General features: G+C 72.3%; 55 protein-coding genes, 1 tRNA gene and 2 pseudogenes (1 of these 58 only partly in view). 32 read left to right on the forward strand and 26 right to left on the reverse strand.

Features of this window, described 5'->3' with window-relative positions:
* Window positions 1–150: 150 nt before the first annotated feature.
* Complete coding sequence (locus ABZ671_RS03695; RefSeq protein ID WP_357850666.1) at window positions 151–1,968, reverse strand: hypothetical protein; 1,818 nt, start codon at window positions 1,966–1,968, stop codon at window positions 151–153.
* 102 nt (window positions 1,969–2,070) lie between these two features.
* On the opposite strand from ABZ671_RS03695, the gene ABZ671_RS03700 reads away from it, so the two are divergent.
* From ABZ671_RS03700 to ABZ671_RS03715, 4 genes are all read left to right on the forward strand, one after another.
* A tRNA-Leu gene (locus ABZ671_RS03700) sits at window positions 2,071–2,151 on the forward strand.
* Window positions 2,152–2,261: 110 nt separating this feature from the next.
* On the forward strand, window positions 2,262–3,080 hold the full coding sequence (locus tag ABZ671_RS03705; RefSeq protein WP_357850669.1) for a Bax inhibitor-1/YccA family protein: 819 nt from the start codon (window positions 2,262–2,264) through the stop codon (window positions 3,078–3,080).
* A 122-nt stretch (window positions 3,081–3,202) separates the two neighbouring features.
* Entirely contained in the window at window positions 3,203–3,955 is a 753-nt protein-coding gene (locus tag ABZ671_RS03710; RefSeq protein ID WP_357850672.1) for a Bax inhibitor-1/YccA family protein, read from the forward strand.
* Window positions 3,956–3,972: 17 nt separating this feature from the next.
* Window positions 3,973–4,293 carry a hypothetical protein gene (locus tag ABZ671_RS03715; protein ID WP_357850676.1) on the forward strand — a complete coding sequence of 107 codons (321 nt, stop codon included), beginning with the start codon at window positions 3,973–3,975 and terminating at the stop codon, window positions 4,291–4,293.
* An 18-nt stretch (window positions 4,294–4,311) separates the two neighbouring features.
* Here the strand turns inward: ABZ671_RS03715 and ABZ671_RS03720 are convergent, their stop codons facing one another.
* Together ABZ671_RS03720 and ABZ671_RS03725 are read right to left on the reverse strand one after the other, a co-directional pair.
* Window positions 4,312–5,574 carry an acetyl-CoA C-acetyltransferase gene (locus tag ABZ671_RS03720; protein ID WP_357850679.1) on the reverse strand — a complete coding sequence of 421 codons (1,263 nt, stop codon included), beginning with the start codon at window positions 5,572–5,574 and terminating at the stop codon, window positions 4,312–4,314.
* A gap of 79 nt (window positions 5,575–5,653) precedes the next feature.
* Window positions 5,654–5,908, reverse strand: coding sequence for a hypothetical protein (locus ABZ671_RS03725; RefSeq protein ID WP_357850682.1), 255 nt, complete (start codon window positions 5,906–5,908; stop codon window positions 5,654–5,656).
* A gap of 185 nt (window positions 5,909–6,093) precedes the next feature.
* Here ABZ671_RS03725 and ABZ671_RS03730 point away from each other — a divergent pair, with 185 nt between their 5' ends.
* The 3 genes and pseudogenes from ABZ671_RS03730 to ABZ671_RS03740 all read left to right on the forward strand — a co-directional run bounded on the left by ABZ671_RS03730 (window position 6,094) and on the right by ABZ671_RS03740 (window position 7,103).
* Window positions 6,094–6,627, forward strand: coding sequence for a hypothetical protein (locus ABZ671_RS03730; RefSeq protein WP_357850685.1), 534 nt, complete (start codon window positions 6,094–6,096; stop codon window positions 6,625–6,627).
* Window positions 6,599–6,871 carry a type II toxin-antitoxin system prevent-host-death family antitoxin gene (locus ABZ671_RS03735; RefSeq protein ID WP_357851687.1) on the forward strand — a complete coding sequence of 91 codons (273 nt, stop codon included), beginning with the start codon at window positions 6,599–6,601 and terminating at the stop codon, window positions 6,869–6,871. Before ABZ671_RS03730 ends, ABZ671_RS03735 begins: the two co-directional genes overlap by 29 nt.
* Window positions 6,868–7,103, forward strand: a pseudogene (locus tag ABZ671_RS03740) (hypothetical protein). The gene ABZ671_RS03735 and the pseudogene ABZ671_RS03740 overlap by 4 nt, the downstream one beginning before the upstream one ends.
* Window positions 7,104–7,146: 43 nt before the next feature.
* Here ABZ671_RS03740 and ABZ671_RS03745 read toward each other — a convergent pair.
* Together ABZ671_RS03745 and ABZ671_RS03750 are read right to left on the reverse strand one after the other, a co-directional pair.
* A complete protein-coding gene (locus ABZ671_RS03745; protein ID WP_357850688.1) occupies window positions 7,147–7,947 on the reverse strand; it encodes an SGNH/GDSL hydrolase family protein in 801 nt (266 codons plus the stop codon).
* Entirely contained in the window at window positions 7,944–8,990 is a 1,047-nt protein-coding gene (locus ABZ671_RS03750; protein WP_357850691.1) for an SGNH/GDSL hydrolase family protein, read from the reverse strand. The genes ABZ671_RS03745 and ABZ671_RS03750 overlap by 4 nt, the downstream gene beginning before the upstream one ends.
* A gap of 139 nt (window positions 8,991–9,129) precedes the next feature.
* Between ABZ671_RS03750 and ABZ671_RS03755 the strand changes: the two genes are divergently transcribed.
* Window positions 9,130–9,486: a YkvA family protein gene (locus ABZ671_RS03755; RefSeq protein WP_357851690.1), complete on the forward strand. Its 357-nt coding sequence runs from the start codon at window positions 9,130–9,132 to the stop codon at window positions 9,484–9,486.
* 75 nt (window positions 9,487–9,561) lie between these two features.
* Window positions 9,562–10,932, forward strand: coding sequence for a cystathionine beta-synthase (locus ABZ671_RS03760; protein ID WP_357850694.1), 1,371 nt, complete (start codon window positions 9,562–9,564; stop codon window positions 10,930–10,932).
* A gap of 51 nt (window positions 10,933–10,983) precedes the next feature.
* Here ABZ671_RS03760 and ABZ671_RS03765 read toward each other — a convergent pair whose 3' ends face one another.
* The 5 genes from ABZ671_RS03765 to ABZ671_RS03785 form a co-directional block, all read right to left on the reverse strand.
* Entirely contained in the window at window positions 10,984–11,499 is a 516-nt protein-coding gene (locus ABZ671_RS03765; RefSeq protein WP_357850696.1) for a GNAT family N-acetyltransferase, read from the reverse strand.
* Window positions 11,496–12,425, reverse strand: coding sequence for a ribonuclease Z (locus ABZ671_RS03770; protein ID WP_357850699.1), 930 nt, complete (start codon window positions 12,423–12,425; stop codon window positions 11,496–11,498). Before ABZ671_RS03770 ends, ABZ671_RS03765 begins: the two co-directional genes overlap by 4 nt.
* 406 nt (window positions 12,426–12,831) lie before the next feature.
* A complete protein-coding gene (locus tag ABZ671_RS03775) occupies window positions 12,832–13,176 on the reverse strand; it encodes a YciI family protein (RefSeq protein ID WP_357850702.1) in 345 nt (114 codons plus the stop codon).
* A gap of 161 nt (window positions 13,177–13,337) precedes the next feature.
* A complete protein-coding gene (gene msrA, locus ABZ671_RS03780; RefSeq protein WP_357850705.1) occupies window positions 13,338–14,009 on the reverse strand; it encodes a peptide-methionine (S)-S-oxide reductase MsrA in 672 nt (223 codons plus the stop codon).
* Window positions 14,010–14,083: 74 nt separating this feature from the next.
* Window positions 14,084–14,497 (reverse strand): HIT family protein, encoded by a 414-nt coding sequence (locus tag ABZ671_RS03785; protein ID WP_357850708.1) that lies wholly within the window; start codon window positions 14,495–14,497, stop codon window positions 14,084–14,086.
* A 66-nt stretch (window positions 14,498–14,563) separates the two neighbouring features.
* On the opposite strand from ABZ671_RS03785, the gene ABZ671_RS03790 reads away from it, so the two are divergent.
* From ABZ671_RS03790 to ilvA, 3 genes are all read left to right on the forward strand, one after another.
* Window positions 14,564–15,706, forward strand: coding sequence for a cystathionine gamma-synthase (locus tag ABZ671_RS03790; protein ID WP_357850711.1), 1,143 nt, complete (start codon window positions 14,564–14,566; stop codon window positions 15,704–15,706).
* A 16-nt stretch (window positions 15,707–15,722) separates the two neighbouring features.
* Window positions 15,723–17,135: an amidase family protein gene (locus tag ABZ671_RS03795; protein ID WP_357850714.1), complete on the forward strand. Its 1,413-nt coding sequence runs from the start codon at window positions 15,723–15,725 to the stop codon at window positions 17,133–17,135.
* Window positions 17,136–17,202: 67 nt separating this feature from the next.
* On the forward strand, window positions 17,203–18,423 hold the full coding sequence (gene ilvA, locus ABZ671_RS03800; protein ID WP_357850717.1) for a threonine ammonia-lyase: 1,221 nt from the start codon (window positions 17,203–17,205) through the stop codon (window positions 18,421–18,423).
* A 127-nt stretch (window positions 18,424–18,550) separates the two neighbouring features.
* Here the strand turns inward: ilvA and greA are convergent, their stop codons facing one another.
* Both greA and ABZ671_RS03810 read right to left on the reverse strand, forming a co-directional pair.
* Complete coding sequence (greA, locus tag ABZ671_RS03805; protein WP_357850720.1) at window positions 18,551–19,051, reverse strand: transcription elongation factor GreA; 501 nt, start codon at window positions 19,049–19,051, stop codon at window positions 18,551–18,553.
* Window positions 19,052–19,162: 111 nt separating this feature from the next.
* A complete protein-coding gene (locus tag ABZ671_RS03810; protein WP_357850723.1) occupies window positions 19,163–19,597 on the reverse strand; it encodes a DUF4307 domain-containing protein in 435 nt (144 codons plus the stop codon).
* 213 nt (window positions 19,598–19,810) lie between these two features.
* Here ABZ671_RS03810 and mca point away from each other — a divergent pair, with 213 nt between their 5' ends.
* From mca to ABZ671_RS03825, 3 genes are all read left to right on the forward strand, one after another.
* Complete coding sequence (gene mca, locus ABZ671_RS03815) at window positions 19,811–20,692, forward strand: mycothiol conjugate amidase Mca (RefSeq protein ID WP_357850726.1); 882 nt, start codon at window positions 19,811–19,813, stop codon at window positions 20,690–20,692.
* Between the two features lie 48 nt (window positions 20,693–20,740).
* Window positions 20,741–21,025 carry a hypothetical protein gene (locus ABZ671_RS03820; RefSeq protein ID WP_357850729.1) on the forward strand — a complete coding sequence of 95 codons (285 nt, stop codon included), beginning with the start codon at window positions 20,741–20,743 and terminating at the stop codon, window positions 21,023–21,025.
* 229 nt (window positions 21,026–21,254) lie between these two features.
* On the forward strand, window positions 21,255–23,744 hold the full coding sequence (locus tag ABZ671_RS03825) for a bifunctional diguanylate cyclase/phosphodiesterase (protein ID WP_357851693.1): 2,490 nt from the start codon (window positions 21,255–21,257) through the stop codon (window positions 23,742–23,744).
* Window positions 23,745–23,811: 67 nt separating this feature from the next.
* Here ABZ671_RS03825 and ABZ671_RS03830 read toward each other — a convergent pair whose 3' ends face one another.
* The 3 genes from ABZ671_RS03830 to ABZ671_RS03840 are packed head-to-tail and all read right to left on the reverse strand — an operon-like array spanning window position 23,812 to window position 24,976.
* Window positions 23,812–24,168: a nuclear transport factor 2 family protein gene (locus ABZ671_RS03830; protein ID WP_357850732.1), complete on the reverse strand. Its 357-nt coding sequence runs from the start codon at window positions 24,166–24,168 to the stop codon at window positions 23,812–23,814.
* Window positions 24,165–24,632 carry an SRPBCC domain-containing protein gene (locus ABZ671_RS03835; RefSeq protein WP_357850735.1) on the reverse strand — a complete coding sequence of 156 codons (468 nt, stop codon included), beginning with the start codon at window positions 24,630–24,632 and terminating at the stop codon, window positions 24,165–24,167. The genes ABZ671_RS03830 and ABZ671_RS03835 overlap by 4 nt, the downstream gene beginning before the upstream one ends.
* On the reverse strand, window positions 24,629–24,976 hold the full coding sequence (locus ABZ671_RS03840) for a metalloregulator ArsR/SmtB family transcription factor (protein WP_357850738.1): 348 nt from the start codon (window positions 24,974–24,976) through the stop codon (window positions 24,629–24,631). Before ABZ671_RS03840 ends, ABZ671_RS03835 begins: the two co-directional genes overlap by 4 nt.
* A 146-nt stretch (window positions 24,977–25,122) precedes the next feature.
* Here ABZ671_RS03840 and ABZ671_RS03845 point away from each other — a divergent pair.
* A pseudogene (locus ABZ671_RS03845) lies at window positions 25,123–25,386 on the forward strand (EAL domain-containing protein); the annotation flags it as partial.
* A gap of 18 nt (window positions 25,387–25,404) precedes the next feature.
* Here ABZ671_RS03845 and ABZ671_RS03850 read toward each other — a convergent pair.
* From ABZ671_RS03850 to ABZ671_RS03865, 4 genes are all read right to left on the reverse strand, one after another.
* Window positions 25,405–25,809, reverse strand: coding sequence for a PIN domain-containing protein (locus ABZ671_RS03850; protein ID WP_357850741.1), 405 nt, complete (start codon window positions 25,807–25,809; stop codon window positions 25,405–25,407).
* Between the two features lie 99 nt (window positions 25,810–25,908).
* Window positions 25,909–26,094: a ribbon-helix-helix protein, CopG family gene (locus ABZ671_RS03855; RefSeq protein WP_357850744.1), complete on the reverse strand. Its 186-nt coding sequence runs from the start codon at window positions 26,092–26,094 to the stop codon at window positions 25,909–25,911.
* Between the two features lie 286 nt (window positions 26,095–26,380).
* The gene (locus ABZ671_RS03860) at window positions 26,381–26,560 is read right to left on the reverse strand and encodes a DUF397 domain-containing protein (RefSeq protein ID WP_357850747.1); all 180 of its coding nucleotides are present in this window, start codon (window positions 26,558–26,560) and stop codon (window positions 26,381–26,383) included.
* A gap of 19 nt (window positions 26,561–26,579) precedes the next feature.
* Window positions 26,580–27,434 carry a helix-turn-helix transcriptional regulator gene (locus tag ABZ671_RS03865; protein WP_357850750.1) on the reverse strand — a complete coding sequence of 285 codons (855 nt, stop codon included), beginning with the start codon at window positions 27,432–27,434 and terminating at the stop codon, window positions 26,580–26,582.
* Between the two features lie 158 nt (window positions 27,435–27,592).
* On the opposite strand from ABZ671_RS03865, the gene ABZ671_RS03870 reads away from it, so the two are divergent.
* Genes ABZ671_RS03870 through purE form a run of 4 tightly spaced genes read left to right on the forward strand, consistent with a single transcriptional unit; the run spans window position 27,593 to window position 31,668 of the window.
* Window positions 27,593–27,898: a hypothetical protein gene (locus ABZ671_RS03870; RefSeq protein WP_357850754.1), complete on the forward strand. Its 306-nt coding sequence runs from the start codon at window positions 27,593–27,595 to the stop codon at window positions 27,896–27,898.
* Window positions 27,899–27,933: 35 nt separating this feature from the next.
* The gene (locus tag ABZ671_RS03875; protein WP_357850758.1) at window positions 27,934–29,973 is read left to right on the forward strand and encodes a thioredoxin domain-containing protein; all 2,040 of its coding nucleotides are present in this window, start codon (window positions 27,934–27,936) and stop codon (window positions 29,971–29,973) included.
* Window positions 29,974–30,019: 46 nt separating this feature from the next.
* A complete protein-coding gene (locus ABZ671_RS03880) occupies window positions 30,020–31,177 on the forward strand; it encodes a 5-(carboxyamino)imidazole ribonucleotide synthase (RefSeq protein WP_357850761.1) in 1,158 nt (385 codons plus the stop codon).
* Window positions 31,177–31,668, forward strand: a complete 492-nt coding sequence (purE, locus tag ABZ671_RS03885) for a 5-(carboxyamino)imidazole ribonucleotide mutase (RefSeq protein WP_357850764.1) — start codon at window positions 31,177–31,179, stop codon at window positions 31,666–31,668. The genes ABZ671_RS03880 and purE overlap by 1 nt, the downstream gene beginning before the upstream one ends.
* A 123-nt stretch (window positions 31,669–31,791) precedes the next feature.
* Here the strand turns inward: purE and ABZ671_RS03890 are convergent, their stop codons facing one another.
* A complete protein-coding gene (locus ABZ671_RS03890) occupies window positions 31,792–36,687 on the reverse strand; it encodes a permease (RefSeq protein WP_357850767.1) in 4,896 nt (1,631 codons plus the stop codon).
* Window positions 36,688–36,780: 93 nt separating this feature from the next.
* Window positions 36,781–38,208: a UDP-glucose/GDP-mannose dehydrogenase family protein gene (locus ABZ671_RS03895; protein ID WP_357850770.1), complete on the reverse strand. Its 1,428-nt coding sequence runs from the start codon at window positions 38,206–38,208 to the stop codon at window positions 36,781–36,783.
* A gap of 245 nt (window positions 38,209–38,453) precedes the next feature.
* On the opposite strand from ABZ671_RS03895, the gene ABZ671_RS03900 reads away from it, so the two are divergent.
* The 5 genes from ABZ671_RS03900 (at window position 38,454) to ABZ671_RS03920 (ending at window position 43,194) form a co-directional block, all read left to right on the forward strand.
* A complete protein-coding gene (locus ABZ671_RS03900) occupies window positions 38,454–39,614 on the forward strand; it encodes an acyl-CoA dehydrogenase family protein (protein WP_357850774.1) in 1,161 nt (386 codons plus the stop codon).
* A gap of 158 nt (window positions 39,615–39,772) precedes the next feature.
* Complete coding sequence (locus tag ABZ671_RS03905) at window positions 39,773–40,684, forward strand: ABC transporter ATP-binding protein (protein ID WP_357850777.1); 912 nt, start codon at window positions 39,773–39,775, stop codon at window positions 40,682–40,684.
* Window positions 40,685–40,697: 13 nt separating this feature from the next.
* A complete protein-coding gene (locus ABZ671_RS03910) occupies window positions 40,698–41,393 on the forward strand; it encodes an ABC transporter permease (protein ID WP_357850780.1) in 696 nt (231 codons plus the stop codon).
* A 3-nt stretch (window positions 41,394–41,396) separates the two neighbouring features.
* Entirely contained in the window at window positions 41,397–42,560 is a 1,164-nt protein-coding gene (locus ABZ671_RS03915; RefSeq protein WP_357850783.1) for a sensor histidine kinase, read from the forward strand.
* Window positions 42,553–43,194 (forward strand): response regulator transcription factor, encoded by a 642-nt coding sequence (locus tag ABZ671_RS03920; RefSeq protein ID WP_357850786.1) that lies wholly within the window; start codon window positions 42,553–42,555, stop codon window positions 43,192–43,194. The genes ABZ671_RS03915 and ABZ671_RS03920 overlap by 8 nt, the downstream gene beginning before the upstream one ends.
* A gap of 69 nt (window positions 43,195–43,263) precedes the next feature.
* Here ABZ671_RS03920 and ABZ671_RS03925 read toward each other — a convergent pair whose 3' ends face one another.
* Window positions 43,264–43,923: a hypothetical protein gene (locus ABZ671_RS03925; RefSeq protein ID WP_357850789.1), complete on the reverse strand. Its 660-nt coding sequence runs from the start codon at window positions 43,921–43,923 to the stop codon at window positions 43,264–43,266.
* 23 nt (window positions 43,924–43,946) lie between these two features.
* Here ABZ671_RS03925 and ABZ671_RS03930 point away from each other — a divergent pair, with 23 nt between their 5' ends.
* Entirely contained in the window at window positions 43,947–44,465 is a 519-nt protein-coding gene (locus ABZ671_RS03930) for an acyl-CoA thioesterase (RefSeq protein ID WP_357850792.1), read from the forward strand.
* 172 nt (window positions 44,466–44,637) lie between these two features.
* A complete protein-coding gene (locus ABZ671_RS03935; RefSeq protein ID WP_357850795.1) occupies window positions 44,638–46,626 on the forward strand; it encodes an acetoacetate--CoA ligase in 1,989 nt (662 codons plus the stop codon).
* An 89-nt stretch (window positions 46,627–46,715) separates the two neighbouring features.
* Here ABZ671_RS03935 and ABZ671_RS03940 read toward each other — a convergent pair whose 3' ends face one another.
* Window positions 46,716–47,405, reverse strand: coding sequence for a TIGR03089 family protein (locus ABZ671_RS03940; protein WP_357850798.1), 690 nt, complete (start codon window positions 47,403–47,405; stop codon window positions 46,716–46,718).
* 151 nt (window positions 47,406–47,556) lie between these two features.
* Between ABZ671_RS03940 and ABZ671_RS03945 the strand changes: the two genes are divergently transcribed.
* Both ABZ671_RS03945 and ABZ671_RS03950 read left to right on the forward strand, forming a co-directional pair.
* Window positions 47,557–48,702, forward strand: a complete 1,146-nt coding sequence (locus tag ABZ671_RS03945; protein ID WP_357850801.1) for a glycosyltransferase family 1 protein — start codon at window positions 47,557–47,559, stop codon at window positions 48,700–48,702.
* Between the two features lie 63 nt (window positions 48,703–48,765).
* Window positions 48,766–49,857, forward strand: coding sequence for a sugar phosphate nucleotidyltransferase (locus tag ABZ671_RS03950; protein WP_357850804.1), 1,092 nt, complete (start codon window positions 48,766–48,768; stop codon window positions 49,855–49,857).
* A gap of 65 nt (window positions 49,858–49,922) precedes the next feature.
* Here ABZ671_RS03950 and ABZ671_RS03955 read toward each other — a convergent pair whose 3' ends face one another.
* Window positions 49,923–50,507: an NUDIX hydrolase gene (locus tag ABZ671_RS03955; protein ID WP_357850808.1), complete on the reverse strand. Its 585-nt coding sequence runs from the start codon at window positions 50,505–50,507 to the stop codon at window positions 49,923–49,925.
* Window positions 50,508–50,820: 313 nt separating this feature from the next.
* Here ABZ671_RS03955 and ABZ671_RS03960 point away from each other — a divergent pair, with 313 nt between their 5' ends.
* On the forward strand, window positions 50,821–51,816 hold the full coding sequence (locus ABZ671_RS03960) for a winged helix-turn-helix domain-containing protein (protein WP_357850811.1): 996 nt from the start codon (window positions 50,821–50,823) through the stop codon (window positions 51,814–51,816).
* 10 nt (window positions 51,817–51,826) lie between these two features.
* Here ABZ671_RS03960 and ABZ671_RS03965 read toward each other — a convergent pair whose 3' ends face one another.
* Window positions 51,827–52,915: a coenzyme F420-0:L-glutamate ligase gene (locus ABZ671_RS03965; protein WP_357850814.1), complete on the reverse strand. Its 1,089-nt coding sequence runs from the start codon at window positions 52,913–52,915 to the stop codon at window positions 51,827–51,829.
* Window positions 52,912–53,859 (reverse strand): 2-phospho-L-lactate transferase, encoded by a 948-nt coding sequence (gene cofD, locus ABZ671_RS03970; RefSeq protein WP_357850817.1) that lies wholly within the window; start codon window positions 53,857–53,859, stop codon window positions 52,912–52,914. Before cofD ends, ABZ671_RS03965 begins: the two co-directional genes overlap by 4 nt.
* Window positions 53,860–53,959: 100 nt before the next feature.
* On the opposite strand from cofD, the gene ABZ671_RS03975 reads away from it, so the two are divergent.
* Together ABZ671_RS03975 and ABZ671_RS03980 are read left to right on the forward strand one after the other, a co-directional pair.
* On the forward strand, window positions 53,960–54,901 hold the full coding sequence (locus ABZ671_RS03975) for a hypothetical protein (protein ID WP_357850820.1): 942 nt from the start codon (window positions 53,960–53,962) through the stop codon (window positions 54,899–54,901).
* A 155-nt stretch (window positions 54,902–55,056) separates the two neighbouring features.
* Window positions 55,057–56,148, forward strand: the start of a protein-coding gene (locus tag ABZ671_RS03980) for a bifunctional FO biosynthesis protein CofGH (RefSeq protein ID WP_357850823.1). It continues 1,416 nt past the right edge of the window; only the first 1,092 of its 2,508 coding nucleotides appear in the window; the start codon lies at window positions 55,057–55,059; its stop codon lies beyond the right edge, outside the window.

The raw sequence follows: 56,148 nt of genomic DNA on the forward strand, positions 1-56,148 counted from the left end.
GCCCGCAACTCCGCGACATCGGGCGGCCGGGCCAAGGCCGGGACGTGCGAACGCGGGTGCCGGCCAGCGGCATCTTGCCGATCTTGGAGACCTACCGTTCACCGCGAACGGCAACTCTCCAAGATCTGCCAGCGGCGGATCCGGACCGGGTTAGAACCGCCAGGTCCAGGCGTCCGCGACCCGGGTGCCGGGGCCGAAGAGTGACTCCAGGGTCCGGCGCAGGGCTTCCGCGTGCGGCGCGTCGTCGGTCAACGCCACGCAGGAGGCGCCCCAGAAACTGACGTCCCGGGCGGCCTGGCGGCGCTGCTTGTCGCCGATGGCCGGCGGCGCCCCGCCCTCGGCGACGTCGGCCAGCAGGACTGAGGTGGGGCGCTTGTAGGTGCCGAAGGACGGTGCGCCGTCGTGGCCGTACGGGCCGATGAAGAAGCCCTCCGGCATGCCGAACGCGGCGTTCGCGGCCGTGGCCCAGCGCATCGGCCAAGGGTTCGCCGGGGTGGCCGGCGGCACCGGAACCAGCACCCCGCCGGGGTGTACGCACTGCCGCCAGTGGCCGGCGGTGACGAACTCGGGCAACGCCGGCCGGGGTGCGGTGGGCAGCGGCGCGGGAAACACGCTGAGCAGACCCACGCCGACGGCCAGCGGTACCAGCCACCGGACCCGGCCCCGCGCGGCCAGCGCCCGGTCCACGGCGAGGGCCAGCACCGTACCGGCCAGCGGCAGCACGGCCAGGCCGAACCGCGTCGGCAGCGCGCCGTCCACCACCGGCAGCCCCACCAGCAGCGCGTACGGGGCGGACAGCCCGGTCCGCTCGCCGGCGACCAGCACCTCGGGGCCGAGCGACAGCACGCCCATGGCCAGGCCGGCGGCCACGCAGGCGACCGCCAGCGGGCGGCGACCCAGCCAGACCGCGCAGGCGACGATGACCAGCAGCAGGGGCCAGCCGAGGAAGGTGTTGAACTCGGTCGGGCCGGCCAGCCGGGACGCGGTGTCGCCGCCCAGCACGGTGAGCGGGGAGAACGCCGTCCAACTGGTCAGATCGGCGGCGTAGAGGCGCGGGTTGAACACCCCGTCGGAGACCGCCTGCGGCCCGGCGAACTGGTACCACAACGGATACCAGAGCACGAATACGGCCAGGCCGGCCGCCACGGCGAGCCCGACGCCGAACGCGGGCAGCGCCCGGCGCGACAACGCCCGGTCGGCCAGCCCGTACGCGACAGCCGTGAGCAGCAGGGTGACCGCGGTGAGGAAGAGCACCTCCTCGCCTGTGAAGAACTGCGCGATGACCGCCGACGCCAGCCCGAGCGCCGAGGTGGCCACCCGTCGGCGGTCCGGCCCGCCCGTCCGGCCCCTCGGGTCGGCGGCCCGAAGCAGCCGGACCACCAGCCAGACGATCACCGGGACCAGCCACTGGGCGGTCATGTGCAGGTGGCTGTTGCTCTGCGAGACCATGCCGGGGCCGAAGCCGCACAGCGCCGCGCCGAGACCGGCGGCGAACGGGCGGGCGCGCAGCACCCGGGTGAACAGCAGGTACCAGGCGATCGCGGTGCCGGCCAGATTGCCGGCGACCAACAGCGCGAAGGTGACCGGCGCTCCGAACGCGAGCGTGACCGGGGCGAGTAGCACCCCGAGCGCGATCACCGTGGTGTTGGTCAGCAGGTTGACCCCGTCCGGCGCGTTGAGCCGGTCGGTGAGCAGGCTGAAGTCGCCCAGCAGGGCGCGCGAGTCGACGGCCAGGAACCACTCGTAGAGGGTCTGGTCGGTCGGGTTGAGCGCGAGCACCCGCTGCCCCGGGGCCGGCCACAGGCCGTGGGTGAGCACCCCGGCGAGCAGGGCGAAGAGCAGCGCGGCGAGCAGGTCCGCGCGGCGGCGGGCCACGGCGGCGAGCAGGCGGCTGGCCCGGCTCGGGTGGACGACGGCAGGGATGGGGCGGACTGCCGGGGCGGGGCCCGTACGGGCGGGGCTGGTCACGGCTCGACGATAGGCGCGGGACCCCGCCGGGGTACGCCCGCCCGGCGCGTAACGGTTACGGTGAGACCTACATCGTCGCGCTTCGCCGCGCCGGTGTCGCCCGCCCGGGTGGTGGAACGGCAGACACGGCCGCCTTAAAAGCGGCTGCCGCGAGGCGTGCGGGTTCGAGCCCCGCCCCGGGCACCTGTGACTCTCAGCTTTCCCACAGCTGCCCCACCGGCCCGGGGTTGTGCGTTCCGACTACCCTGGAGCTGCGCGTTCACGTGCTTCGACCCCCTGAGGGAGGCCTGAAAGTGAAGTCCTCAAACCCGGTGCTCTCCCGGTTCGGCCACGCCGAACGTGGGCGGGCGGCCGGGTACGCCCAGCCCGGTTACCCGCCGCAGCAATACCAGCCGTACCCGCAGCAGGATGCCCCCGGTTACGGCTCCGCGGTGACCTCGGCCGCTGCAGCCCCGATGACCCTGGACGACGTGGTCGTCAAGACGGTCACCATGCTGGCGATCCTCGGCGGCGCCGCGGCGGCCACCTGGGTCCTCGTCCCGGACCAGCTGCTCGGGCTGGCCTTGCTCGGCGGCGTGGTGATCGGCCTGGTGCTCGGCCTGATCATCTCGTTCTCCCGGATGGCGAACCCGGCCCTGGTGGTGGCGTACTCCGTCGTCGAGGGTGTCTTCGTCGGCGCGGTGAGCAAGCTCTACGAATCCCGCTGGGACGGCATCGTGCTGCAGGCCGTCGTGGCGACCTTCGGCGTCTTCTTCGTGATGACGATGCTCTACAAGGCGCGCGTCATCCGGGCCACCCCGAAGTTCACCAAGATCATGGTCGCGGCCATGGGTGGCCTCTTCGCCGCCATGATGATCAACCTGGTGCTCTCGCTCTTTGGCGTCAACACCCACCTGCGCGACGGCAGCGGGCTGGCCATCATCTTCAGCCTGGTCTGCATCGTGGTCGCCTCGCTGAGCTTCGTGCTCAACTTCGCCAACATCGAAGAGGGCGTCCGGATGGGCCTGCCGCAGCGCTACGCCTGGACGGCCGCCTTCGGCATCGTGGTCGGCCTGGTCTGGCTCTACCTGGAGGTGCTGCGCCTGCTCAGCTACCTCCAAGGCGACGACTGACCGCCGCTTCACCAGAGACGCCCGCCTGCCGCGACCGCGGCGGCGGGCGTCGTCGTTTCCCCGTCGCCGCCGCGCCGCCCCGGGCAGAGTGTAAGCCGGGTACGTCGGTGAGGAGGTCCCCGGTGCAGAGTGCCAACCCGGTGCTGACCCGACTGGACGAGACCCGCCGGGCCGAGCGTCAGGCGCTCGGGGCCGCCGACACGATGACCGTGGCCGACGTGGTCAGCCGGACGGTCGGCCTGCTGCTGGTCACCGCCGCCACCGCCGCGGTCTCCTGGGCGTACGTGCCGCAGGCGGTGTGGATCCCGGCGGCGCTGGCCGGCAGCTCCCTGGCCAGCTTGGCGCTGCTGCTGTTCATCTCCCTCCGGCGGATCACCAACCCGCCGCTCATAATCGGGTACGCCGTGCTGCAGGGGCTGCTGCTCGGGGTGGCCAGCCGGGCCTTCGAGCTGGTCTATCCGGGCATCGTGGTGCAGGCGGTGATCGGCACCTTCGGCGTCTTCCTCGGCATGGCGCTGCTCTACCGGGCCCGGCTGATCCGGGCCACCCCACGGATGGCCCGGCTGGTCGCGGGCACGCTGCTCGGCATCCTCGTGCTCGGCCTGGTCAACCTGATCGCCTACCTGTTCACCGGGCGGCAGGGGGTGGTCGTCTACAGCCTGACCGGGCGGGTGGGCTGGCTGCCGTACGTCTTCTCGGTGGTGGCGATCATCGCCGGCGCGTTCAGCTTCATCCTCGACTTCGACCTGGTCGAGCGGTCGGCCCGCGCCGGCATGGCCCACCGGTACGCCTGGTACTGCGCGTTCGGGCTGCTGGTCGGGCTGATCTTCCTGTACTGGCAGATCCTCCGCCTGCTCAGCTACCTCCGGCGCTGAAAGTAGACTCGCCCACGATGAGCGCAGCGGAACTGGACCGGGCGGTGGAGCTGCTGGTCCGTCAGGTCGGGCACTGGGAACAGCCACGCTGGTCGGCGACGGCCGAGGGCGGCAACGTCTCCCGGGCCGACCTCGTGCACAAGCTGGTCCAGGAGATCGCCAACCTGGCGGCGGACGCGGAGGGCGAGCCGCGCCGGGACGTGCCCCGGCTCGGCAGCGACCTGGTGCTGCCCGACCAACTCCGGGTGGTGGCGGCCGACCTGGCGGCGGCCGGTCCACCGGAGTCGGTGCTGGCCGAGGCCGCCGCCGCGATCGCCCGGACCCGCACCGTCCTCTAGGCACCTCCCCGAATCGGCTCAGCTCAGCCGTTCGAGCACCATGGCCATGCCCTGGCCGCCGCCGACACACATAGTCTCCAGACCGATGGTCTTGTCGTGCCACTCCAGAGCGTTGAGCAGGGTGCCGGTGATCCGGGCACCGGTCATCCCGAACGGGTGCCCGACGGCGATCGCGCCGCCCATCACGTTCAACTTCTCCTCGGGGATGCCAAGCTGCCGGTACGACGGGATCACCTGCGCGGCGAACGCCTCGTTGATCTCGACCAGGTCGACGTCGTCGATGGTCATGCCGGCCCGCGCGAGGGCCTGCTTCGACGCCTCCACCGGGCCGAGGCCCATGATCTCGGGGGAGAGCGCGGTGACGCCGGTGGAGACGATCCGGGCCAGCGGGGTGAGCCCGAGGTCCCGCGCCCGCTGGGCGCTCATCACGATCACGGCGGCGGCACCGTCGTTGAGCGGGCAGCAGTTGCCGGCGGTGATCCGGCCGTCCGGGCGGAACACCGGCTTCAGGCCGGCGACGCCCGCCATGGTCACCCCGGGGCGCGGCCCGTCGTCGGTGCTGACCACGGTGCCGTCCGGGGTGGTCACCGGGGTGATCTCGCGGGCCCAGAAGCCGTCCGCGATCGCCTTCTCGGCCAGGTTCTGACTGCGTACGCCGAAGGCGTCCATGTCCTCGCGGGTGATGTCGTAGACCTGGGCGAGGTTCTCCGCGGTCTGCCCCATGGCCAGGTAGACGTCGGGGAGCTGGCCCGTCTCGCGCGGGTCGGTCCACACCTCGGCGCCGCCCTGGGCACGCGCCGCGGAACGCTTGCGGGCGGCCACGAAGCGGGGGTTCTCCCAGCCGCCGCCGATCAGCGCCTGCGCCTCCGCCGGCAGCGCGTCGGAGTTGCCGCGGGCGTACCGGGAAACAAGTTCGACCCCGGCGGAGATGAACACGTCGCCCTCGCCGGCCCGGATCGCGTGCAGGGCCATCCGGGTGGTCTGCAGCGACGAGGCGCAGTATCGGGTCAGCGTGGCGCCGGGCAGCCCGTCCAGGCCCAGCAGGGTGGCGACCACCCGGGCCAGGTTGAAGCCCTGCTCGCCGCCGGGCAGCCCGCAGCCGACGTAGAGGTCGTCGATCGTGGTCGGGTCGAGCGCGGGCACCTTGTCGAGGGCGGCCTGGACGATGGTGGCGGTGAGATCGTCCGGGCGGATGTCCCGCAGGGAACCCTTGGCCGCGCGACCGATGGGGGACCGGGCGGTGGCGACGATGACGGCGTCACGGGGCGACTCAATCGGCATGAGCCAACGTTAACCCGCAGGTAACTTGCGGCGGAACCTCGCTGCCGGGCGGGAAATGTCACGCCCGCCGGGGCTTCGGTTACTCCGGCTCGACACCGCCAGCGCGCAGGATGCGCCGCACCTGCTCGCGCTGATATCCGGCGGTCTCAGCAATGTCCTTTTGGCGACGACCGGCACGCGCGGCGGCCACGATGGCGACCGCAAGTCGCTCCCGCGCCTGGGTGGCTCGTTCGCGGGCCTGGACCACGAGTTGCCTGGCGTCTTCCTTCGCAGTCTCGATAGCGGCCTGGGCCTCCCGATACTCGCGTGCGGCGGCCTCAAGGTCATCCTGCATGCGGGCATGTTGTCACGTGCGTACTGATGCCTCATTACGCCAATAACCAGAAGGCATCCTGACAGTCTATCGAAGATGCCTCCTGAGGCGTAGTGTCATGAGGCGTAAGCATCAAGTAGGCGTGCCCCTGGGCAGCGCTGACACGCCGACCCGGGGGACTTGATCGGACGACGGAGGCCCGACCGGTGAGCACCCTACCCATTGCCCTACCGCAGTGCGGAGAGCCGGCAACGACGCGAATCGAGATCTATTCAGACGGCTCGCTCGACGCGTCCGCCTACACCTGTCCAGCGCACACGGCGGGGGCCCTTGCCGGCATCACAGAGGCCGGGCTGCACTCCCAGCCGGTCACCCTCTCGCCGACGGTCAACCGGCCGTGCGGGTACGTGCACGTCTATCCGACCGGGCAGTTGGCCGAGCCGGAGGGCGAGGCTCACCCGCCGTGGTGCGATCGCAAGGACTGCAGCCAGCGTGGACGGCACCAGTCGATTCAGTTGCCGGTCAGCACAGGGAAGCCCGAGGCGGTAATCGCCGACCTCTCGTTGACGCACGCTATCGCCGACGGCGTCGAGCCGATGATGTCCCTGACCGTCGTTGACGCCGACAGCGGCCGGCAGATCGTGCTCTCCCTCGGCCAAGGCCGGGTCCTGTCCTACCAGGTTCGGCGCCTGCTTGACCTCAGCCGGGGCTATCCCGGCAACCGGCGACCATCCTGTTAGCCCCACCCGCACCGGGGAACCGGTAATCATCACCAAGTACGAACGGCCCGTCGCCGTGCTGGTCGGCATCGACGAGTGGGAGGAGATCGAGGCGTTCCGAGACCGCAGGGACTCGGCGGTGATCGCCCGTTCCCGTGCCGAGGGTCAGTTCGTGCCGCTCTCGGCGGCTCTGGAGTCGCTCGGGGTCGATCCTCGTGAGGTGGAGGCGCTGCTGGCCGACCGGGCCGGCGGTGCGGCGGCGTGAAGGTTCAGATCGATCGGGACGTGCTGGTCTGGCTGCACAAGCAGCCACGCAACGTCTTCCTGACCGTCCTGAGCGCGATCCTTGGCTTGGTCTCCGACCCTGCGCCGCAGAACTCGACCGAGATGCGCGACGGATCCGGGCGTCGTCTGCGCGTCGGTGACTACCGGGTCGCCTCGACGGCGACGAGTTGACCATCCACGCCGTCGGGCATCGCAAGCACGTCTACTCATGAGCCGCCCGGGTCCGTCGGCCTTGTCCGGCCCGCGATGGGCTGGTCAGTGGTGGTGTCGGGTGGCGACCATCGCCGCCGCTTCGACTGCGGGCAGCAGGGCGTGTGCCCAGACCCGGTAGCCGTCGGCGGAGGGGTGGTAGCCGTCGTGGCAGAGCGTCCCCGCGTCCGCCCGGAACACCGGGCCGGTCTCGGTGGCCAGGTCGACCACGCCGGCGCCGGCGTGCAGCACGGCCGACGTCTGGGCCTGGGCGATCCGCCGCCCCGACCAGGCGAGCACGTGCCGCAGTGGGGACGCGACCGCGCGTACCGAGCCGAGGTCGGGGCAGGTGCCCACGACCACCTCGACGTGTGCCTCGCGCAGCCGGCGCACCGCCGACCCCAGGTAGGCTGCGGCGTCCGCCGGCCGGGCCAGCGCGGTGGCGTCATTGGCCCCGACCAGGATCACCGCCACGTCGGGACGCTCGCCGAGCAGAGCCCGAGCTACCTGGGTGGCCAGGTCGATGGAACGAGAACCGGACACCCCCACGCTGGACAGCTGCACCCGCCGGCCGGTAGAGCCCTCGGCGAGCAGTTGGGCCAGCTGGCCCCCGACGGTCTCTTCGAGGTGGCCCACACCGACGCCGAGCGCCGAGGAGTCGCCGAGCAGCACCAGCCGCAGCGGCGGGGCGTCAGCCCGGCCGACCGTCGCGCGCAACGCGAGGCCCAGCTCGGGCTGGGCGTACCGGCGACTGCGGGCGGCGATGGCCTGGCCGGCGAGGATCGCCGCCCCGCCCACCGTGCCCGCCACCAGAGACAGCACCGCGGCCCGGCCGAGCCGTGCCGCCATGTCGTACCGTCCGCTCATGCCAGTCCCTCCAGGGTGGGTGAGTCGGCGGTGGGACCGGGCTGCGGCACCGCGCCGACGCCGAAGAAGGCGCGCCGCCGAAGCTGCGCCCAGCGCCCGCCGGGCCCGCGGTCGCGGCCCCGGACCTGGGCGCCGCTGACCTCGGTGCCAGCGTGCCGGGCCGCCACGTGAGCTGCCTCGGGGAGCGACCGTACGCCTTCCCGGGCGGCAAGCAAAGGCCTGAGTTCCGGACCGACGCCCAGCGCCGCGAGCACGGTGGGCAGCAGCGCCGCCGCCGCGGCCGCGTAGCCCTCGGCGGACGGGTGGAACCGGTCCCAGGCGAACATCCGGGCCGGCTCCGCGGCGAACCGGGGACCGAGCAGATCACCGAGGGAGACCGTCCAGCCGCCCGCCTCGACCACGGCCACGGTCTGGGCGGCGGCGAGCTGACGGCTCCAGCGGCGGGCCAGCCAGCGAAGCGGCGGCCGGATCGGTTGGATCGCGCCCAGGTCGGGGCAGGTGCCGACGACCACCTCGCACCCGACCGCACGCAGCGTGCGGACCGCGTCGACCAGATAGCGCACAGCCACCGCCGGCGACGTGCGGTTGGTGACGTCGTTGCCGCCGACCAGGATGACCGCGACCTCCGGCTCGACCTCCAGGGCCGACTCGACCTGCGGCTTCAGCCCGGCGGACAGGGCGCCCACCACGGCGAACCGGTGCAGCCGCACCGGCCGGTGCAGCCGGCGGGACAGGCCGGTGGCCAGCAGCGCGCCCGGCGTCTCCCGGCGGCGGAACACGCCGTAGCCGGCGGCCGAGGAGTCGCCGAGGACCACCATGGTGATCGGGGGACCGGGAAGCCTCGCACCGTATTCCCCGTCGCAGCGTGGCGGGGGCGCCTCGGCCATCGGGATCGTGCGCCGAGCCTGTCGGGCCTGGCCGAGCAGCACGCCGCCGGTCGCGACGGTGGCCGCCACGGTGGCACCCGTGCCGATCGCCGCCAGGCGGGCGATCCGCCGGGCGTCCCGCCAGGCGGCGGGTGCGACGGAACCAGCGTCCCCCATGCATCGACATTATCGCGTCACCCCGACAGCCGCCTTCCCATGATCGGGTGGCTGGGAATCGAGGGTTCCGGGTATCTGTTGCGACAGTGGCGCAGTTGCGCCGGGACCGCACGCTGGTGGGTGGAAAGGGGCGATGACAATGGCATGGACGTTGAAACGGCGAGCGGCCTTCGCCGCGCTGGCAAGGGCGCTGCTGGCCGGGGCGCGGGGCGGCCCGTCGTTGGGCACGCGGTTGGCGGCACTGCCGCGGATGATCCGGGCCACGGCGAAGGGCCACTACGACGGTGGCCTGCGGCTGGCCCTGATGACCGGGGCCATGGCGTACATCGTCTCGCCGATCGACCTGATCCCGGAGTTCCCGCTGGGGCTGATCGGGCTGGCCGACGACGCGGTGATGGCCAGCTGGCTGGCCGGCAGCGTGCTCGCCGAGACCGAGCGGTTCCTGGAGTGGGAGGCCCGTCGCAGCTCGGTCATCCCGGGGCATGTGGTGCCCTGACGGCACGTACGCTGGGCGACGAGTGAACGTCCGCCCGGCCGCCGGCGCCGGTGCCGTAACGAAGGGCACAACGAGGTGCAGTACTACGACAACGTCGTCGAGCTGATCGGCAACACCCCGCTGGTACGCCTGCGCAACGTCACCGAGGGCATTCAGGCGACCGTGCTGGCCAAGGTGGAGTACGTCAACCCGGGCGGTTCGGTGAAGGACCGGATCGCACTGCGGATGGTGGAGGACGCCGAGAAGGCCGGGCTCCTGAAGCCCGGCGGCACCATCGTCGAGCCGACCAGCGGCAACACCGGCATCGGGCTGGCCCTGGTGGCCCAGCTGCGGGGCTACAAGTGCGTCTTCGTCTGCCCGGACAAGGTCAGCCAGGACAAGCAGGATGTGCTGCGCGCGTACGGCGCCGAGGTGGTGGTCTGCCCGACCGCGGTCGCGCCGGAGGACCCGCGTTCCTACTACAACGTCTCCGACCGGCTGGCCCGGGAGATCCCCGGCGCCTGGAAGCCCAACCAGTACAGCAACCCGGCCAACCCCCGCTCGCACTACGAGACCACCGGTCCGGAGCTGTGGCAGCAGACCGAGGGGCGGATCACCCACTTCGTCGCGGGCGTCGGCACCGGCGGCACCATCTCCGGCATCGGCCGCTACCTGAAGGAGGCGTCCGAGGGGCGGGTCAAGGTCATCGGCGCGGACCCGGAGGGCTCGGTCTACTCGGGCGGCACCGGGCGGCCGTACCTGGTCGAGGGCGTCGGCGAGGACTTCTGGCCGGAGACGTACGACCGGACCGTCGCCGACCAGATCGTCGAGGTGTCGGACAAGCAGTCCTTCGACATGACCCGGCGGCTGGCCCGCGAGGAGGGGCTGCTGGTCGGCGGCTCGTGCGGCATGGCCGTGGTCGCCGCCCTGGAGGTGGCCCGCACGGCCGGCCCGGACGACGTGGTCGTGGTGCTGCTGCCGGACGGCGGCCGGGGCTACCTGTCGAAGATCTTCAACGACCGGTGGATGGCCCGGTACGGCTTCCTGGACAATGCCGGCACCGAGCCGACCGTGGCCGACGCGCTCGCCGGCAAGAGGGACGGTCTGCCCGAGCTGGTGCACGTCCACCCCACCGAGACGGTCCGCGACGCCATCGACTACATGCGCGAGTACGCGGTCTCCCAGTTGCCGGTGCTCAAGGCCGAGCCGCCGGTGGTGACCGGTGAGGTGGCCGGCTCGATCGCCGAGAGGGACCTGCTCGACGCGCTCTTCACCGGGCAGGCGCACCTGCACGACACGATCGAGCGGCACATGACCGACCCGCTGCCGATGATCGGCGGCGGGCAGCCGGTCAGCGAGGCCGTCGCGCTGCTGGAGAAGGCCGACGCGGCGCTGGTGCTGGTCGACGGCAAGCCCAAGGGCGTGCTGACCCGGCAGGACCTGCTCGCCCACCTCGGCGCCCGCTGAGGTGTAAGGAGGGGCCCCCTGTTAACGCCTCGTGCATAGGAGGGGCCCCTCCTAACATTCGTTGGGTCGGGCGTAGCGGAGCTGGGGAACGAGGACCGGTCCGATCCGGTCTTCGCGTTCCTCGCCGGTGGCGGTCCAGCCGCCGCGCTCGTAGAAGCGGCGGGCCGCCTCGTTCTCCCGGAGCACCCAGAGCACCGCCCGGGACCAGCCGCGCGCCCGCATCGCGGCCAGGGCATCAACCATCAGCGCCCGCCCGGTGCCCCGACCCCGCTCGTCCGGCTCCAGATGGATGGCGTTGAGCAGGCCGGTGTCCGGTTCGCCCGCGTCGTCCGGCCCGAGGTAGCTGAAGCCGACCAGCCGGCCGTCGCGCTCGGCGACGATCGCTCGGTGGTCGGTGCGCTCCCAACCCCACCGCTCGACCCAGTACCGGCCCATCGCCTCCGGCGTCGGCGTGGCCAGCGCCTCCGGCGGCAGGAACGACGAGTACGCCGCCGCCCGCGAGCGGTGGTGCAGGGCTCCGACCGCCATGAGGTCGGCCTCGGTGGCGGGGCGCAGGGTGAGAGTCACTGGGGCGAGGCTACCCGCCGAGGCGGCACGGGGACGGTCATCAGGTCCTCGGCGACCACCAGCTCACCGGTGAAGTGCCGCCGGGCCTCGTCCGCGAAGCGGCGCGGGTCGGCGTACCGCTGGGAGAAGTGGGTGAGCACGAGCGTGCGTACCCCCGACTCGGCCGCGACCCGCGCGGCCTGGCCGGCGGTGAGGTGACCGACCTCGGCGGCGAGTGTGGCCTCCGACTCCAGGAAGGTCGACTCGATGACCAGCAGGTCGGCGTGCTCGGCCAGGGCCCACACCCCGTCGCAGAGCCCGGTGTCCATCACGAACGCGAACCGCTGCCCCGGCCGGGTCACGCTCACCTCGTCCCGGGTGACGCGGCGTCCGCCCAGGTCCAGGTTGCCGACGCGATGCAGCTCGCCGACCGCCGGGCCAGCGATGCCGTACGCGGCCAGCTTCTCCGGCAGCATCCGGCAGCCGTCCGGCTCGACGAGGCGATAGCCGTACGTCTCGATCGGGTGGTTCAGCCGGCGGGCCTCCAGCACGCCAATGCCCAGGGTGAATCGTTGCCCGTCGGCCTCGACTGGTTCGACGGCCAGCTCGGCGGTCTCGTAGAAGCTCGCCGCGTGGCGCAGTCGGGCGAAGTAGTCCGCGCCGCCGGCGGGAAAGTGCACGGCCACCGGGTGCGGCACCCGGTCGAGCGAGAGCCGTTGGATGACGCCGGGCAGGCCGAGGCAGTGGTCGCCGTGGAAGTGGGTGACACAGATCCGGGTCAGGTCGGTGGCGGAGATCCCGGTGTGCAGCATCTGCCGCTGACTGCCCTCGCCCGGGTCGAAGAGCAGCACCTCGTCGTCCCAGCGCAGCAGGTAGCCGTTGTGGTTGCGCCGTCGGGTGGGGGCCTGGCTGGCCGTCCCGAGCACCACCAGTTCGCGCATCGACACGGCGCCTCCTGCTGACATGAGGCGACCCCCGGGGCTTCCGCGCTCGCGCGGACCGGCTGGACTGGGCCGGCACCCCGGGGGTCGGGTGGCTGTCGTGGATTCGCCGCACCGCTGCCACACGGTCTCGACGATGGTGCCTGTGCCCGCCTCGCGGCGGACGGGATTACTGTCGAGGACAGCGGCTAGCGGACAGCCACCTCACGAGTCCGATTGCTATACAAAGCTGGACCACCTCCTTTCCCGTGTACCGCCACGCTATCCACCGCTCGGCGGCCTGGGCAACGGATTTCGATCACAGGGGCCGACCGGCTGCGGTGCCGGGATGGCCGCTGGTTGGCCGGGGCCACGTCGCCGGGCGCCGACGGAGGCGGGTCTGTGCCGCACGCTACGAACTTGATGACGTAGATCACATGCTGCCGAACCGTCGAACCTCCTGTGGCCAGCCGCATGCCTCCGCGATCTTGCCGGCCCACATCCGGGCTGTTTCCTCGTCGGCCACGTCCACCACAGTCAGCCCACCCAGCCACTCCTTGGTTTCGACGTACGGCCCGTCGGTGAACATTAAGGTGCCGCTCGTGGCGTCGGCGCTGAAGACGGGCCCGTCCTCCTCCAGTCCCCCGGCGAACACATACGCCCCGGCGGCCTTGATCTCGTCCACGACCGCCTTCGCGAGTGGCCCGCGCCCGCGAAACCACTCCTCAGTGTGGTCGCCCACCCACTGCTGGTTGAAGTAGATGAGGTACTCGGCCATGTCTGCTCCCTCGTTCCGGGCGGACCCGTCGTCCACCGCCATCTTTGCTACGAACGGCGTCAGGCGGATACGACACTCAGGCCAGAAATTTCCAGACCCCAACACGGAACAAGGCCACCGGGTCGGAACCCAGTGGCCTTGCCAGTTACCGCAATGGGTGGTCAGTGAGCGGCGTCGGACGTGCGGGCCACCCCGACCGGGCAGGTCATGCCGTTGGGGCCGTGGTTGCAATAGCCACCCGGATTTTTGGTCGGCGCCAGGTACTGCTGGTGGTAGTCCTCGGCGAAGTAGTAGTCACCCAGTCGGGTGATCTCCGTGGTGATCTCGCCCTTGCCGGCCCGCTGCACGATCGGCGCGAACGCGTCCCGGGACGCCTGCGCGGTGGCGAGCTGCTCGTCGGTGGTGGTGTAGATCGCCGAGCGGTACTGCGTGCCGACGTCGTTGCCCTGGCGCATGCCCTGGGTCGGGTCGTGGTTCTCCCAGAAGACCTTGAGCAGGTCCTCGTAGCTGATCCGGCTGGGGTCGTAGACCACCTGGACCACCTCGGCGTGCCCGGTCATCCCCGAGCAGACCTCCTCATATGTCGGGTTCGGGGTGATGCCACCCGCGTAGCCGGCGGAGGTGGTGATCACCCCGGGGAGGGGCCAGAACAGCCGTTCGGCACCCCAGAAACAGCCCATCCCGAAGACGGCGACCTGCGAGCCCTCCGGGAAGGGGCCCTTCAGCGAGGCGGGCAGCACCTCGTGCCGGTCGGAGATCGGCATTGCGATCAACCGGCCCGGCAGGGCCTGGTCAGGGGTGGGCAGCTCGGCCTTCATGCGGCGCAGAAACACGGTGGGGCTCCTCTCTTGCCTCTCCCAGCGTGCAACACCGCCGGTCCCCGCTTCCTTACCCGCCGGTGCCGCGCTCAGGCCAGCGCGGCGGCGATCCGGCGCGCGAAGCCCTCGGCCTCGGCGTCGTCGCTGTAGCGGGTACGCGGCCAGAAGAAGCCGCGCAGCCCGTCGCCCTTCGTCCTGGGCACGACGTGGGTGTGCAGGTGCGGGACGGACTGGGAAACCTTGTTGTTGACCGCCACGAACGTGCCACCGGACCCCAGACCGGCCTCCACCGCCATGATGATCCGCTGCACCAGCCGGAAGTATCCCGGCAGCAGCTCGGCCGGCAGCTCATCGAGGGTGACCACGTGGGCCCGGGGCACCACCAGCACGTGCCCCTTGAACACCGGCCGGGTGTCCAGGAACGCCACCCCGTCCGGCTCGTCGGCGACGGTGAACGCAGGCACCTCGCCCGCCACGATCCCGCAGAACACACACCCGCTCACCGCGCCAGGTTAGTGCCGGCCCGGGTTCCACGCACCGGGACGCGACGGCGGACTAACGTCTCGGGAATGAGTCACGGCTTCGAGACGCTCGCCATCCACGCCGGCCAGGACCCGGAAACCCGCACCGGCGCGGTGATCCCACCGATCTACCAGACCAGCACCTACGCCCAGGACGCCGTTGGCGCCCCTCGACTGGGCTACGAATACAGCCGCTCCGGCAACCCCACCCGCGACGCACTGCAGGAGTGCCTGGCCGCGCTGGAGGGCGGGCCGGTCGGGCTCGCCTTCGCCAGCGGCCTGGCCGCCGAGGACACCCTGCTGCGGGCCGTCTGCAAGCCGGGTGACCACGTGGTCATCCCGGATGACGCGTACGGCGGCACCTACCGGCTGTTCGCCAAGGTCGCCGAGCGGTGGGGGCTGGACTTCACCCCGGCGAAGGTCTCCGACCCGGACGCCGTGCGGGCCGCCATCCGCCCCGGCAACACGAGGATCATCTGGGTGGAGACGCCGACCAACCCGCTGCTCGGCATCGCCGACATCGCCACCCTCGCCGCCGTCGCGCACGACGCGGACGCGCTGCTGGTGGTCGACAACACCTTCGCCTCGCCGTACCTGCAGCAGCCGATCGCGCACGGCGCCGACGTGGTGGTCCATTCCACCACCAAGTACGTCGGCGGACACTCCGACGTGGTCGGTGGTGCCCTGGTCGTCGCCGACGCCGGACTGGGCGACGAGTTGCGCTACCACCAGAACGCGATGGGCGCGGTCAACGGGCCGTTCGACGCCTGGCTCACCCTGCGCGGCATCAAGACCCTCGGCGTACGGATGGACCGGCACTGCGACAACGCCGAGCGGATCGCCGCCTACCTGGACGGTCACGCCAAGGTCGCCGAGGTCCTCTACCCCGGCCTGCCCACGCACCCCGGGCACGAGGTGGCCGCCAAGCAGATGCGCCGGTTCGGCGGCATGATCTCCTTCCGCGCCACCGGCGGCGAAGAGCACGCCGTGCAGATCTGCAACCGGGCCAAGCTCTTCGTGCTCGCCGAGTCCCTCGGCGGCGTCGAGTCCCTGATCGAGCACCCGGGACGGATGACACACGCAAGTGCGGCCGGCTCGCCGCTTGAAGTTCCCGGCGATCTCGTGCGACTGTCTGTCGGCATCGAGACGGTCGACGACCTGCTCGCCGATCTGGAGCAGGCGCTGGGCTGACCGCTGGCTGGGGAGGGTGGCCGTGCCGGACAACATGCCGACGACCTGGGTGGGGGCGACCGCCAAGCAGATCGCCCGGGGCGTACGCCGGGGTGACGTCTCGGCCACCCAGGTGGTGGCCGACCACCTGGACCACCTCGCGCACGCCGACGCCGAACTCGCCGCGTTCCGCACGGTACGCGGCGGGCAGGCGATCACCGAGGCGGAGAAGGTCGACGAGCAGGAGGACCTGGCCAACCTCCCGCTCGCCGGGGTGCCGATCGCGGTCAAGGAGAACACTCCCGTGGCCGGGCTGCCCACCTGGAACGGCTCCGCCGCCGCGCGTACCCCGGTGGCGGAGGCCGACCACGAGGTGGTCCGGCGGTTGCGCGGCGCGGGCGCGGTGATCCTCGGGGTGACCCGGATGCCGGAGCTCGGCCTCTGGGCGCTGACCGACGACGAGACCGGGGCCACCCGCAACCCCTGGGACCTGTCGCGTACCCCCGGCGGTTCGTCCGGCGGCGCCGCCGCCGCGGTGGCCGCCGGGCTGGTGCCGATGGCGCACGGCAACGACGGCCTCGGCTCGATCCGCATCCCGGCCGCCTGCTGCGGCCTGGTCGGGCTCAAGCCCGGCCGGGGGGTGATTCCCTACCAGCTCGGCGCGGACGACTGGTTCGGTCTCGCCGAGCACGGCGTGCTCACCGGCACGGTCGCCGACGCGGTGGTCGGCTTCTCGGTGCTGGCCGGGCGGCGTCCCGACAAGCTGACGCAGCCGCCGCGGCTGCGGGTCGGCGTCTCCCTGCGCTCGCCGGTGCGCGGCGTCGCGCCGGACGCGCCCAACCGGGACGCGGTGGCCGCCGCCGGTCGGCTGCTCGCCGCCGCCGGCCACGACACCGTGCCCGCCGACCCGGTCTATCCGACCTCGCTGGGCTTCAAGGGGCTCGCCACCTGGTTCGCCGCGGCCGCCGCCGACGCGCAGGCCGCCGGGCTGCCGCGGGGCGGGCTCCAGCGGCGCAGCCGCCGGCACGTCGTGCTCGGCGAGTGGGCGCAGCGCCGGGGGTACGTCCGCGAGGCGGACCGGGCCGCCTGGCGCGAGCGGTCGGTGGCCTTCTTCGCCGACCACTCGATCGACCTGCTGCTCACCCCGGCGTTGGCCGGGCCGCCGCCGGAGGCCGCCGGCTGGTCCGGCCGGTCCTGGCTGGCGAACATGAAGGCCAACATCCGGTACGCCCCGTACGCCGCGCCGTGGAACATCGCCGGGCTGCCTGCGATCGTGGTGCCGGTCGGCCGCCGTCCGGACGGCCTGCCGGTCGCCGTGCAGTTCGTCGGCCCGCCCGGCTCCGAGCTGCTGCTGCTCGGCGTCGCCGGCCAGTTCGAGTTGCAGGCGCCCTGGCAGCGGCACGCCCCCGACTATCCCCGGATCGGCAGGGGATCGCCGGCCCACGCCTGACGACACCCCAGCGCTTCCCGGTGGCGTCGCCGCAGGTCCCGACGGGGGCGGGTGGCACGATCGAGGCATGACGGAACTGGTCGGTCTCGCCGACGTACGGGCCGCGCGGGAACTGCTCGCCGGCGTCACCCGCACCACCCCGCTGGAACCCTCCCGGCCGCTGAGCGCCGTGCTCGGCGGGCCGGCGTGGCTGAAGTGCGAGAACGTGCAACGCGCCGGGTCGTACAAGGTGCGCGGGGCGTACGTGCGGATCTCCCGGCTCTCGGCGCAGGAGCGGGAGCGCGGCGTCGTCGCGGCGAGCGCGGGCAACCACGCGCAGGGGGTGGCGCTCGCCGCCGGTCTGGTCGGCACCCACGCCACCGTCTTCATGCCGGTCAACGCGCCGCTGCCGAAGGTGGCCGCCACCAAGGGGTACGGCGCCGCCGTCGAACTGGTCGGCAACACCGTGGACGAGTCGCTGGTCGCAGCGCAGACCTTCGCCGAGCGGACCGGGGCGGTGTTCATCCACCCGTTCGACCATGCGGACGTCATCGCCGGCCAGGGCACGGTGGCGTTGGAAATCCTCGAGCAGTGCCCGGACGTGCAGACCATCGTGACCGGGGTGGGCGGCGGCGGCCTGGTCTCCGGCATCGCGGTGGTGGCCAAGGCGCTGCGCCCCGACGTACGGGTGATCGGGGTGCAGGCGGCGAGCGCCGCCGCCTTCCCGCCCTCGCTCAAGGCCGGCGCGCCGGTACGCCTGCCGTCGTTCTCGACCATCGCCGACGGCATCGCGGTGGGTTGCCCCGGCGAGCTGACCTTCACCCACGTCCGCAAGCTGGTCGACGAGGTCGTCACCGTGTCGGAGGAGGACATCTCCCGGGCGCTGCTGATGCTGCTGGAACGCGGCAAGCAGGTGGTGGAGCCGGCCGGGGCGGTCGGGGTGGCCGCGTTGCTGGCCGGGGCGGTCGAGGTGCAGGCGCCGGTGGTGGCCGTGCTCTCCGGCGGGAACATCGACCCGCTGCTCATGCTCCGGGTGATCGAGCACGGTCTCGCGGCGGCCGGCCGCTACCTGCGGGTCACCGTGCGCTGCACGGACCGGCCGGGCCAGCTCGCCTCACTGCTCAGCCAGATCGCCGAACACCGGGCCAACGTGGTCGACGTGGAGCACCAGCGGGTCAACCCGCACCTGCGCCTCGGTGAGGTGGAGGTGGCGCTGTCGGTGGAGACGCGCGGCATGGAGCACTCGGACACCTTGATCAGTGCCCTGCGGGCCAGCGGCTATCAGGTGGTGTTCGCCGGCGAGGCGTGAGGTGCTTCGGGCCCGAGAGACGACGCGACCGCCCCGGCCGGCGGGCCGGGGCGGTCGGTGTGGCTCGGGTCCGACCGGCCTGTCAGCCCCGGTCGGGAGGTCGGTCCCGGCCGGTCGGCTCGGGCGGCTAGCCGGAGAACGGCTCGAACTTGACGATGGTCACCTTGATGTCGGCACCACTTGGCGCCGTGTAGCCGCAGCTCTGGCCCGCCTTGCCGCCCAGGATCGCCTGACCGAGCGCGGACTCGGGGCTGTAGACGGTCAGGTCGGTGGTCGAGGCGATCTCCCGGGAGCCGAGCAGGAAGGTGTCGGTGTCGCTGGCGTCATCGTCGAAGTAGATCGTGACGACCATGCCGGGTGCCACCGCGTCGGCGGTCGGAGCCTCGCCGACCTTGGCCGTGCGGAGCAGCTCCTTGAGGTAGAGGATCCGGCCCTCCGCCTTGCCCTGCTCCTCGCGGGCGGCGTGGTAGCCACCGTTTTCCCGCAGGTCGCCCTCCTCGCGCCGGGCGTTGATCTCGGCGGCGATGATCGGTCGGTTGGCGATCAGCTCGTCGAGCTCGGCCTGCAGGCGGTCGTACGCGTCCTGGGACAGCCAGGTGGCGGGCGCCTCGTTGCCATTCGTGGACACAGGCGGTCTCCTTGGTCGTGCGGACTGGCTGACAGGTGAACTTCCAAGGTTACCAGTGCGGCACCCTTCCGCGGGTGCAGTAGATCACCCAGCGGCGGCCGCCGGTCGAGCTCAGGAGGCCGGCCGGCAGCGCAACACCTCGCCGATGAACGGGCGGGCGGTGGTGGGCACCTCGTGCCGGGCGGTGACGTGCCGCTCGCCGGCGCGGGCGATCACCGTGACCTCGGCGTGTCCCACCTCGGCGCCGTCGTACGAGCGGGCGCGCAGCCGGCACTCCGCCGAGCCGCCCGGAGGCAGGGTCACCCGGAAGTCGACCACCACGCGGGAGTCGGTGATGTCGGTGTAGGTGATCACCTCGGCCCGGTATTCCGGGTCGCCGTACTGGCGGTAGAGCTTCGCGGCGGCCAGGCCCAGGACCGCCAGCAGCATGAGCGCCAGCAGTGCCCGCAGGACGGGACGTCGGCGCCCCGGCTCTCGGCGTCGGCCGTATCGGCCGGGCGGAAAGACCGGCGCACCCGGTGCGACTGTGGCGTGCGTCTCGCTCACCGGCGGGTATCTCCTGGCGTAGTTTGTCGGCGGCATCGGCAAGAATGGCAGAGTCCATCTTCCCAGCCCGGCGCTGAGTCAAGAATGGCAGGTCGGCGTCGTTGCCGAGCGGTCAGCACGGGGTCTTCACGGGCGCGGGGGAGGATTCCGGCAGGTCAGCCGGTTGGTCCCGGGGCGGGCCCGGCCGGCGGGCACAGACGAGGAGTGCCGAAGGTGGCAGAGCAGTTGCGGCTCATGGCCGTGCACGCCCATCCCGACGACGAGTCGAGCAAGGGCGCCGCGACCATGGCGAAATACGTCGCCGAGGGGGTGGATGTCCTGGTCGTCACCTGCACCGGTGGCGAGCGGGGTAGCGTCCTCAACCCGAAGATGGACCGGCCGGACGTCTGGGCCAACATCGGCGAGATCCGCCGGGCCGAGATGGACGCGGCCCGGGCGATCCTCGGCGTCGAGCAGGCCTGGCTCGGTTTCGTCGATTCCGGGCTGCCCGAGGGTGACCCGCTGCCGCCGCTGCCCGAGGGCTGCTTCGCCCTGCAGGACGTCGAGGCCGCCGCCGTCCCGCTGGTGCGGCTGATGCGGCAGTTCCGCCCACACGTCGTCACCACGTACGACGAGGAGGGCGGCTACCCGCACCCGGACCACATCATGACCCACAAGGTGACCGTCGCCGCCTTCGAGGCCGCCGGCGACCCGGAGCGCCACCCGGAGCTCGGCGAGCCGTGGCAGCCGCTGAAGCTCTACTACGACGTCGGCTTCTCCCGGGGCAAGATCATGGCCCTGCACGAGGCCATGCTCGCCGCCGGCGTCGAGTCGCCCTACCAGGACTGGCTCAAGCGCTGGGACGAGCGCCCCGACAAGGGCAGCCGGATCACCACCCGGGTCGAGTGCGCCGACTACTTCCCGGTCCGCGACGACGCGCTGCGCGCCCACGCCACGCAGATCGACCCGGACGGCTTCTGGTTTCAGGTGCCGATGGAGTTGCAGCGGCGCGCCTGGCCCACCGAGGATTTCCAGCTCGCCCGCTCGCTGGTAGACAGCCCGCTGCCGGAGTCCGACCTCTTCGCCGGGGTCCGCGAGACGTGCCATGCCCGCTGACCCCTCGGCGGGCTACGCTGGTCAGCAACCGCACATCGGAGGAACACCATGCTGACCACCGCGCAGGTGCTCGCGCAGAACAATTTCGGTGACACGCGCACGGGTGGTCTGGCCGGGCCGATGGGCCTCTTCCTCATCGTGCTGCTCGGCACCGCCACCGTTCTGCTGATCCGCAACATGAACGCCCGCCTGCGCCGGCTGCCGGACCGCTTCCCGCAGCAGGCCGGCTCCACCGACGGGGGTTGGGCCGACACGACGGCTGTCGACCCGACTGACGGGATTCAAGCGCAGGATTCACCGACGAACGCTCCCAGCGGCCCCCAGCAGCGCTGAAACGGGTAGTCGGCGCGTGAATCACGCCGAAGCCGGTCGTCGACCCCTGTTGCGACCACCGGCTTTGGCTTAGCCTTCCGCCGGGGGGACCACAGTCCCTCAGCCGTGCGCGGGAGGGGGCGCCGATGTCCATCGCAGCAGTGGCCGCCCGCCGTGCCCGCGAACAGTCGGCCGGCAGGGTGGGCCCGTGACCTCCGGCAGGGACGGGCAACCTCCCGATCGACTAGGCCTGCGGGGCACGCCGACCGGAGCGCTCCTGCTGGCCTTCGCCGTCGCGGTGACCGCCCTGCTGGCCGCAGTGCTCGGCCTCACCGCCACGGCGTCCGTCCCGCCGGGCGACCCGCTGCCGGGGCCCGCCCGGTTCGGCCTGGCCGTCGCCGCGTTCGCCGTCGCCCACCTCGCCCGCCTGCGCTTCCGGACCGCCTCCGGGATGGTCAGCATCACCTGGGGCGAGGCCGCCCTCATCGTCTGCCTCTATCTCGTACCGGCCGGCTGGCTGCCCAGCGCGGCGCTGCTCGGCACCGGGGCCGCCTGGACGACGCTGTCGCTGCTCACCGACCGTCAGCCCGTGCTGGAACTGGTCCGGATCACCGGCTCGCTGACCGCCGCCACCGCGCTGGCCGCAGCCGTCGCCAGCGCGCTCGGCCGGCCGATGCTCGCGGCACCCACCCCCGAGCTCGCCCTCGCGCTGATCGCCGGCTCGGTGACCTACCTGCTCACCACCGCCTGGCTGGGCGGCGCCAGCCTCGCCCTGCGGCACGGGATCTCGGTCGGTCCGCCGGTGCTCGCCGCGCTCCGCGGCAAACTGCTCATGTTCGTCGGCAACGTGGCCGTCGGCCTCGTGGTGGTCACGCTCCTGGAACTCGACGCCCGCTGGCTGCTGCTCCTCCCACCGCCACTCTGGCTGCTCCAGCAGACCTACCGGCACCGGCTCCGCGCCGACCAGGAGCGGCGCACCTGGCGGGCCTTCGCCGAGGCCACCGCCGCGCTCAACCAACTCGACGAGCGGGGCGTGGCGACCGCCGCGCTGACCGGCGCGCTCACCCTCTTCGGCGCCGAGCTGGTCGAGGTGGACGTCGCCCGGGGCGACGGCCGGTGGCGGCGCTATCGGGCCGACCCCGGCGGCCAGGTACGCGACCGCGAGGTGGCGTCGCCGGCGCGTACCGAGCCGGGCGAGCAGGAGCTGATCCGGCCGCTGACCGTGGGCAGCGCCGAGGTGGGCCAGCTGCGGGTCCACTTCCCCCGGTCCGCGCCGCCGTCCGCCCGGGAACGGGACGCGGTCGCCGCGTTCGGCGACGCCCTGGCCGCCGCGCTGCACGACGCCGCGACCCACCGTGAGCTGCGGCTGGTCACCGCCCGATCGTCGTACGAGGCGGTGCACGACCAGCTCACCGGGCTGCTCAACCGGGCCGCCATGCTCACCAAGGGTGACCAGGCGCTACGGCAGCGCGCCCACGACCACCCGGTGGCGCTGCTGCTGCTCGACGTCAACCAGTTCAAGGAGGTCAACGACACGCTCGGGCACGCGGCCGGCGATGAGCTGCTGCGGCTGACCGCGAACCGGCTGGCCGCCCTGACCCGCCCCGGCGACCTGCTCGGGCGGCTCGGCGGCGACGAGTTCGCCCTGCTGCTGACCGCGGTCCCGGTGGTCGACGACCGCGCCGCGCCCCTGGCGTACGCGCTGCGCCAGGCCCGGGAGATCGCCGAACGGCTCGCCGCGCCGACCGAGGTGGCGGGCGTACGCATGTCCGTCGAGGTGGCGGTCGGGGTGGTCGTCGCCGACGCGGGCACCGCCGACCTGACCGAGCTGCTGCGTCGGGCCGACATCGCCATGTACCAGGCGAAGGAGGGCGGCGGCAGCGTCGCCGCGTACGACAGCTCCCGCGATGCGGCGAGCACCGACCACCTGGCGCTGCTCGCGGAGCTGCGGGAGGCCCTGGCCGCCGACGACCAGTTGGTGCTGGCCCTGCAGCCGGCGGTGGACCTGGCCACCGGCGCCCCGACCGGGGTGGAGGCGTTGATCCGCTGGCGGCACCCGAGGCGCGGCTGGCTCGGCCCGTCCGACTTCATCCGCCCGGTGGAAAACAGCGAGCAGCTTGGCAGCTTCACCCGGTACGTGCTGGACAAAGCCCTCGCGGTGGCCGCCGGGTGGGCCCGCGAAGGGCTGGACCTGCCGATCTCGGTGAACCTCTCGGCGCGCAGCCTGCTCGACCCGCGACTACCGAACGAGATCGGTGAGGCGCTGCGCCGCCACCAGGTGCCGCCGCAGCGGCTGGTCCTGGAGATCACCGAGACGGTGGTGATGAGCGAGCTGGAGGTCATCGACGAGGTGCTCGCCACCCTACGGTCGATGGGAGTGCAGCTCGCCGTCGACGACTTCGGGACCGGCTTCTCGTCGTTGACCTTCCTGACCCGGATCGCCGTCGACGAGCTGAAGGTCGACCGCTCCTTCGTGATCCGGATGGCCGACTCGCCGGAGGCGGCGGCGATCGTCCGGACCACCGTCGGGCTCGCCCACGAGCTGGGGCTGCGGGTGGTGGCCGAGGGGGTGGAGACCGCCGAACAGCGGACCGCCCTGGCCGAGCTGGGCTGCACCGCCGCCCAGGGCTACCACTTCTTCAAGCCGATGCCGGCGGACAAGATCGGCGCGGTGCTGGGGTCACTGGTGAACACCGCCCACGGCAACGTCATCCCGTTGCGTGCCGACGGCGCGTCCTGACGGACCGGCTCGGCTGCCACGTGCTGAACAAGGTTCCTGAGTGCTCTCCGGCTGAGTCGCCGCCGCCTCAGCGCAGCGGGACGACGTAGGAATCGACGCGGGCGATAAGCCCGTCGCGGAACGTGAACAGGTCGTTGAAGGCGAACCGGAACGGCCCGTGGTCGACGCTGATGCCGCGGCCCTCGCCGGTGGTGACGACGACCGGGCCGTCCTCGTGGACGCGCTGGACGTCGAGTTCGGGGCTGCCGGTGAACGCCGGATTCTCGATCTCGCCGTCGAACTCCGCTTTGCCATAGGTGGTCCGGTGGCCGTGGATGACCCACTCGACGTCGTCGGTGAGGGTCGCGAGGATTCGCGGGTGGTCGCTCATCCGGAATCCTTCGAAGTACTCCGCGACGAGGTCGCGCTGGGTCTTCTGCGTCATGGTGTCCTCCGTTTTGTTTGGGCATTGCTGCGCTGCAGGTGTGTGGCGAGCGCGTCGAGGATCGAGGCAAGACCGTCGGCTGCTCGCGTCGTCCGAAGTTCAGGGGGAAGCCGACGCTGGTGGACCGTGAGATCCGTGCCACCGCCGGCGGGGCGGACGTTGATGGTGGTGCGGAGGCCGGTGACGGGCTCGTCGAACACGAGTTCGTGGGGTGCGGCGATGCTCACGTAGACGAACCGGAGCCGGCGGGTCGCGCCGTTCGGCGCGCGGGTGTCGAGAGCGAATTCTCCACCGGGACGCAGGTCGACGATCACGGACTCAGGCGGCACGGTGGCGTGCGAACCGCCCCAGAACGCCGCGATGCTTGCTGGCGAGGTGAAGGCGGCCCAGACGCGTTCGGGTTCCGCCGGGAGGTGGCGCTTAGCGATCAGTTCGTCGCCGCGGAGTTCTGCGCTGGCGGTCAATGGGCCGCTCCGTTCTCGGTGAGGTGCTGCTCAAGGGCGTCGAGCCGGTCGTGCCAGGCGCGGCGCTGGTCGTCGATCCACGTGCCGAGCAGCGACAGCTGATCGACCCTGAGCCGGCAGGGGCGCTTGGTGCCCTCGCGCCGTTGCTCGACCAGGCCGCACCGCCGCAGGACACCAATGTGGTGGGAGATCGCCTGCGGGGTCAGGTCGAACGGCTCGGCGAGGTCTCCGACCGTGGCGTCACCCCGCGCGAGACGAGTCACCAAGGCGCGACGGACGGGGTCACCGAGAGCAGAGAAGGCCGAGTCGAGGTCAGGGCCGGGTGCCACGAGCGAGGGAGGCATCGCTTCACCCTAATGCAAACGACCATTTGCGCAAGCCCCCGTTTTCAAAGTTGGTCACCGCCGGTAGCAGTGCACTGCTACTGGCGGCGGAGCGGGACAGCGGCAGTCGCCGAAATCAATGGCCTGATCGACGGCAGAGTGCCGGCGTGATCCGGATAGTCGAATCGCCGAAGGCGGCCGCGATCGGGCCCACCGTCGGGCTCGCCTACGAGCTGGGGCTGCGGGTGGTGGCCGAGGGGGTGGAGACCGCCGAGCAGCGGACCGCCCTGGCCGAGCTGGGCTGCACCGCCGCCCAGGGCTACCACTTCTTCAAACCCATGCCGGCCGACAAGATCGGCGCGGTGCTGGGGTCGCTGGTGGACACCGCCCGCACCAACATCATTCCGCTCCGCGCCGACGGCGCCTCCTGATCGTCCGGCAGTGGGCTCTCACAGGTCGTCGGGCAGGACCCGGAACGCCGAATGACTGCTCAACGGACGGATAGCCCGGAAATCCCGCCGGTCCAGCGTCAAAACCGTATCCGTCTCGTACTGCTCGGCAAGCACGACGTTCACGGCGTCCGCGAGATCCAGGCGCAGCGCCGCGTACCGTGACTGGACCGTACGGGCCCTGCGTAGCACGGTCGCGGTCACCTCCGGGACCAGGACCCGTAAGTTCCGCTCCTGCCCCAGCAGCCAGTCCTGCACAGCGTGTGCCGTCTTGCGATCCACGTTCCGGGTGATGATGTGCTCGATCTCCCCGAACACCAATGGTGAGATCACCGTCGCCGACGCCTCGGCAAAGGCCTTGCGCGCGGCGGCGTGCTCGGGATCGTCGATGTTGAACGCGGCCACCAGCCCGGAGGTGCCCCGACAACGATCATGCAGTGCGGCCGGACGAGCCGTACTTGTGATCCGCGGCCTCTGCGACCGCCGCCCGCACATCGTCATTGCTCACCGGCCGCCGAAACCGATCTCCGGTATGTCCCAGTCCCCCGACCAACGACGCGCCCGCAGCGCCGCGATACGGAACGCCTCCCGGAAGTACTCCGACTCCGGACGCCCCTCCCTCGCGGCGGCCTCCTTGATGACCCTCAGATCATCTTCGTCGACCATCACTGTCGTCTTCTTCAACGCCATATGGTTATGGTGCCTCCAGCTCAGTAGGCGGAACCGGGTGCTACCAACCGTCACGGTGCTCGGCGCGCTGTTCCACGGCGTTCGGACGCTCCAAGCGTCGACTGCTGGCCAGACACCGTAACGAAGCTGCGCGCTTCGCGATACTCCCGACTCATCAATGGGTCACATGCACGCTGATGTCGCATTGGGCGCGGCGACTCGGGCGTCAGTGTGGTCACCCTCAGTTATCGCGATCTCGGCTCGACTCGGGACAGCGACAGTCGTGGTGTCCGTCGGCGTGGTTTGCTCAGCGACTCCGGAGGGAGGTAACGAAGTCGCTCCAGGAGGCAGGGGAGAAGGCGAGCACCGAGCCGTCTCGGTTCTTGCTGTCCCGAACCTCGACCCGGTGATCGATGTATCGGGCCTCAATGCACTGGCCCTGGGTGCCACTGCGGGTGCTCGTTCGCCAAGTCCTGCTGAGCGTCACGGTTTGCCCCTCTCGCCGCTTACTGCATCGTCTGCGCCGAATCTCGAAGTAGTTGGACCGAGTCCCTCTTGCTGAGGGCGGCGGCGCGTAGCTCGTTGAAGATAACGGTACAACGGGCGGCGTCCTCTGCTTCCCCGTGCACGGCACCCGTCAGGCCCTCGGAGAAGACGATGCTTGAGTCCGGGGCAGGGAACTCCATGAGGGTGAAGGAGGCGATCATGCCAGCGAAGAGCGCCTGCCGGTGCGGGAGGATCTGGACCGAGACGTGCGGAATCTCATCGGCGACGTCAGCCAGATGATGGAGCTGTTCCCGCATCACCGATGGGCCGCCAAAGGGACGGCGAAGCACTGCCTCGTCGAGGATGACCCACAGCTCGGGCGGGCTCTCGCTGGTCAGCCGCTGCTGCCTGGCCAACTTGATCTGGACCTGACGCTCGGCATCCACACCTGACTGGATGGACGTCGCTTGATCATGCAATGCCCGGGCGTATGCCTCGGTCTGAAGTAAACCGTTGACGACCAGGGTTTCATAACACAACAACGCTGTTGCCTCGTGCTCGAAGCTGATGAAGCTGGCGTACGGGCCGGTGATGGTTTGGCCATAACGGTTCCACCAGCCGCGCTGCTTGCTCTCCCGGGCGAGTTGTGCCAGCTCGGCGCGGGTTTCCTGGCTTGTCACCTCCAGCGCGTCCAGCAGATCGTTCAGATCGCGGCTGCGTAGGCCGACGCGGCCGTTCTCGACTCGGCTGACCCAGGACGCGGACCGCTCAACGTGCCGGCCCACCTCCTCGCCGGTGAGGCGCGCAGCCAGCCGCAGCTCACGAAGGATGAGGCCGAGCCGGCGTCGGCGGACGGTAGGGCTGGACTCGGGCACGAGCGTCCTCCTCATCGACCGGCGGGTTGTCATCCATTGGAGACTATTGCACATGCAGCTTTCTTGTGCCATCTTCCTGTGTGGAGATGATAACTCAAGGAGACCGATTGGTAGCGGACGGTAGAACGCTGTCCGGCTGACCTGTGGAGGAGATCCCGATGGCCATGCCCGACGAGTTTCCGGTGCGCGCGTACCTCCGGCCTGTGCTGCCGGAGCATCCGTCCTGGTGTGTGGCGGACCGGGGCGGGATCCACTACTCCCAAGAGGTGCCGCCCTGGGGAGGCGACCGGGTCATCTACGCGACCACGAGCCTGTTCCGGATGGACGGCCTGCCGGTGCCGCTGGTCGGGGTCAACCTGCGGCTCTGCGCGGCCGACGAGGTGGAGGACTACCCGCTCGACCTGGATCAGGCCCGGATCCTGTCCTGGTCGCTCCGGCGACTGGTGCGGCGTGCGGAACGCTGATCGGCTGCTCCTGACCGTGTGAGATCGTGATGGTCGTGAACCGACTCGCCAAGGCCACCTCGCCCTACCTGCTCCAGCACGCCGACAACCCGGTCGACTGGTGGCCGTGGTGTGACGAGGCGTTCGCCGAGGCGAAGCGCCGCGACGTTCCGGTGATCATCTCGGTCGGTTACGCGGCCTGCCACTGGTGTCACGTGATGGCGCACGAGTCGTTCGAGAACGAGGCCGTCGCCCGGTTGATGAACGAGGACTTCGTCTCGATCAAGGTGGACCGGGAGGAACGGCCGGACGTCGACGCGATCTACATGACGGCCACCCAGGCGATGACCGGCCAGGGCGGCTGGCCGATGACCGTTTTCGCCGCACCGGACGGCACCCCCTTCTTCTGCGGCACCTACTTTCCGCGCCCGAACTTCATCCGCCTGCTCGGCTCCGTCGCCACCGCCTGGCGCGACCAGCGGGAGGCCGTCCTGCGCCAGGGCGCTGCGGTGGTCGAGGCGATCGGCGGTGCTCAGGCCGTGGGCGGCCCGACCGCCCCGCTCACCGCCGAGTTGCTGGACACCGCCGCGGACCAGCTCGCCCGGGAGTACGACGAGACGAACGGTGGGTTCGGCGGGGCACCCAAGTTCCCGCCGCACATGAATTTGCTCTTCCTGCTCCGGCATTACCAGCGCACCGGCTCGGCCCGGAGCCTGGAGATCGTCCGGCACACCGCCGAGGCGATGGCCCGGGGCGGCCTCTACGACCAGCTTGCCGGCGGGTTTGCCCGCTACTCGGTGGACGGCCACTGGACGGTGCCGCATTTCGAGAAGATGCTCTACGACAACGCCCTGCTCCTGCGGGTCTACACCCAGCTCTGGCGGCTCACCGGCGACCGGCTGGCCCGCCGGGTGGCCCGGGACACCGCCCGGTTCCTCGCCGACGAGCTGCACCGGCCGGGTGAGGGCTTCGCATCCGCGCTGGACGCGGACACCCAGGGCGTCGAGGGGCTCACGTACGTCTGGACCCCGGCGCAACTGGTCGAGGCGCTCGGGGAGGAGGACGGCCGTTGGGCCGCCGACCTGTTCGAGGTGACCGCCGACGGGACCTTCGAGCACGGCACCAGCGTGCTGCGGCTAGCCCGGGACGTGGACGACGCCGCCCCGGAGATCGGGGCCCGCTGGCAGAGCGTGGTGGGCCGGCTGCTCGCCGCCCGGGACGCCCGCCCCCAGCCGGCCCGCGACGACAAGGTGGTGGCCGCCTGGAACGGCCTGGCGATCACCGCGATCGCCGAGTTCCAGCAGGTCGCCGCGCTCTACGCGGCCCCGGACGACGAGGACGCCAACCTGATGGAGGGCGTCACCATCGTGTCCGACGGCGCGATGCGCGACGCCGCCGAGCACCTGGCGAGCGCGCACGTGGTCGACGGGCGGTTGCGCCGGGTCTCCCGGGACAAGGTCGTCGGCGAGCCGGCCGGCGTGCTGGAGGACTACGGCTGCGTGGCCGAGGCGTTCTGCGCGATGCACCAGCTCACCGGCGAGGGACGCTGGCTGGCGCTGGCCGGTCAGCTCCTCGACGTGGCGCTGGCCCGGTTCGCCGCCCCCGGCGGGGGCTTCTACGACACCGCCGACGATGCCGAGCGGCTGGTCAGCCGGCCGGCCGACCCGACCGACAACGCCACCCCGTCCGGCCGGTCGGCGATCGTCGCGGCGCTGGTCGCGTACGCGGCGTTGAGCGGGGAGACCCGCTACCGGGAGGCGGCCGAGGCGGCCCTGTCGACCGTCGCGCCGATCGTCGGCCGGCACGCCCGGTTCACCGGGTACGCGGCCACGGTCGGCGAGGCGGTGCTGTCCGGGCCGTACGAGATCGCGGTGGTGACCGACGATCCGACCGGCGACCCGCTCGTCGCGGCCGCCCACCGGCACGCCCCGCCCGGCGCGGTGGTGGTGGCGGGCCGCGCCGACCAGCCGGGGGTGCCGCTGCTGGCCGGGCGGCCGGCGCTGGGCGGGCGCTCCACCGCGTACGTCTGCCGGGGTTTCGTCTGCGACCGTCCGGTCACCTCCGTCGACGATCTGGTCGCCCAGCTCGGGCGTTGACTCCGGCGGAAGGGCCGGGCGCCCGCCCGGATAGGCTGGCGGCGCTATGGATATGCGTACCGGACTGCCTGTCGTCGGCATGGTGGGCGGAGGCCAGCTGGCCCGGATGACCCACCAGGCCGCCATCGCCCTCGGCCAGTCGCTGCGTGTGCTGGCGCTCACCCCGGACGACGGCGCGGCCCTGGTCGCCGCCGACGTCCAGTACGGCGACCACACCGACCTCGCCGCCCTGCGCACCTTCGCCAAGGGCTGTGACGTGGTCACCTTCGACCACGAGCACGTGCCTTCCGCGCACATCCGCACCCTCGCCGGCGAGGGCGTGAAGCTCTTCCCGCCAGCCGAGGCGCTGCTGTACGCGCAGGACAAGCGGGAGATGCGGGAGCGGCTCGGCGAGCTGGGTGCACCGAACCCGGCCTGGCGTCCGGTGGAGGCCCCCGCCGACCTGGTCGCCTTCGGCGCGGAGGTCGGCTGGCCGGTGGTGCTGAAGGCGGCCCGGGGCGGCTACGACGGCCGGGGCGTGTGGCTGGTGGAGGACGCCGTCCAGGCCGGTGAGCTGGCCGCGACCCTGCTTGACGGGGGCACCCCGCTGATCGTCGAGGAGCGGGTGGCGCTGCGCCGGGAGCTGGCCGTGCAGGTGGCCCGCTCGCCGTTCGGGCAGGTCGCCGCGTACCCGGTGGTGGAGACGGTGCAGCGGGACGGGATCTGCGTCGAGGTGCTCGCCCCGGCGCCGGGCCTGCCGGAGGAGCGGGCGGTCGCCGCCCAGCAGCTCGCCATCGACCTGGCGACCGCGCTCGGCGTGGTCGGCCTGCTCGCCGTGGAGCTGTTCGAGACCGCCGACGGCCTCGTGGTGAATGAGCTGGCCATGCGGCCGCACAACTCGGGGCACTGGACCATCGAGGGTGCCCGCACCTCGCAGTTCGAGCAGCACCTGCGGGCCGTGCTCGACTACCCGATGGGCGACACCTCGCTCACCGCGCCGGTCGTGGTGATGGCCAACGTGTTGGGCGGTGAGCCGGGCGGGCTGCCCATCGACGAGCGGCTGCACCACCTGTTCGCCGCCGAGCCCGGCGCCAAGGTCCACCTGTACGGCAAGCAGGTGCGGCCCGGCCGCAAGATCGGGCACGTCACGGTGCTCGGAAACGACCTGGACGACGTACGGGCCAGGGCCGCGCGCGCCGCCCGTTGGCTGCGGGAGGGGCGCTAGTGAGCACCGTCGGGCTGATCATGGGCAGCGACTCGGACTGGCCGACCATGAAGGCCGCCGCCGAGGCGCTCGACGAGTTCGAGGTGGCGTACGAGGTCGGCGTGGTCTCGGCGCACCGCACCCCGGTCAAGATGATCGAGTACGGCCGGTCTGCCGCCGACCGGGGGCTCAAAGTGATCATCGCCGGTGCGGGCGGGGCGGCTCACCTGCCCGGCATGGTCGCCTCGGTCACCCCGTTGCCGGTGATCGGCGTGCCGGTGCCGCTCAAATACCTTGACGGGATGGATTCGCTGCTCTCCATCGTGCAGATGCCGGCGGGCGTGCCGGTGGCCACCGTGTCGATCGGCAACGCCCGTAACGCCGGCCTGCTCGCCGTCCGGATCCTGGCCGCCTCGGACCCGGTCCTGCGTAAGCGGATGGCCGATTTCCAGCAGGGCCTGGAGAGCATGGTGGCCGAGAAGGACGCCGCCCTCCGCGCCTCGCTGTCCTGACCGCCGTCAGCGGTCCCGTCCGGCCGACGGCTGTCCTGCGCCCGCGCACGCCGACTACGCTACGTCACGACCGGGGCTAGGTCGCACACCGAGGGTGACCGGCGGATGCCAGCCCCTCCGATTTCACCTCATGCCGCGTAGGGCGGTTTGCAGCCGGTCCTGGGCTCGGCGGCGGCGCTCGTTGCTGGCACCGAGCGCCAGCAGGACGATGCCGACCGGGATCAGCATCAGCCACGGCCCGAGGCTGATCAACGCGTGCAGCGCGGCCACCGCGGTGACTGCTGCCCCTACGATCACCGGCGCCTGCTGCCGGCTCATCGAGCCGAAAATCAGCACCGTCACGGCGCCGAGCAGCAGCAGCACCTGACGCAGCATGGTGGTGTCGGTGGCCAGCACGATCGCCAGCGTCGGCAGGAACGCGGCGACCAGCGCCGGCCCGTACGCCACCCAACTCGACTGGTCCGGCCGGTGCCGCAGCTCCAACAATCCCACCAGCAGGGCGAGCGCGGCGAACGGCAGCGTGTACACCTCGGGCAGCGCCACGTCGGCCACCCGCATCAGGATCCACCAGGCGGTGATCTCGCAGCCCACCACCGACCAGAACAGGATCCGGCGCTCCACCGGTCGACGGCCCGGGCGGCCGGCCGCCACCCCGAGGACGGCGCCCCAGGCGGCCAGCAGCGCGGCGATGTGCCGGGGCGAGTCGTACGCCATGGCCAGCGCGATGAGCGCCGCGCCGTACCCGGTCCACTCCACGGTGGCTGCCTCCCGGTATGCCTCCGGGCGACGCAGCCGGGGGAGGCTCGCGGCGAAGATCTGGAGCGCGCCCCCGACCGCCAGCACGCCGAACGCCGACCAGACCGCGGCGAGCCCGGCGACCAGCCCGAGGGTGAGCACGAACAGTTCGGCCATCAGTGAGGCGAACAGCCAGCCGAGAATGCGAGCCCGCTGGGTGGTGCCGAAGAACGCGGCGATCACGCCCACGCCGACCGCCCCGCCCAGGGTGAACAGGGTCAGCTCCCGGGTGGCGAGGCTGCCGGCCAGCCCGGCGCCCCCGGCGGCGAGCCCGATCGCGAACACCAGGACCCGCGTGACCCGCAGCGAACGGGCCGGCTCGACCAGCGGCGGAGGCGGAGTCAGCGCCAGCCCCAGCATGGCGAGGGTGAAGACGGCGAGCCCGGCCAGCGCACTCTCCGGCCAGCCGTACCCGAGGGCCACCGGCGTGATCAGCAGGGTGACCGCCGCGCCGGGCAGCACCACCGGGACGGCCCGGGAACGCCGGTTCCCGCTGAACCCGGTGGCGGCGAGCGCGGCCGTCGCGGTGAGCAGCAGCGCGGTCAGCACGTGGGTGGGATCGACGGCCTCGGCAGGCGGGGTGAGCAGTTCGGGCGGCGCCCCGTGCCAGATCCGCGGCAGCACCCGGAACGGCTCGACCAGCGCCACCAGCAGCGGTGGGGCCAGGCTGATCAGGGCCAGCGCGGTCGGCAGCACCGCCGCCGCGAGCGCCCCGGCGGCCGGACTGACCCGCCAGCGCAGCTCGGCGTCGTCGTTTGGCGGGCGGCGCAGCGCCCCGTCGAGCAGCACCGACCAGCGGTGTACCGGCCGGGCCGAGTCGACCGGCGGGGTGGTGGCGGCCCGGACCAGTTCCGCGAGTACGCCGAGCAGCGCCGCCGCGGCGGCAAACACGCCGGAGGGCAGGTGGGCGATCACCGCGGCGACCGCGCTGGCGGTCGCGCCGCCCGCCACGGCCACGCTCGCGTACGGGAGGTATTGCGGGACCTGCCGGCGGACCGCTGCCACCGCGGCCAGGCCGATGCTGGACGCGGCCAGCGCGGCGGTGAGCACGACCTGCGGTGGGCGGCCGAACTCGACGGCCAGCGCGGCGACCGCCCCGGGGAGGGCGAGCAGGGCGACGGCCAGGGCCGCGCCGCCCACCTGCACCAGGTGGGGCGGCATCCCCTCGGTATGGACGTCCTCGACGAGCGTCGGCGCGAGCGTCCGGGCCAGGGCGGCCACCACCACTCCGATCAGTGCGATGCTGGTCAGCGCCAGCGCGGTCGTCCACGGGCGGACCAGCCCGGCGCCGGTGGCGTGCAGGGCCACCACCCCGGCCACGGTGGCCCGGGACAGGGCGGCCCGGGGGTCCACCGCAGCCGCCGCCGCCATCCCGAAGACCGTGGCGACCGTGGCGCCCACCAGCACCGGCGACCACCAGGGCAGGTCGAAGGCGGCCGGGATGCCGATGGTGGCGAGCACGGCGGCCGCCCCGGCGACGTCGTACTTCCAGGGCGGTGGCAGCAGGATGCCGGCGGCCAGCGCGAGCAGCGCCAGCGCGACGGGCGCCTGCCAGGCCGAGCCGCCGGTCGGCGCGGCCGGCCAGCTGCTCAGGTCGCCGGCCCAGATCGGACCGGGGGTGGCCAGGACGCCGACCCCGCCGCGCAGCGCGCTCCAGCCGGCGACCAGGCCGACCAGCGCGCCGCCGATCGTGACGCCGAGGATCGGCCCTCGTCGCCACTCCTCGGGCAGCGCCCGGGCGGCGACGGCGACCATCAGCACCAGCCCGGCCCCGATCACGAGCTGACCGCCGGGTGCGAGGACGGCGGCGATCCGGACCAGGGCGGCGATCAGGCCCGCCGTGGTGACGGCGAGCGCGAGATCCGACCCGTCCAGCGACAGGTCGGAGCGGCGGCCCGCGTCGATCCGTGGGGCGAGCGCCAGCAGCGCGGCGGCGACCAGCAGCAGCCCACTCACCCAGGCGTCGGCGGCGGTGGCGCCGGGCGCCCCGAACCCGGCCACGGCGACCGCCACCGCGCCGAGCACCGTGCCGATCGCGTGCGGTGCGCTGAGGTGCCGCTGGGCGACCTGGACGAGGGCGGCGTAGCCGAGGGTGACGCAGAGGCCGAGGAGGCTTGCCGCGAGGATCGGGACGGTGACCGCACGCAGGCTCGCCGGGGTGAGAGTCGGGCCGGCCGGCACGGTCGCGGCGACGAACGCGGCTACCGCTCCGGGGAACGCGAACGCCGCGCCGCCGGCCGCCCAGCCGCAGACCGTGTCCGCCGCCGTGGCGGCGATCCGGAACCGGGGTGCCAGCGACACCAGCGTGCCGGCCAGGAAGATGGTGGTCAGCGCGGCGGCGGTGAGCGCCGGCCGGGCGAGCGCTGCGCCGACGCCGAGCACGCCCAGCCCGGCGGCGGTGACGGCGTGGATCACGGCGGACCGTCCAGTGTCCGCGGTGAGCCCGAGCACGCCGATGCCCACCGCGGTCAGCAGCATCGGCCAGCAGGCGGCCGCCCAGCCCAGCCCGAGGGAGGCCGGCACGGCGAGCGCGGTCAGCGCCGCTCCGACCACTGCGAAGTCGCGTCGGATCTCCGGCGGCAGGGCGACCACCGCGGCGATCGTGAGTAGCAGCGCGCTCGCCGCGAGCTGCCAGCCGGTCGGCCCGACCGATGCGGCCAACGTGGCGTGCCACCGGTCCAGCTCCGCCGACCAGGCGGGCAGCGCCGCGCGGACCGGCGCCAGCCCGGCCCGCAGCGCGCCGCCGGCCACCACCAGACCGCTGACGGTCAGCGCCACCGCCGAGGCGAGCTGCGGCCCGCGCCGGGCCGCCTCGGGTACGCCTCGGACGGCGAACCCGGTCAGTGCGATGACCGCGGCGATGAGCAGCAGCGAGCGGCCGGGAAAGCCCACCGAGGCGACCCGGCCCAGGGCGCCGATCACCGCGAGGGTGACGATGCCGGCGCCCAGGTCCGGCAGCGGCGGCCAGCGCAGCGTCAGGGCGCCGGCCAACCCGACCAGCGCGGCGAGCAGCAGCGCCGCGCCCGCGCCGGCGGCGACCGGGACCGTCGCGGCGCGCAGCAGCGCGGTGACCGCGTACGCCAGGGCGACGGCGACGGCCGCGCCGTGCAGCAGCCAGGTCAGCTCGGGCAGCCAGGGCACCGGGCGGGCCGGCGGGCCGGCGGTGGCCTCTCCGGCCGGTTCCGCGCCGAGCACCTCGGGGGACTCCTCGGGGTCCGCCTCGGGTCGTTCGTCCGTGTCGCGCTGTCGGGGCGGAGCGGGGGCCGGCGGCGGGGTGGGCAGGTCCTGCTGGACGGGCCGCTCGACGACCACCGCCGACCGGGCCAGGGCGAGGTCGACGCCGGCCACGACGGCTGCCACCAGCGCCCAGCCCGCCGGCCCGGTGATCCGCTCGTACACCAGCAGCGGCAGCACCGGTTGGGCGGCCAGCACGGTGGCGAAGCGCGGGGCCCGCAGCCCGGTCCAGTGCGCGTACCCGAAGGCGACGACGGTGGTGCCCAGGAAGATCGACCCTGCGAAGGCCGAGCCGGAGGCCCCGCCGATCCGGTCCACGGCCCACAGTGCGTACCCGGCCAGCGGCACCAGCAGCAGGCCCACCGCGGCGATCGTCTCGGCGGTCGAGGTGAGCCCCCGGCGGGCCAGCACCGGTGGGGCGAGCAGCATCAACACCGTCGCCACCAGCAGCACAGCGAGCCTGGCCAGCGCGTCCATCGAGCTGGTGGCGACCGCGGCGAAGACCACCGCGGCGACGCCGAGCAGCAGCGCGCCGAGCCCGAGCGGGATGTTCTGCACCTCGCGGGAGGACGCCTCCGGCGGGTGCTCCGGGGCGTCCAGGTCGAGCAACGGTGGCCGGGCCCGGGGCGGCAGGTCGCCGGGGGCGGGCGGTGGGGGGCTCTGACGGGGCACCCGTGACGGCGCGCCGGTGGCGGCCGTCGGCGGGCGGCGGGTCGGGCGGCGCAGCACCCGACGTGGCCGGGTGGCCTGCTCCTGCTGCCTTTCACCGGCGTGCGCGAGGATGTCCCGCTGGAAGAGCGCGGCCTGCATCTTGGCCGCGATCTGCCGCTGTTCGCGGGCGATCTCGGCCTCGCGGGCCTTCATCTCCGCGATCGAGCGCTCGATCTCCGTGAGGTGGTCGGCCCACTGTGGCTGGCTGGCGCCGCAGTGCGGGCAGACGGCGGCCGGCTTGATCTCTCGCTCGCACGAGGCACACCTGAAAGCCTGCACGACACCCCTCCGTCCGGCCGGCCGGCACTGTGGAACTCCACTGTCGCAGCATGCCTTGACCGGGCGCGGATTTCGACAGTTGCCGGCGAGGCGTCAGGGGCGGCCCATGCCTCGGTACTCCCAACCCGCCTGCGTCCAGAGCGTGGAGTCCAGGCAGTTGCGGCCGTCGACCACCTTGCGGCCGTTGACCAGTTCGCCGAGGGCGACCGGGTCGGCGTTGCGGAACTCGGCCCACTCGGTGAGGACGCAGACCAGGTCGGCGTCGCGGACCGCGTCGTTCATGCTCGTCGCGTACGTCAACTCGGGCACCGCGCGCCGCGCGTTCTCCATGCCCTGCGGGTCGAACACGTGCACGTCGGCGCCGGCCTTGCCGAGCAGCGCGGCGACCGCGAGCGCCGGGGCGTCCCGTACGTCGTCGGTGTTCGGCTTGAAGGTGGCGCCGAGCACGGCGACCCGGGTGCCGGAGAGGTCCGGCCCGGCGGGACCCGACCGGCGGCCGAGCAGGTCGGCGGCGACCTGCACCACCCGGGTACGCCGACGCATGTTGATCAGGTCGACCTCGTGCAGGAAGCGCAGCGCCTCGCCGGCGCCGAGCTCCTGGGCTCGGGCCTGGAAGGCCCGGATGTCCTTGGGCAGGCAGGCGCCGCCGAAGCCGAGGCCGGCCTGGAGGAAGCGGTTGCCGATCCGGGGGTCGTAGCCGATGGAACGGGCCAGCTGGGTGACGTCGCCGCCGGCGGCCTCGCAGACCTCGGCCATCGCGTTGATGAAGGAGATCTTGGTGGCCAGGAAGGCGTTCGCCGCCACCTTGACCAGCTCGGCGGTGGCGAAGTCGGTGACCACCAGCGGCACCTCGCGGTCCTCGGTGGCAGCCAGGTCGAAGACGCCCTTGTGGGCGGCGTAGAGCATGCCGTTGGCCCACTCGCTCTTGACGCCGACCACGATCCGGTTGGGGCGCAGCACGTCGTCGACGGCGAAGCCCTCCTGGAGGAACTCGGGGCTCCACGCCACCTCGACGCCCAGGTCGGTGGGGGTGTGCTTGCCGACCAACTGCTCCACCCACTCGGCGGTGCCCACCGGAACGGTGGACTTGCCGACGATCAGCGCCTTGCGGGTCAGGTGCTGGGCGAGGTTGGTCACCGACGCCTCGACGTACGACAGGTCGGCGCCCAGGCCGTCGGCCCGCTGGGGGGTGCCGACGCAGATGAAGTGCACGTCGCCGAAGTCGGCGGTCTCCTGGATGTCGGTGCTGAACCGCAGCCGGCCGGCGGCCAGGTTGCGCCGGAGCAGCTCGTCCAGGCCGGGTTCGTGGATCGGGACCTCGCCCGCGTTCAGCTTGGCGATCTTGTCCGCGTCGACGTCGAAGCCGAGCACCTCGTAACCCAGCTCGGCGTAGCAGATGGCGTACGTTGCCCCCAGATAGCCGGTGCCGAGGAAGGTCACCCGGGGCCGGGCCGCGCCCGAGGGCGGGGTCACCGCGGCGATGGCCGGCACCGGCTGGGTGTTCGGGTACGGGATCGTCACGCCTTCTTCTCCGCTCGCACTGGCGCCGCTTCCTCGCGTCGCAATTTGCCGCGGCGCCTGGCTGGGCACCGATGGGGACCGTGCTCTGGTTCTGTCGGTCGCGCGCGGCTTCGACGCCCATCATGTACGAGCCTACGCGGCGGTAAGGTGCCCCAGATCCTCGGTCGCTATCCTTCTGCCTGTGCGGCCGAGGGTGCTGAAGCGCTCGGACTGCGCATTTTAGCGGTGAAGGGGGAGGGTCCGACATGGCCGCAGAGGAGTCGTTCGACGTCTACCGGTTGCCGGAGGAGCACGACGCGATCCGGGAAGCGGTTCGTGAGGTCTGTGCGGCGAAGGTGGCTCCGCATGCCGCTGAGGCTGATGAGACGGGTGAGTTCCCCAAGGCGTCGTACGACGCGTTGCGCTCGGCCGACTTCCACGCCCCGCACATCCCCGTCGAGTACGGCGGCGCCGGCGCGGACGCGCTGGCCACGGCCATCGTGATCGAGGAGGTGGCCCGCGCCTGCGCCGCCTCCTCGCTGATCCCGGCGGTGAACAAGCTGGGCACGATGCCGCTGCTCCTGGCCGGGTCTGAGGAGCTGAAGCGGAGGTACCTGACCCCGGTCGCCGCCGGTGAGGCGATGTTCTCCTACTGCCTCTCGGAGCCGGAGGCGGGCAGCGACGCCGCCTCGATGACCACCAAGGCGGTGCGGGACGGCGACCACTGGGTGCTCAACGGCGTCAAGCGGTGGATCACCAACGCGGGTGTCTCCGAGTACTACACGGTCTTTGCTGTGACCGATCCCACAGCGCGGTCCCGGGGCATCTCGGCGTTCGTGGTGGAGAAGTCCGACGCCGGGGTCAGCTTCGGCGCTCCGGAGAAGAAGCTCGGCATCAAGGGCTCGCCCACTCGCGAGGTCTACTTCGACAACGTCCGGATCCCGGCGGACCGCATGATCGGCGCCGAGGGCACCGGCTTCGCCACCGCGATGCGCACCCTGGACCACACCCGGGTCACCATCGCCGCCCAGGCGCTCGGCATCGCGCAGGGCGCGCTGGACTACGCCAAGGGGTACGTCCAGGAGCGCAAGCAGTTCGGCAAGGCCGTCGCCGAATTCCAGGGCGTCCAGTTCATGCTCGCCGACATGGGCATGAAGCTGGAGGCGGCCCGGCAGCTCACGTACGCCGCCGCCGCGAAGTCCGAGCGGGGCGATGCCGATCTGACCTACTTCGGTGCCGCCGCGAAGTGTTTCGCCTCGGACGCCGCCATGGAGATCACCACCGACGCCGTGCAACTGCTCGGTGGGTACGGCTACACCCGCGACTACCCGGTCGAGCGGATGATGCGGGACGCCAAGATCACCCAGATCTACGAGGGCACCAACCAGGTGCAGCGCATCGTGATGGCGCGCCAGCTCCTCAAGTAGGCGTTGACCTGTGGAAACCCCGTCACCCGTACCCCGGTTGGCGGGGTTTCTGGGTTTCCGCATCAACCAGTTGGTGGATTTTCGGGTCAACAGCATCCCCGGCGGGGTGGGGCCGGCAGATCGATTCGTCCCGGGCGCAGGAAATCGATGCTTGAGCCATGGCAGTCATCGAAGTCAGCGACCTCCGCAAGAGCTACGCGGACCTGACCGTTCTGGACGGGGTGTCGTTCTCCGTGGCGGAGGGCGAGATCTTCGGCCTTCTCGGGCCGAACGGCGCCGGCAAGACCACCACCGTGGAGTGCGTGGAGGGGCTGAGGCAGCCGGACGGCGGCTCGATCAGGGTGCTCGGGCTCGAGCCGGTCAGGGACGGACGAAAGCTGCGCGAGCAGATCGGGGTGCAGCTCCAGCACACGCAGTTGCCGGAGAACATCAAGGTGTGGGAGGCGCTCGATCTGTATGCCTCCTTCTATGCCAAGCCCCGCGACTGGCGTGAGCTGCTCGAGGAATGGGCGCTGACGGACAAGCGCGACGCCCGCTTCGGGAAGCTGTCCGGTGGCCAGAGACAACGGCTGTTCATCGCGCTGGCGCTGGTGGGCAATCCGCGGGTGGCGTTCCTCGACGAGTTGACCACGGGGCTGGACCCGCAGGCTCGCCGCACCACCTGGGAGTTGATCAAGCAGGTCCGGGCGAGCGGCGTGACGGTGGTGCTGGTCAGCCACTTCATGGACGAGGTGGAGGAGCTCTGCGACCGGGTTGCCGTCTTCGACCGCGGCAAGGTCGTCGCGATCGACACCCCGAGCGGGCTGGTCGACGGGATCGACCTCGAACACCAGATCCGGTTCACGCTGATGGCGGGGTACCTGGTCGAGCTGGGCGGGCTGCCCGGGGTGACCGGCGTGACCAGGACGGGCAACCGGGTGGCCGTCACGGGCAGGGGCGATTTCGCCACCGCCGTCACCGCCCACCTCGCCCGCCACCACGTCCTGGTCAGTGATCTGCGCATCGACAAGCACACCCTCGACGACGCGTTCGTCGCACTGACCGGCCGTTCGTTCGACGCCACTCACTGACGGAGGAAAGACCATGACCAAGCTCGCCATCGTCGAACTGAAACTGTTGACCAGGGAACCCGGGGCGATGTTCTCCCTACTCATCCCGCTGTTCATCCTCGTGGTCTTCGGCAGCTCCATCGAGCGGGGTGACACGGTGCTCCTGCCGATGGCGCTGGCGATCGCCGTGGGGCTCGTGGGCCTGTACCTGCTGCCGACCACCATGGCCACCTATCGCGAGCGGGGCATCCTGCGCCGGCTCTCCACCACGCCGGTACGCCCCGGGAACCTGCTTCTGGTGCAGTTGCTCCTGCAGTTCGTGCTCGCGCTGACCACATGCGCCCTGCTGCTGGCGGTCGCCGGCACAGTCCTCGGCGCTCACCTGCCCACCCGGGTCCTGCCCGGTGTGCTGGCCTTCCTGTTCGGTACGGCGGCCATGTTCGCCGTCGGCCTGCTCATCGCCGCCGTCGCGCCGAACGGCCGAGCCGCCAACGGGATCGGTGTCCTGCTGTACTTTCCGATGGCCTACCTCGCCGGGCTTATGCAGCCCACGGACCAGATGCCCGCTATCGTGGCCCGGATCGGGGAGTACACCCCGCTGGGCGCGTTCCGGCAGAGCCTGGGAGACGTCTGGGGGGACGGCGCTCCGAGCCCCCTGCTGCTCGGTGTGCTGGCCGCGTACGCCGTGGTCATCAGCATCGCCGCGGCCAGGTTCTTCCGCTGGGAGTGAGGTATGGCCGGGCGGCTCGACCGATGGGAGAGGCTGGCCGAGCGCCAACTGGCAGCCGCCCCGTACGTCCTGCTGGCGGCCTCCGCGATGCTCTCGCTGCTCATCGACGGCAGGTCGTGGGCCACGCTCGGACTGGCCGCGTTCGCCGCCGCCTGGATCCGGCTGGTGCCGCGCGGCGTGCTCTACGTGGCGGGGCTGGTGGTGCTGATCGCAGTGCTCTGCACGCAGGGGGTCTGGTTCGCGACCTTCTTTGGTTTCACCGGATACCTCCATTCATGGCAGTACCTGAAGGGGTATTGGCGGTTCGTCGGGTTGACCGGCACGGCGGCGATCAACGTCGCGGCCTACTGGGGCGGCTTGCCCGATCCGACCCCGACCGGCATTCTCAGCTATCTGTTCTTCATCGCCGCCATCGTGGCAGGGGTCGCGCTGTTCAGCTTCGTCGGCGAGATCACGGCCGAGCGGAGCGCCGAGCGCAAGCGCATGGTGGCGCAGCTCGAGGAGGCGCTGCGGGAGAACGCGGGACTGCAGGCCCAACTGCTGGTCCAGGCCCGCGAGGGAGGTGTGCTCGACGAACGCCAGCGCATGGCCGCGGAGATCCACGACACCCTCGCCCAGGGCCTGACCGGCATCATCACCCAGCTCCAGGCGGCCCAGCAGGCCGAGGATTGGCGACGCCACGTGGACAACGCGGTACGGCTGGCGCGGGAAAGCCTCGCCGATGCCCGACGGTCCGTGCACGCGGTAGGCCCCGGCCAGTTGGCGGCGGCGCCACTGCCCGAGGCGCTGAAGGACGTCGTCACCCAGTGGGGCGAGCTCAACGGGGTGCGGGCGGAATTCACCGTCACTGGTACGGTCCGCCCCATGCATCCCGAGGTCGAGGAGACGCTGCTGCGCACCGCGCAGGAGGCCCTGGCCAACGCGGCCAAACACGCCGGCGCGTCCCGGGTCGGGCTGACCCTGTCGTACATGGAGGACGTCGTCACCCTGGACGTGCGTGACGACGGCGCCGGATTCGTCCCCGAGCGGGTCCGAAACGGCGGCGGCTTCGGACTGGTCTCGATGCGCAAGCGGGTGAGCCGCCTGGCCGGCACGCTGGAGATCGAGTCGGAACCCGACCTCGGCACCGCGATCTCCGCGACCGTTCCGGCGGTGGCACGTGACTGAGGCCCCGATCCGGCTGCTGATCGCCGACGACCATCCCGTCGTCCGCGACGGCATCCGTGGCATGTTCGTCGGCGACCCGGGCTTCGAGGTGCTCGGCGAGGCCGGAGACGGTGCCCAGGCCGTCGCACTCGCGCAGGCGTTGAACCCCGACGTGATCCTCATGGACCTCCGCATGCCCAGGATGGACGGCGTCACGGCGATCAAGGAACTCGGCAGGCGAGGCAGCGCGGCCCGCGTCCTCGTCCTGACCACCTACGACACCGACCGGGACGTCCTGCCCGCGATCGAGGCCGGAGCCACCGGCTACCTGCTCAAGGACACCGGCCGGGACGAACTCGTCCGTGCCGTCCGTACCGCGGCTCGGGGCGATGCCGTGCTCTCCCCGTCGGTCGCCACCCGACTCCTCGGCCAGGTCCGCGCGCCCGCCGACCCGTTGAGTGCCCGGGAGTTGGAGATCCTCCGCCTCATCGCCGACGGCGCCACCAACCGCGAAGCCGCCGCGCGCCTGTTCATCAGCGAGGCCACGGTGAAGACTCACGTGCTGCACATCTACACGAAGCTCGGCGTCAACGACCGGGCGGCTGCCGTCGCCGTCGCTTTCCGCCGCGGCCTGCTGACCCTCGAGAACGGCTGACCAGCCCCGGCTTCAGGCGAGCGGGGGGTCCGGGCGGGCGGGCCGGGGTTCCCGGCCCGCCCGCGGTCGTCAATGGGACTCGGTGCTGCCGTCGACGCGGGACGCCGTACGCGGGGGCGCGGACCACGGCGACTCGCCGCCGACCCGGCGGGGCAGGGGTTCGGTGGGGGTGAGGTCGGGATAGCCCAGCGTCAGCGGGGCGGTGTCCGTGTCGGTCAGGTCGGACGGCGGCCAGTCGCCGAGCGGGCGGGGGTTCTCGATCGGCGCGTCGGTCGGGCTCGGGGGTGCCGCGACCGCCGGCTTTCCGGGCCACCGCCGCCACCGCTGCCGGCTGAACACGGCCATCAGCAGCAGCACGCCGATCAGGAACAGGGTGCCGTTCTCCACCGGTTGGCGCAGCGGCAGCGGGCTCCCGAGCACCTTCCAGCCCTCGGGAATCTGGTCACGGATGGTGAATGGCGCGACGAACAGGCCGAGGTAGGGCACGACCAGCAGCAGCCCGGCCACGAGCGGACCGAGCGGGGAGAAGCGCAGCGTGCCGAGCAGGCCGAGCAGGATGCCGGCGACGCCGAGGTAGACGGCCGGCTCGATCAGGTTGGGCGTGCTGTACGTACCGAGGTCCACCCAGCGGTGCACGATACGTCCAGACCCGTCCTGACCGAGGGTGACGAGCACCCAGGTGATGGGCGCCACCACCAACCCGGCGAGGAAGCTCCAGAGATGTCGCATCCGCGCACCGTACCGTTTCTGGCATGACAGATCACCCCTCCGCCAAGCCGGCGGGCAAGCCGACCTCGTACTCGCGGGTCACGTTGAGTCGGATCATGACTGCCGTCGATGTCAATCTGTACGGGACCGTGCACGGTGGGGTACTGATGAAGTTCGTCGACGACGTCGCCGGGGCGGCGGCGGCCCGGCACAGCGGCGGCACCGCGGTCACCGCCTCGATCGACGAGATCGTCTTTTCCGAGCCGGTCCGGGTGGGGGATCTGGTGCACGCGCACGCCCAGGTCAACTGGACCGGGCACACCTCGATGGAGGTGGGCGTGCGAGTGGTTGCGGAGCGCTGGGACTCGGCCGAGGACGAGCCGGTCCGGGTCGCCACGGCGTACCTGGTCTTCGTCGGCGTGGACGTCGGCGGCGCGCCGCGTCCGGTCCGGCCGGTGCTGCCGGAGACCCCGGACGACGAGCGGCGCTACCGGGAGGCGGAGATTCGCCGGGCCCACCGGCTGGCCCGGCGCCGCGCCATCCAGGCCCACCGCCGCGCCTGATTCGGAAGCAGGGGCCCCTCCTTCCCGGCCACACAGGGGGGCGGCGGGTGGTGTGGGCGGGGCACGCCCCGGCGGCGGGACCCGGTGCGGACAATGGCCTGGCGAGGTAGGGCAAGATGGCGCCACGGCCCATGCACAGTGTCGTGACCGGGGCCTGAGGGAGGGTGGAGCAGTGGGTGACGTGCTGTGGACGCCGCCGGCCGACGTGCGCGAGCGGTCCCGGGTCGGCGACTACCTGCGCTGGCTGGCCGAGCACCGGGGGCTGGAGTTCGCCGACTACGACGCGTTGTGGCGCTGGTCGGTGACCGACCTCGACTCGTTCTGGCACTCGATCTGGGACTACTTCGATGTGGTCGCGCACACCCCGCCGACCGCCACGCTCACCGACCGGGCCATGCCGGGTGCCCGCTGGTTCCCCGGCGCGACGCTCAACTACGCCGAGAACGTGCTGCGGATGCCCGGTCGGGCCGACGACGACCCGGTGGTGATCGCGCACGGGCAGACCCGCGCGCCGGAGACGCTCACGGCGGCCGAGCTGCGCGAGCAGGTCCGCCGGGTGGCGGCCGGGCTGCGCCGGCTCGGCGTCGGCCCCGGCGACCGGGTGGCGGCGTACGCGCCGAACATCCCCGAGACGTTCGTGCTGCTGCTCGCCACCGCCAGCCTGGGTGCGACCTTTTCTTCCTGCGCCCCCGAGTTCGGCACCCGCAGTGTCACCGACCGGTGGCAGCAGATCGAGCCCAAGGTTCTGGTGGCCGTGGACGGCTACCGGTACGGCGACAAACCGGTCGACCGCCGGGACGAGGTGGCCGCCATCCGGGCCGCGCTGCCGTCACTGGAGCACACCGTCGGCATCGCGTACCTCGATCCGACCGGCGTGCCCTCGGCGCGCGCGATCTCGTGGGACGAGCTGGCGGCGGCGAGCGACGAGCCGTTGACTTTCACCCCGGTGCCGTTCGACCACCCGCTCTACGTGCTCTACTCCTCCGGCACCACCGGCCTGCCCAAGCCGATCGTGCACGGCCACGGCGGCATCCTGCTGGAGCACCTCAAGATGCTGGCCCTGCACCACGACCTGGGCCCGGCGGACCGGTTCTTCTGGTTCACCACCACCGGCTGGATGATGTGGAACTTCCTGGTCTCCGGGCCGGCGGTGGGTGCCGCGATCGTGCTGTTCGACGGCAACCCGGGCCACCCGGACCTGAGCGCGCTCTGGCGGCTGGCGGAGCGGACCGGCACCACCTACTTCGGCACCGCCGCCCCGTTCCTGCTGGCCTGCCGCAAGGCGGGCCTCATTCCGAAGGACATCGCCGATCTCACCGCGCTGCGCGGGCTCGGCTCGACCGGCGCGCCGCTGCCCGCCGAGGGCTTCACCTGGGTGTACGAGAACGTCGGCGACACCCTGCAGCTCCAGTCGCTCTCCGGCGGCACGGACGTCTGCACCGGCTTCGTCGGCGGTGTGCCGCTGCTGCCGGTGCACGTCGGTGAGATCACCTGCCGGGCGCTCGGGGCGAAGGTGGAGGCGCGCTCCGCCGACGGCACCCCGGTCATCGGGGAGCTCGGTGAGCTGGTGATCACCGAGCCGATGCCGAGCATGCCGGTGGGTTTCTGGAACGACTCGGACGGTTCGCGCTACCGCGAGGCGTACTTCGAGGTCTATCCCGGGGTGTGGCGGCACGGCGACTGGATCACCATCAACGAGCGGGGCGGCTGCGTGATCACCGGCCGCTCCGACGCCACCCTGAACCGGGGCGGCGTACGCCTCGGCACCGCCGAGTTCTACACGGTGGTCGAGGGGCTGGACGAGGTCGTCGACTCGGTGGTGGTGCACCTGGAGGACGACGAGGGCGGGGCCGGCGAGCTGCTGCTCTTCGTGGTGCTCGCCGAGGGGCTGGAGCTGGACGGCGAGCTGCGGAAGAAGATCAACCGGGAGCTGCGCACAGCCCTGTCACCCCGGCACGTCCCCGACGAGATCCACCAGGTGCGCGCCGTCCCCCGCACCCTCTCCGCGAAGAAGCTCGAGGTCCCGGTCAAGAAGATCCTCACCGGCACCCCAATCGACCAGGCGGCGGCAAAGGGTGCCCTAGCCAACCCCGAGTCCCTAACGGCCTTCGCCACCTTCGCCCAACGCCGCCCCCCCGCCACCAACCCCACCCCAGCCTGACCCCCCACCCCACCCCGTCGATCATGGAGTTGTGGCGCCGGAAAGAGGGCGTTCGCACCTTTTGTTAGGTGCCACAACTCCATGATCGGCTAGTTCAGGGTGCGGGTGACCTTTTCCGCAGCCGTGCGGGCGTTGAGGTGGGACGGGTTTTGGTTGGCGCAGCCAACCAGGGTCGCGCCGGCCGCCAGCGGTGCCAGGAGCCAGTCGACCGGGTCGGGGAATCGCGTCACGTCCACCAGGAGACGGTCGCCGGGGGTGAGGCAGAGCTCCGTGGCCCGGGCCTGCGCGCGGGCCAGCAACTCGGCGTCCGCCACGCCCGCCTGCGGGTACGGCGTGAAGTGGTCGCCGTGGCCGCGTACCGCCGACACGAAATCGGTGAAGCCCGCCGGCACCTGCCGCATCGGCAGGGCGAACGGGTCGAGCGCGAGGGCGTAGCGCTCGCCGGCAGACCAGGTGGACGCCGCGTCGACCCGGTCGGCGGCGGCGAAGAGCACATCCACCGTGCCCGGCGCGTCGACCACGGTCAGCTTCGCCGACCAGCAGCCGAGCAGTACCGCGGCGGTCTGCCAGTGCGGCGGCAGCAGCACGCCGGCCGTGTCGTCGGGGCCGAGGGCGGCCTCGTCGACAAGCAGGTTGGCGGTCTTGGCCACCCAGTTGGCCAGCGTCGCGCCGGACAGTTCGGTGCGCTCGCCGGTGGCGTCGTCGTACCAGGTCAGCAGGGGGCGGGTGGGGTCGGTCGCGATCGCGTCGGCGAAGACCCGGGCAATGTTGTCGGCCATCGGCGCGAACGATACGCGTCCTGAATCCGTACTCGATGACAATGCCAAGTCGGCGTACCGTCGGGTCGCAGTCAGCGCTGGGACCCGAGCCCGGCGTAGGCTTGCCGACAGTGTCATGGCCCACAGATCCGCCTGCCCGAGGAGTCGCCCTGTGACCGCCGGCCGCCCACCCCGCGTGCTCATCGACGCCACGAGTGTCCCCGCCGATCGCGGCGGCGTCGGTAGATACGTCGATGGCCTGCTCGGCGCCCTCGGCCGGGTCTGCGACACCGGCGTGGACCTGGTCGTGGTGAGCCTCCGCACCGACCTGGAGCGCTACACCCGGATGCTGCCCGGGGCCGAGGTGATCCCCGCCCCGGCGGCGGTCGCGCACCGCCCGGCCCGGCTCGCCTGGGAGCAGACCGGCCTGCCGTTGCTGGCTCAGCAGGTGGGCGCGGAGGTGTTGCACTCGCCCTTCTACACCTGCCCGCTGCGGGCCGGCTGCCCGGTGACGGTCACCGTGCACGACGCGACGTTCTTCACCGAGCCGGAGCATTACGACAAGTCGCGCCGGACGTTCTTCCGCAGCGCGATCAAGACCTCGCTGCGTCGGGCCGGCCGGGTGATCGTGCCCAGCAAGGCCACCCGGGATGAGTTGATCCGGCTGCTGGACGCCGACCCGACCCGGATCGACGTGGCGTACCACGGGGTCGACCAGGCCGCCTTCCACGCCCCGAGTGAGGAGGAGAAGGCCCGGGTCCGGGCCCGCCTGGGGCTGGGCGGCAGCAGCTACATCGCGTTCCTCGGGGCCAAGGAACCGCGCAAGAACGTACCCAACCTGATCCGCGGCTGGGCCCGGGCGGCGGCGGGCCGGGAGAACCCCCCGGCCCTGGTGATCGCCGGCGGTCAGGGGCACGACGACGACATCGACCGCGCGGTGGGCGAGGTCCCGTCGCAGCTGCGGCTGCTCCGCCCGGGTTACCTCCGCTACGCCGACCTGCCCGGCTTCCTCGGCGGCGCGCTGGTCGCCGCCTACCCGTCGTACGGCGAGGGGTTCGGTCTGCCGATCCTGGAGGCGATGGCCTGCGCGGCGCCGGTGCTGACCACGCCGCGGCTGTCGCTGCCCGAGGTGGGCGGCGACGCGGTGGCGTACACCAGCGAGGACCCGGACCAGATCGCCGCCGACCTCTCCGCACTGTTCGACGACGAGCAGCGCCGGCTTTCGCTGGCCAAGGCCGGCTTCGACCGGGCCAAGGAGTTCACCTGGGAGTCCAGTGCGGAGGTCCACATCGCCGCGTGGAGCCGGGCCCGTTCCTGAGTCGGCGCTGCGGGTACCGTCGACCGGCGGTCCGAGGTGGGACGGTTCGGGCATGATGTGCTGATGTTCTACGCCGTCATTCCGGCGGGTGGCAGTGGCACACGGTTGTGGCCACTGTCGCGAGCCGGCCATCCCAAGTTCCTCCACCCGTTGACCGGCACCCCGGCGTCGCTGTTACAGGCGACGGTGGACCGGTTGGCGCCGCTGACCACGCCCGAGCGGACGCTGGTGGTCACCGGTGCCGCGCACGTCGCGGCGGTGGCCCGGCAACTGGCTGGCCTGCCCGAGGAGAACATCCTGGTCGAGCCGTCACCCCGCGACTCGTGCGCGGCGATCGCGCTGGCCGCGGCGGTGATCGCGGAACGCGAACCGACGGCGGTGATGGGCTCGTTCGCCGCCGACCACCTGATCGGCGACCCGGCGCGCTGGGCGGAGACCGTACGTCAGGCGATCCGCGGCGCGGAGCAGGGTTTGCTGATGACGGTGGGCATCACCCCGACCCGACCGGAGACCGGCTACGGCTATCTGGAGACCGGCGAGCCGGCCGGCGACGGCCTGTTGCGCCCGGTGACGGAGTTCAAGGAGAAGCCCGACGCCGAGGTGGCCGAGCGCTACCTCCGCTCCGGCCGGCACCTCTGGAACGCCAGCATGTTCGTCTGGCGGGTGGACGTCTTCCTGGCCGAGCTGGCCCGGCAGCAGCCGGACCTGCACGCGGCGATCACCGCGATCGCGGCGGCGTGGGGCACCCCGGAGCAGGACGATGTCCTCGGCACGGTCTGGCCGACCCTGCCGAAGATCTCGGTGGACTACGCGGTGATGGAGGGCGCGGCGACCGCCGGCCGGGTGGGGACCGTGCCGGGCGACTTCGGCTGGAACGACGTCGGCGATTTCCACACCCTCGGCGAGGTGCTTCCCGCCGACGAGGCCGGCAATGTGGTGCTGGGCGCGGACGCCAAGCCGGGTGTGCTGCTGCGGGACAGCGACGGCCTGGTGGTGGTGCCGCAGTCGGGGCGCCTGGTGGCGGTCCTCGGCCTACGCGACCTGATCGTGGTCGACACCCCGGACGCGCTGTTGGTCTGCCCGCGTGACCGCGCCCAGGACGTCAAGAAGCTGGTCGACGAACTCAAGGACCGCGGCGAGGAGAGCCTGGTCTGACCGGGCGCGGCGGCCGGTCCGCCGCGCCCCGGCTCAGCCCGGCACCGGGCCTGCCGCGCCCCGGCTCAGCCGACGGCGCGGCGGGCCAAGGCGGCCAGGGCCGGCGCGACGAGCTGCACGGTGGCGTGTGCCAGCGGCTCGGGCAGCCGGTCCGGCGGGAACCAGCCCAGCGCCTCGGACTCGTCGCTGACCCGCTCGGTCGCCCCCGCCGGGGCGAGCACGGCGAACCGTACGTCATAGTGCAGCGAGCCACCCTGGCAGGTGACCGGGTGGATGTCCACGTCGATCGGCTCCGGGTCGACCATCAGCCCGGCGATGCCGGACTCCTCGGCGACCTCCCGTAGCGCGGCGGCGACCAGGGTCCGGTCGCCGGGCTCGCAGTGCCCGCCGAGCTGCACCCATTTGCGGAGCTTGCCGTGCAGGCAGAGCAGGAGCCGCTCGCCGGTCGCGTCGAGCACAAGCGCGCTCGCGGTGACGTGCCCGGCCCGGTGGCCACGGCTCATCGCCACCGGCCCGGCGGCCAGCAGTTCCAGGGTCCGGTCGCGGGCCGTGGCGGCGGCCGGGCTGGTCGGCGTCCAGCGGCTCAGCACCGCGGTGGCGTCGGCATGCAGGTCGGCGTACGCCGGCAGGTCGGTGCGGAGGTCGGGCACCCGCACACTCTACGAGCGCGCCCTGGCTCCGCAGTCGATTGGGCGTGTCCACGCGGGTGGGACGACCGGATGGCACCTCCACGGCGAGTGCCGCAGACCCTCGTTGGCGCTGTCCGGCCGTCCGTTCCCCCGGAACGCCGGTCGCCTCGGGTTGGGGTGCTGACACCCAGCCCCTACCGGCAAGAGGAAGTCTGCCGAACGACCCCGCTCGCCGTCGAGGTCTTTCAGCCCACGCTTAAAGATGGAGATAAGTGCCGCCAGGTACAGTGCCAACGGCGGCGGGCGTTCCTGCGGCCCGCCCCGGGAGCGCGCCATGCTGAAGATCATTTTTACGAGTACGGACATCCTGCGGACCAGGGTTGCCCCCGCTGCGGATCCGGTCTGGGAGCTGATCCTCAGCCTGCACCTGCTCCAAGGCCGCAGGCGTGAGCCGCTGCTGACCGAATGGCGCCGCGCCACGGCCCGCACCCTGCGGATGGACGGCGCCGCCGAGCGATTCCGCCTGCTGCTCGCCCTCAACCCTCCGCGCGGCTACTTTCCCGACTTCCTCACCCCGTACGCCAGCAAGGAGGGCTTCCAGGCGGGGCTGGAGGCCGTCCGCGGTACCCCCCTCGACCTGCTGCGCCGGGACCTGACCCGGCTCGCAGAGGAGAATTCGCTGCCCGCCCCGGCCGCCGCGCTGGCTCGGGGGGAGCCGGAGGTCCTCCACCACCTCACCGACTCGATGGCGCACTACCACTCGCTCGCCGTCACCCCGTACTGGTCCCGGATCCAGGCCGCGGTGGAGGCCGACCGGGCGCGTCGGGCGCGGGCGATGCTCGACGGTGGGCCCGAGGGCCTGCTGGCGAGCCTGCGGCCCAGCATGCGGTGGGCGGACGGGGTGCTCGAGGTGCTGGACTACCCGGACAGCCGGGAACTGCACCTGGGCGGCCGGGGCCTGCTGCTGGTCCCGTCGTTCTTCTGCGCGCGGACCCCGGTCGCGCTGCTCGACCCGACGTTGCCCCCGGTGCTGGTCTATCCCGTCGACCGGCTCGGCGGCCTCGCCCGGCAGTCCGGCCGTGGGCGGAACCCGGACGGCAGCCGAGAGGCGCTCGCCGCACTGCTCGGCCGTACCCGCGCCGCCGTCCTGCGAGCCGCCGACGACGGCTGTACCACCGGGGAGGTGGCCCGCCGGCTGCGCATCTCGGCCGCTGCGGCCAGCCAGCACACCACGGTGCTACGCAACGCCGGCCTGCTGGTCAGCCACCGGGACCGCAACACGGTGCTGCACACCCTCACCCCGCTCGGCCGCGCCGTCCTCGATGCCTGACCAGCGAAGGTCAGACGGCCAGGGCGGCGCTGGCGGTGCTGCCCGCCGGTGGCGGAAGCAGCGCCGAGGGGACGCCTTCGGCGGCCAGCGCGGTCCGCAGGCGTTGCAGGTCGGCGCCGAAGCGCACCAGTTCCGCCTGGTCGACCGGAGTCGGCGGGGCGCCGAGGACGAGTCCGCCGGCGTGCTCGGGCCAGCCGGGCACGGTGGCGACCAGGCCGGCGCGTACCTCGTCGTCGGTCACCTGGGTGAAGACCGTGCCGGGCGCGACCACCCCGGCGACCGCGGCGATCGCCCGGTCCACCGCGACCGGGTCGGCCGGCGTCGTTCCCGGGCCGTCGGCGAGGACGGCGGCCTGCCGCAGCCCGGCCACCTTCGCCTCGGCGGTGCCCAGCGAGAACAGATCCAGCGCGGCGTCCCGGATCAACACCCGGGCACCCCCGTCGTCGGCGGACCGTGCCACACCCAGGTAGCCACGGACGACCGCGACCGGCACCTGGTCGCACTTGCCCTTGATCAGCTCGGCGGCGCCGGCCAGTTCGTCCACCACCGCCATCTGGGTGAGCTGGAGCTCGTTGCCGTACGGGTCGATCTCACCCCGGTGGTCGCGGATCGCCGGCATCCCGGCCACCCCGAGCGCCACGTCGGTGAGGCCGTTGCGCCACGGCCGGCCCATGGTGTCGCTGATGATGACCGCGACGTCCAGGTGATATTGGTCATGCAGTGCCGCCCGTAGGGCCCGGGCGGACGCGTCCGGATCCTTTGGCAGCAGCACCAGTCGGGTCTTGTCCACGTTCGAGGCGTCGATACCGGCGGTGGCCATCACGAAGCCGTGGTGGGTCTGCACGATCCGGGTCGTCCCCCGGGTGGCCACCACCCGGGCGGTTTCCGCGGCGAGCACCTCGTCCCGGGCGGCCAGCCGTTCGGGCCCGTCGGCCGGCACGTCGACCAGCCGACCCTCCGCCTTCGACACGATCTTGCTGGTCACCACCAGCACGTCGCCGTCGCGCAGCCACGGCGCCGCGGTGGCGATCATCACGGCCAGATCGTCGCCCTCGGTCACGTCGCCGATGCCCAGCACCGGCAGGATTTCCAGCTTCACACCAACTCCAACGCGGCTCGGACCATCGTGGCCGTCGCCGCCTCGTCGATCATTCGCAGCGGCGCCGACCGCACGGTCACCCCCGGCACCAGCGTCCCGGAGTCCTCCGGGGCGACCAGCCAGCCGTCGAGCAGGCCGCCGGCCGACCGGCCACCGTAGAGGGCCCCCACCCCGGCCGCGCTGCATTCCACGCCGAGCACGGCGAGGCAACGGTCGGCCATGCCGCGCACCGGGGCGCCGCCGATGATCGGCGACACGCCGACCACTGGGGCACGCCCGTCGGTGACCGCCTCCCGCAGCCCCGGCACGGCCAGGATCGGGGCGACGCTCACCACGGGGTTGCTCGGCGCGACCAGCACCACGTCGGCCGAGCCGATCGCCGCCAGCACGTCGGGTGCCGGCTTCGCCGTCTCCGCGCCGACGAAGACGAACCGGTGCGTCGGGATATCCGCCCGGTGCCGTACCCACCACTCCTGGAAGTGGATCGCCCGCTGGCCGCCGTCCAGGTCGACCACCACGTGGGTCTCCAGGCGGTCGTCAGTGGCCGGCAGCAGGCGTACGCCGGGCTGCCACCGGGTGGCCAGCGCCTCGGTCACCTGGGACAGCGGGTAGCCGGCGTTGAGCATGGTCGTCCGGACCAGGTGCGTGGCGAGGTCCTTGTCGCCCAGGCCGAACCAGGTGGGCTCGGCACCGTACGCGGCCAGTTCGGACTTGACCGTCCAGGTCTCACCCACCCGCCCCCAGCCCCGCTCCGGGTCGGCGCCGCCGCCCAGGGTGTACATCACGCTGTCCAGGTCCGGGCAGACCCTGAGCCCGTGCAGCAACAGATCGTCGCCGACGTTGACCACGGCGGTCACCTCGGCCCCCACCTCGCGGGCGTACGCCCGAACGCCGAGCAGGAACCGAGCCCCGCCGATTCCGCCGGTCAGAACCACGATGCGCATGGCGTCCATCCTGTCGCACGCGCCGCCGTCGGTCGGCCGGTGGCCGGGCAGACTAGGCTGACGTGCACAACTGTCCGCTTTCGTCCCCGAGGGGGAGTCCGTGACCAGCCCCGCCGAGCCCGCGTCCGGCGACGCGACGCAGGCCAGCCAGGTGACCAAGCCACTGCGCGAACTGGCCGCGCTCGTGCTGCTCGGCGCGAACGCCGTGCTGCTCTTCGTCGGCCTGCTGCGCCTGCTGGTGCCGATGCACGCCGGCAGCACCATTGGCAGCCGGGCGGGCAGCAGCTTCTTCATTTTCGTCGGCGTCGAGTCGACCGCGCTGCCGCTGCTGGCCGTGCTGCTCGCCACCCACGTGCGCCCGGCGCTGTCCAGGGCGAAGCTGGTCACCGAGGCGGCCCTCGTCGAGTACGCCTTCGCCGCCCTGTTCGGCGGGCTGAGCTTCCTGATCTGGCTGGTCGGCCGGCTCGCCGAGGTCGAGATCCTGGACGCGTTCCTCGGCATGCTGATCCGGGCGGCCTGGTTGGCGATCTTCGGGGTTGCCGCGTTCGCCGTGTACCGGATCTGGCGCACGCTCTACTACGTCCCGAAGCCGAAGCCGCAGCCCGGCGTCTACGGGCAGGCCCAGCCGGGCTGGCCGCAGCAGCCGGGGGGCTATCCCGTGCCCGGCCAGCCGGGCGGTCACCCCGCCCCGGGCGGCTACCCGGCTCCCGGCGGCTACCCGGCTCCCGGCCAGTACGGCCAACCGCCGGCGGCGCCGCCGTTCAACACCGCCCCGCCGCACGCTCCGCAGTCCGCGCCGCCCTTCGGCACCCCGCAGTCCGCGCCGCCGTTCGGTGCGCCGCAGTCCGCGCCTCCGTTCGGCGCACCGCAGCCCACGCCCTCCTTCGACGCCACGCAGCCGGTGCCGCCCTTCGGCCAGCCGCCGTCGGCTGACCCGACGCAGGTCATTCCGCGCCAGGCGACCGAGCCCGCCCAGCCGGCCACGGAAGACAGCGACCGTACCCAGCGGCTGGACCGGGACGATCCGAACCACCCGCGCTGACCGCTCGATCTGAACCGCGGCACCTGCACCGAAAGAGTGGCCTTCCCGCCGTCGTCGAGGGGAGGCCACTCTTTCGCAGCTGCGCCCACGGCATCCGTCCCACGCTCTCGCGGCGTCCCTGATGGAGGCGGGCTGGCAGCGCATACGCTGAACGAATGGTTGATCGCAGCGAGTCCATGCCGACCGAGGCGAGTGTGCGGAGGGCCCTGCGCCGGGCCGAAACCGGCCGGGCGCTCGACGTCGATGAGGCGAGCGCCCTGCTGGCCGCGCGCGGCGACGCGCTCGACGAGCTGCTCCGGATTGCCGGCGAGTTGCGCGACGCCGGGCTGCGGGAGGCCGGTCGCCCGGGAGTGGTCACCTTCTCGAAGAAGGTCTTCATCCCGCTGACCCGGCTCTGCCGGGACCGCTGCCACTACTGCACCTTCGCCACCGTGCCGCACCGGCTCCCCGCCGCCTATCTGGAGCGGGAAGAGGTTCTCGCGATCGCCCGGGAGGGCGCGGCGCAGGGCTGCAAGGAGGCGCTGTTCACCCTCGGCGACCGGCCGGAGGAGCGCTGGCCGGCGGCCCGCCGGTGGCTCGACGAGCGGGGCTACGACTCCACTCTCGACTACCTGCGAGCCTGTGCGGTGTCCGTGTTGGAGGAGACCGGTCTGCTGCCGCACCTCAACCCGGGTGTGCTGTCCTGGTCGGAGCTGCACCGGCTCAAGCCGGTCGCGCCGAGCATGGGCATGATGTTGGAGACCACGGCGACCCGGCTCTGGTCGGAGCCGGGCGGCCCGCACCACGGCTCGCCGGACAAGGAGCCGGCCGTCCGGCTGCGGGTGCTCGACGACGCCGGTCGGGTTGGGGTGCCGTTCACCACCGGGATCCTGATCGGGATCGGGGAGACCCCGGCCGAACGGGTCGACGCGATCTACGCGATCCGGCGCAGTATGCGGGAGTACGGCCACCTCCAGGAGGTGATCGTGCAAAACTTCCGCGCCAAGCCGGACACGGCGATGCGGGGCATGCCGGACGCGGAGCTGCACGACCTGGCCGCCACGGTGGCGGTGGCCCGGGTGCTGCTCGGCCCGAAGGCCCGGATCCAGGCCCCGCCGAACCTCATCGAGGGCGAGTACGACCTGCTGCTGCGCGCCGGCATCGACGACTGGGGCGGCGTCTCGCCGGTCACCCCGGATCACGTCAACCCGGAGCGCCCCTGGCCGCAGCTGGACGAGTTGGCCCGGCACACCGCGCGGGCCGGTTTC

The organism is Micromonospora sp. NPDC006766, assembly GCF_040636055.1.
Classification (GTDB): domain Bacteria; phylum Actinomycetota; class Actinomycetes; order Mycobacteriales; family Micromonosporaceae; genus Micromonospora.

What these genes read in the sequence shown, in the direction of transcription:
- ABZ671_RS03715 (WP_357850676.1), top strand. Translation starts at nt 3,973, where the DNA reads ATGAGCGCAGCGGAACTGGACCGGGCGGTGGAGCTGCTGGTCCGTCAG.
- ABZ671_RS03720 (WP_357850679.1), bottom strand. Translation starts at nt 5,574, where the DNA reads ATGCCGATTGAGTCGCCCCGTGACGCCGTCATCGTCGCCACCGCCCGG.
- ABZ671_RS03725 (WP_357850682.1), bottom strand. Translation starts at nt 5,908, where the DNA reads ATGCAGGATGACCTTGAGGCCGCCGCACGCGAGTATCGGGAGGCCCAG.
- ABZ671_RS03745 (WP_357850688.1), bottom strand. Translation starts at nt 7,947, where the DNA reads ATGAGCGGACGGTACGACATGGCGGCACGGCTCGGCCGGGCCGCGGTG.
- ABZ671_RS03750 (WP_357850691.1), bottom strand. Translation starts at nt 8,990, where the DNA reads ATGGGGGACGCTGGTTCCGTCGCACCCGCCGCCTGGCGGGACGCCCGG.
- ABZ671_RS03755 (WP_357851690.1), top strand. Translation starts at nt 9,130, where the DNA reads ATGGCATGGACGTTGAAACGGCGAGCGGCCTTCGCCGCGCTGGCAAGG.
- ABZ671_RS03775 (WP_357850702.1), bottom strand. Translation starts at nt 13,176, where the DNA reads ATGGCCGAGTACCTCATCTACTTCAACCAGCAGTGGGTGGGCGACCAC.
- ABZ671_RS03790 (WP_357850711.1), top strand. Translation starts at nt 14,564, where the DNA reads ATGAGTCACGGCTTCGAGACGCTCGCCATCCACGCCGGCCAGGACCCG.
- ilvA (WP_357850717.1), top strand. Translation starts at nt 17,203, where the DNA reads ATGACGGAACTGGTCGGTCTCGCCGACGTACGGGCCGCGCGGGAACTG.
- ABZ671_RS03820 (WP_357850729.1), top strand. Translation starts at nt 20,741, where the DNA reads ATGCTGACCACCGCGCAGGTGCTCGCGCAGAACAATTTCGGTGACACG.
- ABZ671_RS03830 (WP_357850732.1), bottom strand. Translation starts at nt 24,168, where the DNA reads ATGACGCAGAAGACCCAGCGCGACCTCGTCGCGGAGTACTTCGAAGGA.
- ABZ671_RS03840 (WP_357850738.1), bottom strand. Translation starts at nt 24,976, where the DNA reads ATGCCTCCCTCGCTCGTGGCACCCGGCCCTGACCTCGACTCGGCCTTC.
- ABZ671_RS03855 (WP_357850744.1), bottom strand. Translation starts at nt 26,094, where the DNA reads ATGGCGTTGAAGAAGACGACAGTGATGGTCGACGAAGATGATCTGAGG.
- ABZ671_RS03870 (WP_357850754.1), top strand. Translation starts at nt 27,593, where the DNA reads ATGGCCATGCCCGACGAGTTTCCGGTGCGCGCGTACCTCCGGCCTGTG.
- ABZ671_RS03880 (WP_357850761.1), top strand. Translation starts at nt 30,020, where the DNA reads ATGGATATGCGTACCGGACTGCCTGTCGTCGGCATGGTGGGCGGAGGC.
- ABZ671_RS03900 (WP_357850774.1), top strand. Translation starts at nt 38,454, where the DNA reads ATGGCCGCAGAGGAGTCGTTCGACGTCTACCGGTTGCCGGAGGAGCAC.
- ABZ671_RS03905 (WP_357850777.1), top strand. Translation starts at nt 39,773, where the DNA reads ATGGCAGTCATCGAAGTCAGCGACCTCCGCAAGAGCTACGCGGACCTG.
- ABZ671_RS03910 (WP_357850780.1), top strand. Translation starts at nt 40,698, where the DNA reads ATGACCAAGCTCGCCATCGTCGAACTGAAACTGTTGACCAGGGAACCC.
- ABZ671_RS03915 (WP_357850783.1), top strand. Translation starts at nt 41,397, where the DNA reads ATGGCCGGGCGGCTCGACCGATGGGAGAGGCTGGCCGAGCGCCAACTG.
- ABZ671_RS03925 (WP_357850789.1), bottom strand. Translation starts at nt 43,923, where the DNA reads ATGCGACATCTCTGGAGCTTCCTCGCCGGGTTGGTGGTGGCGCCCATC.
- ABZ671_RS03930 (WP_357850792.1), top strand. Translation starts at nt 43,947, where the DNA reads ATGACAGATCACCCCTCCGCCAAGCCGGCGGGCAAGCCGACCTCGTAC.
- ABZ671_RS03940 (WP_357850798.1), bottom strand. Translation starts at nt 47,405, where the DNA reads ATGGCCGACAACATTGCCCGGGTCTTCGCCGACGCGATCGCGACCGAC.
- ABZ671_RS03950 (WP_357850804.1), top strand. Translation starts at nt 48,766, where the DNA reads ATGTTCTACGCCGTCATTCCGGCGGGTGGCAGTGGCACACGGTTGTGG.
- ABZ671_RS03960 (WP_357850811.1), top strand. Translation starts at nt 50,821, where the DNA reads ATGCTGAAGATCATTTTTACGAGTACGGACATCCTGCGGACCAGGGTT.
- cofD (WP_357850817.1), bottom strand. Translation starts at nt 53,859, where the DNA reads ATGCGCATCGTGGTTCTGACCGGCGGAATCGGCGGGGCTCGGTTCCTG.